Genomic DNA, 49,409 nt, shown 5'->3' with positions numbered 1-49,409 from the left:
GCCACGGGAATATCTGCGGCAGCGGGCCTGTAATGGGTTAAGTGATAACAGATGTCTGGAAATATAGGGGCAAATCCAGGTAAACAGCCAGTTCCAGATATGCAGCGGCCAGCGGGCGGAGAGCAGCCACGGGATGGCATTCTCTTTATTGGGTTGTGCCGACGGCGTAACGTCATGCATAAAATAACGATACAGCGCCTGTACATCCTCATCAGACAACTTCGCATAAGAGGGATAAGGCATAGCCGGATAGAGCGGATGACCGTCTTTAGCAATTCCCTGACGTACGGCCTTTTCAAAATCCGCGTATGAATAATTACCAATACCCTGCGTCTTGTCTGGAGTAATATTGGTCGAAAAAATATCGCCCACCGGCGTGGGAAACTTTTTACCCCCCGCCATCGCAACACCACCCTCTGCGGTATGACAAGCCACGCAGTCAGAAATTCGCGCGATATATTCACCACTAGATTCAGCAGCACTTACCGAGGCGGTAAATAAACAGGCGGCAAGAATGGTTACGTTACGCATAAATCACCCCATATCCTTGAGTTCGTTAACCGCACGCCATGCCTGATCGATGGCTGTGTGCGCATAAGCACTCCAGTCAGAATCAGAGTTGGCGATAGCAATGCGGCCCACTGGTTGACGCGCACGCTCGATAATTTCTGGCATTTTATCCATATCATCAAACAACGAGTTGGCGTAATACGCATAACCATGCGCCCAGCGGTTAACAGTGATGGCGGAGATGTCGCGTTGATTATCAAAGCCTGTCGAACCAAACATTTCCTGCAACTGGGCGCGAATCATCTCCTCATGCGCCGCAAATGTGGTCCCCAGCAAATAGGCTCGTCCCAGACGGAACTGCTCTCTGGCGGACAAGTTACTGCCCGGATAGGTAGGCACATAAACCATGTGAATAACCATCGGATCGTCCGGTGAGGCCGGATGTTGATACCCTCCGATGCTAACCGGATAGTCGAGCTTAACCCGGCTGTAAGGTGCCGCCGGAGAATAAAATTCATGTACGCCGAGCTGTTTGAACGCCTGCCAGTTCTTGACTACCACGTTGGTATACACCAACGGCGCCTTCACGTTTAGTTTGAGATCCGCCTGCTGCTGTTCAGGCATCTCAGGCACCAGATAAGGGATCATCATGTTATAACCCGCCATGATGGTATTTTTGCCGCGCACACGGTGCATTTTGCCGTCACGCAGATAGGTCACCACCACGCCATCCTGTACATTAGCCGCATTAATCACCGTGCTGTTCAGGCGCAGGCGCGTGGCGTTTTCCGGCAGATCCAGCTTTTCGTAATGCAGTCTTGTGAGGACAGAATCTTCCATCGTGTTACCCGGAAGCGCATCCGGCAGCATATACCTGACGAGCAGTCGGGCCAGGCCAGCGTTACCGTCCGGGAAATGGTAGACATACGGTTCTTCGAGATCGGCCAGCGATTCTCCGTCCAACGGCGGTAGTCCCAGCGCTTCCATGCCGGGTAATGCGCATGCCCTGGCATCGCTGCAGGAGATACCCTCAATGCCGATGGCAAAGAAGTCGTTGGAACGCTGCTGGAAATAGAGCAGCGCCATTTTGCTCAAACCGACTTTTGTGGCCAAAAATTCACTGTAGCTGTGGGTATCCAGCCATGCCATTTTCTCATCGACCGTCATACCGGGAAGATAGTCGCCTGGATGCACGTGCAGGTCGATCAGCGCTTTTCTGTCGTTCTCACTGAGTGGGAAATCATTGATAAAGTCTTCAATTTTCCGGCCATTTAGTCTGTCCGGCGGAATATCATCTGATACCGCGCGCCCCGGATCGCCGCTGACGATTTTTGTCTCGCCAAAATTCTTTTTATCGAAAAAAACCCCGCGACTGAGCTGCCAGTCGGGGTAGAAGTTTACGTCAAAACTCTCTTTTAACCGCGTGACGCTGACGCCTATGGTTTCCATCAGTTTTTGTACTTCAGGGCTGAAATTATGCGCGGGCGACTGGAATGCTTCGCTGCCGCCATAACCGAGTAATTTTTTGCCCGAGTGAGTGAATTCATTACGTTTGGCGTGCCCGCCAAAATCGTCATGGTTATCGAGGATCAGTACCCGGCTATTTTGCCCGGCAAGTTGTCGCCAGAAACACCCGGCAGCCAGCCCGCTAATCCCGCCCCCCACAATCACCAGATCGTACTCTTCCTCAACGGGCAGAGCGTTTAAATCAAAATGCTTCTGCTCGCGGCCTAGCGCATGCGCCATTTCAAACGATCCTGGATGATTTCCCCGCAGCCCGGTGAGTGCCGGCGGATAATAACTCCCATCGATAAATGCGTTGCTCTTTCCTGCCGCCCTGACCCACTCCAGCGGAGTAAGCCCCGCAGCAATAGTCACCGCGACGCCGTTCAGAAAATCACGTCTGGTAATTGCCATTTACTTTTTTCCTTATTGCTACACACTGCCCTAAATACGACCAAATAAGAGATATATCCCTTCATCTTAATAAAGCGATACAGCCGACGACCTCACTGGCTTTAACTCTTCATCCCGTTTTTTAGAATCATAATAATTGATGAACTTCCTGCTAACCGCTATTCAGCGATATCACACATGATATGTTTCACTCGGGTATACTCATCAAGTGAATAAGATGAAAGATCTTTCCCGTAACCCGATTTTTTGAACCCCCCGTGCGGCATTTCGGCGCACAGCGGAATGTGATTGTTAATCCATACCGTGCCAAAATCGAGGGCAATGCTGAAACGCTGGGCACGACCATGGTTGCTGGTCCAGACGCTGGCAGCAAGACCATACTCCACATCATTAGCCTTGAGTAACGCATCTTCATCAGTTGAAAACGACTGAATAGCCATCACCGGCCCAAATAATTCATGTTGTATTGCTTCATCATGTTGATGCAACCCGGAGACGATCGTCGGCTCAAAATAGAAACCCGGCCCCGGCCCGGCTCGCCCACCGGTTTCAACTATTGCATGTGCCGGTAAACGCTCAATAAAGCCTTTCACCTGCTCGAGCTGGTTTCTGCTGTTCAATGCGCCGTACAGCGCATCCTGATCCTCTGGTGGACCAAATTTAATACTCTTCGTTTTCTGGATCAGCTTTTCCAGAAATTCAGCGTAGATGGACTGTTCGACCAGGATACGCGTAGCCGCCGTGCAGTCCTGTCCGGCATTGAAAAAACCTGCCGTGGTAATCGTCGCAATCGCTTTGTCGATATCCGCATCAGCAAACACCACTGCGGGCGCTTTTCCGCCCAATTCCAGATGTGCTTTAGTCAGATTCGCCGCTGCAGAGGCAGCAACCTGCAGACCCGCGCGAACCGAACCGGTAATCGAAACCAGCGAGGCCTTCCGGTTTGAGACCACCAGCGAACCAGTATTGGCTTTGCCCAGCACGACGTTAAATGCTCCTCTTGGGAACAACGGCGCAGCCAATTCAGCCAACAGCAGCGTGCTGGCTGGCGTTGTATCGCTTGGCTTTAACACGACCGTGTTGCCTGCCGCCAGCGCTGGCGCAATCTTCCATACTGCCATCATGAACGGGTAGTTCCACGGTGTCACTTGTCCAACAATACCCAGCGGTTCACGACGGATAGTCGAGGTAAACCCGGCGGAATATTCTCCTGCTGCCTTCCCTTCAAGACAGCGCGCCGCGCCGGCAAAAAAGCGGATGGCATCACAGGATGCCGCGATCTCTTCCTTCTCAATAAAATGACGGAGCTGACCGGTTTCCTGGCTCTGCGCGTTTACCAGTCGCTCAACGTTTCGCTCTATCTCATCTGCAAGGCACAAAAGTGCCTTCTGCCGCTGTGCTGGCGTCGATTTTCTCCAGATGCTAAACGCCGCCTCCGCCGCCGAGTAGGCCTGCTCCACCTCTGCCGCACTAGCGTTGGGAGATAATGCGTACGTTTCGCCATCGACCGGACTTACCAGTTCGAAGGTATCTTGGCTGCTGCCTGCTACATATTGCCCATTGATGAAATGCTTCAGGGTTTTCATGCCTTTCTCCTGCCGGTTAATACATAAAGAATCTTATGTAATATATATATTGTAAAAAAATTTCAAATACGCAACATTGACACTATGATAGGGCTCGCATTTTTAACTTAGATTTCACATTTACAGGAAAAGGCTTTTCATCGTGAGCTGACGCGTTATGTCCAACTCATCATGAGGTTATCGGGACACACATCCGCTTGTGCTGTGAAGTTGCGTACAGGCATGTAAAGTAACTCGGCCATTCTTACCTTCCTTGCCCGGCGGGCATGTGTTAGAAATGGTCGTTGTTTCAGGGAATTGAGTGCAGAAAAGTTATGATTACTCACGCGGTCATATTTGCGCCTATCGGGCAGGTCAGTCGTTCGGACCAGATAGTGCAACGCCTTTCAAACGCTATTATCACCGGGTTGCTGGAGCCAAAGGAACAACTTCCCAACGAAACTGATTTGGCAAAGATGATGGGCGTCTCACATATTACCATCAGAGAAGCGCTCAATACGCTTCGGGCTAATAATCTAATCTATACGGTTCGTGGTCGTAATGGCGGGAGCTTCGTTTGCGAAAAGATTGATAGCAAAAACAACGCTCTGCATCCGTTCAAAGCGATAAGCACAGATTATCTTTCTGATCTGGGTGAAATGCATTGTGCCATCATTAGCCATAGCGCAAGGCTGGCTTCCAGACGAATGACCAGCGCGGACATCGCCAAATTTCGCGAGTTTGTTGAGGTGCTCAGAAAGGCAAATTCACCTGAACTAATGACCCAGGCAGATATGCGTTGCCTGCTGGCGATAGCCGCCAGTTCGCATTCCGCGCGGCTGGCCAACCAGGAACTACAGGTGCAGGCAGAATGGGCATCGTTGGTGGCGATACTCTATCGCATAGACAGCGTTCATGCGGAGATTATCGCGCTTTATTCAGCGCTGGCGGATGCGTTAGCGGCTCACAACGAGGCGGAATCGGTGCAGCTTGCCACGAGGATCATCGACACGTTTACCTATTACCTTATTGAAAAAAAGTTGAAATATAACGCGAACTGACAATCAGTGAAGGCAGAACAGACAATGAGCTCTTCGACATCTTTAAGCGCATTAATTCGTAAGATTGATGATATTACCGCCTCTACCGTAGAGTCTACCGTTGCGCTGGCGAGGAGCATCCATGAGGCTATTTCTGGGGTGCAAAAGGCCTCCGCAGAAGTAGTTCTCGATCCGTCGGTGAGATCGACCGTTCAGCAGCACATCAAACGCACCCTCAGTGACAACCATTACTGCTCAGGGGCCGGGTTCGCCAGCCATATTGAGAGCACCGCAACCGCAAAAGAGTATTGGCTGCTGGAATGGTGGTATAAGAAAGATAATGGCTTGAGCCAGGCCCATCTCGATTTAGATCAGGCCACGCAGCAACGACTGGATTTCAGAACCTTCGAGTGGTTTAAGCACTCACCTCCGGAGGGAAAAGCGTATATCCACGGCCCCTACGTCGACTATATCTGCAATATCTCTTACACCCTGACCTCGGCGGTGCCGGTCTATTACAACGAGCAGTTTCTTGGCGTCGCCGCCGTCGATCTGCTGGTCAGTCAGATTGAAGCCGAACTGCTTTCCTGTCCCCACCCTGACTATGTCATTCTGACCAATCTGGAAAACCGGATTATCTTCTCCAGTTGGCCGCGTTTTCGCGTGGGGGAATTGCTGTCCCCCACGCACAGCACCGTGGTTTACCAGAGCGACTACTTTATCCTTTATCACTATCAAAACTAAGGGCCCGAGGGCCCTTAGTTTTAGTTATCCTGCCCCACATTGAGTTTGTTAGCGTAAGCAATGGCGTCGTTTTCCGGTGCCGCAGATCGTCCGAACGGTCGTGTCAGGAACATATAGATTAGACCAGAGCCAACAACAATCGCCAGGCCGAACAGTACCGTCCAACGATCGATGAAGTCGCTGCTGTCTGCCGGTTGTGCCAGCAACCAAATCCCGCACAATCCATAGGCCAGCGCCAGCACATTCACAATCACGCCCCAACCGCCAATAGTCCACTCTCCAGCCGGTTTCCAGCCTTTGAGACGCTGGCGTAGCGCGGCAAGCACTACCATCTGGAACGAGATGTAAATCCCGATAACGGCAAATGCGGTAATACGCGACAGGTTGTCTGGCTGGAAATAAACCCAAACACAGATGATGACGGGCAGCAGACAGCTAACGACCATGGCATTATCCGGAACACCATTTTTAGATATTTTTGACATCCATTCACTGCCCGGCAGCATTTTGTCGCGGGAGAAGGAAAAGATAAGACGGCTTAACGCAGCCTGCAGAGACAGAATGCACGACAGCATCGCCACAATCGCAACAATGATAAAGACAGTTGCACCGGTTTCACCAAGTGCTTCATTCAGGATGGCCGGGATCGGGTCGGACGTTTTGCCATTGACGATACTTATCAGATTTGGCGAAGCCAGCAGGTAACCCATAACGGAAATAATCGCGGAAATCGCGCCAAATACGATGCTTAGAATCATCGCAACAGGGATCTTTTTACTTGGATTTTGTACCTCTTCCGCAACATTACCACAGGCCTCAAAGCCAAAGAACATGAACAGCCCCATCAGCGCGGCAGACATAAATGCAGTTGAATAGCTGCCATCATGAGCCAGCACCCCCATCGAATCGAAGATGACCGAGAACGGCTGCGAACGGTGGAAAATCAACAGATAAATCCCCAGCGCAATCACGCTGACAATTTCACACCAGAAGCCAATTTTTGCGACCCGGGCCAGATTTTTAGTCCCGGACATATTAACAGCCATCATCAAAAGCAGCAGTAAAACGGACGTCAGCAGCATCGTGGCTGGCGTCTGACCATAGTGAAAGAGCGACTCTACAAACGTTGATGTATATTCCGCGATTGACGTAATGGTGACCACCAGCGCCCACAGGTAAATCCAGGCGGCGATCCACGCATATTTCTTGCCCCATAACCTCCTGGCCCAAGGATAAAGCCCGCCGGTTATGGGATACTGGGAAGCGACCTCACCAAACACCAATGCCACTAAAAGTTGTCCACATGCAACGATTAAAATCCACCATACTGCCGGCGGCCCCGCCAGCGTTACGGCCAGCGCAAACAGCGAATAGACAGCGGTAAGCGGCGACAGATAGGTAAAACCCAACGCAAAGTTTGAAATAAGACCTATCGAGCGATTGAATTGTTCTTTGCCATCGTTCTGAAAATTATCGTTTTTCTTATCAGGTGTCTGTTCCATATAGCTTTCTCTTTTGTGGAATAGTCGCAGGGTTGAACAATTAATGTATAAAAGATATTAAGTTATATGTATAGTGATTTTGTCACGTAATTGTTAAAAATGATCGCGCATCACATTCCCGAAAAAACTGGAATAAACCATCAAAATTAACAACAAATTAACAAAAAAGTGATGTATTCATGCTGAGAAAAGAGAAAGGAGCCATACGTTACTGAGGAATCGCGCATCTGTTCGGCGTGGCTGTTCAGATGCGCGGCTGTTGAATTGTTAGCCAGTGCAGACCGACAAACTAAATTGTGAAATAAAACGATCGATAGTAGTGATATCCTCCTGCGTCAATGACCAGCCAGGTTTGCGACAGTAATCAGCCGTAATGATCCCCCTGCGCTGTAAGATTGTTTTTTCTACCTGAATGATATATTCGCAGTGCTGCATCCAGCGTTGTATATACGGTAACAGCGTCTCATGTAACTGCGTCGCTTGCTGATGTTCACCCACCAACCAGTGACGATAGATTTGCACATAAATTTCGCTAAACGAGCAGCCAGGCATCACCCCTTTTCCTCCCGACTCCAGCATTTGCAGCATATACAAACCGGCATAACCGTTTAGCACATGCGCGTCTGGCGCCTGCTGCAGAAATTCACGCGTATAGTTCACCGGCGGATTACATTCAATCTTGAACACCGCATGTGGGTAACGTTTTGCCACCTCAGCCAATTGCGCAGGTGTAACCGGGAACCCCGTTTCTCCTGGCGCGTACTGCACCATCACCGGAATAGTGACCGCTTCCAGTACCGCGGCAATATGCGCCTGCACTGCGGCAAGCGATGGCTGTAGGAAAAAAGGCGGCAACAACATTAGCGCGTCAGCGCCCATACTCTGGTAGCGCCGCGCACGGCGAACGGCCACTTCTGTGCTATGGTCGGTGATCGACAGTGCGCGAAATATGCCTTTATCCGCTAACTCAGCAACAAAGACTTCCGCCAATTGCTGACGTTCATTATCGTCAAGTTTCGGAAATTCACTGGCAATGCCAAACAGTGTGAGCCCATTAACACCGATGCCAGAAAGATGCGCCAACAAACGACGAAAGCTCGTAAAATCCACGTCACCCTGCGGTGTAAACGGCAGAGCAACAATGGGATTAACCCCCCGGATGCGCGCAACCGTAATCATTACAAATCTCCCCTATCCGCCAATACAGCCCCCTGCGCAGCCGGTAGCGCCCAGCGACGATACAAACGTAAGAACCCACGTGGAACGTCTTTATGGACCAGTTGGCAGTGTTGCTGACGTTCGTTCAAGACCCTCTCTTCCACATTCAACATTAATGTCCGCTGAGGAATATTAATGCTGATCGAATCCCCGCTTTCGACCAGCGCCAGAACACCACCATCGCTGGCTTCTGGCGAAATATGCCCAACAAACAGCCCACGATTCGAGCCGGAAAAACGTCCATCAGTAATCAGCGCACAGGAGTCTGACAGCTTCATTCCTTCGAGGAATTTCATTGGCTTATACATCTCTGGCATACCCGGTCCGCCTTTTGGTCCTTCGTAGCGCAGCACCAGTACGCTTCCCGGCTGAATATCACCGGAGAGAATCGATTCCACGGCCTCATCTTCGCTGTTAAATACCACAGCAGGTCCGGTAAAGACCATCAAATGGTCCGGCACTGCAGCTGGCTTCACGACACACCCCATTGGTGACAGATTGCCATGTAACACAGCAACCCCCGACTCATTGCGTACCGGGATAGCCAGTGTATGGATAACTTCCGGGCGGCGGGAATTGGGAACACCCCGTAGCCATTCACCTTTTGTTTGCCCGTTGACCGTCAGGCAACTGAGATCCAGTAAATTGGCGATCTCTTTTTCCACTGCCGCGACACCGCCCGCTTCCCAGAAATCGATCATGTCATACTCCGACGCCGGATAGAGCGAGGCGACCAGCGGTACCTGGTGACTGAGAGCATCAAATTCAGCCAAGGGCAGATGTCCCAACTCGGCTTCATAATAAATAGCCTGTAGATGCAAAATAGCGTTAGTGGAACCTCCCGTTGCCAGCAGATAAGTCATCGCATTGCGGATCGATTCGCGCGTAATAATTTGTCGGGCGTTCACGCCACGCTTAACCAGATCAACAGCCGTTACCCCAGTCGCATAAGCACAATCTCGTCGTTCATGTGAAATCGCAGGCAGCATACTGCTCCCTGGCAGGCTCATGCCTAATACTTCTGCAATACAACACATCGTGTTGGCTGTACCGTACATCGTGCAGGAACCGTGGCCCGGCTCAGCAATATCTTCAATATGGCGGAATTCAGCGTCATCAATTTCGCCACGACGTTTCCAGCCAATAGCCTCGGTGACGATATTGCCGTCCCAGTGTTTACCTTTGTATTCTGCGGGATACATTGGCCCGCCATTTACTAAAATAGCCGGGATATCGAGACGTGCTGCCGCCATCAGCATAGCGGGCACGATTTTATCGCACGACCCCAACAGCACCATGCCGTCGAAGCGGTGAGCGCGCATCATCACTTCGATCGAACTGGCGATAATTTCGCGGGCCGCCAGAATATAGCGCATACCCAGATGCCCTTCAGCAATCCCATCGCATGGAGCGATAGTGCCAAACACCATCCCCACGCCACCAGCCTCATCGATGCCTTTCAGCACATGCGCAGTCAGTTCATTCAGATTGGCATGTCCCGCTGTCGCATTGGTATAGCTGTTGACGACGGCAATCACCGGGCGATGCAACTGTTCGTCTGTATGGCCCATTGATTTATACAAGGCGCGTTTTAAAGCGCCATCATCACCGCTGAGGATCGGGTTGAAGTGCTCGCCACCACAACCTGCGCATCCGCTGCCACAACTGCTCATATATGACCTCTTTTCGTTAATACACTGTTTTCTGCTGGTGTTTTTTTGCGGTCGCGGGGATTAACCAAGCGTCCGGGAATGAGGAAAATCAGCGGCGCGCAGAGTACAAGGAAGCCCGCCAGAATATACAGTCCGCTACTGGTGCTGCCGGTGGTGTCTTTCAGCCAGCCGAGAACGGTTGGACCAAAGAATCCGGCTAGATTACCAATCGAATTGACTAATGCGATACCAGCAGCCGCTGCCGTACCAGAAAGTAACGTCCCCGGAAGGCTGATATAGGTTGGGATTAGGGATAACGTGCCGGACATGGCGACACAAATCCATGCCATCATCCAGAACGTGGAGCCTTCATTCAGGGCGCTAAATGTCAGACCAATCGCACCGATAATCGCCGGAATAGCTATGTGCCAGCGACGCTCCTGCTTCAGATCAGAGTGACGGCTGTTCCACAACATGCAGGCCGCACCGAAAATATAGGGTACCGCCGCCAGTAGGCCGATAGCAAAATCGTCCTGTACGCCGGAGCTTTTAATAATCGATGGCAGCCAGAAGTTAATACCGTAATAGCCAATGTTAAAACTGAAGAAAATCAGCGCCAGCAACCAGACGAAGCGGTTACGGAACATTGCAGACAGGCTGTGCTGCGGCATTCCGGCGTTGGCTGCGACTTTATCAAGCTGATCTTTATGCAGATCTTGCTCAATCAGCGCTTTCTCATCATCCGATAACCATTTGGCCGATTTCACGTCATTATCGAGATAACGCAGCACGACGAAGGCCAGTAGGAATGACGGGATTGCTTCCACCAGGAACAACCATTGCCAGTTGTGCAGTTGACCAACACCTTCGAACATTTTCAGGATTAGCCCTGACAACGGGCTGCCGATAATAGTCGACAGCGGCGTCACCAGAATAAACAGCCCCAGCGTGCGCGCTGAACGCCAGGAAGGGAACCACAGCGTTAAATAATAAACAATCCCCGGAAAGAAACCGGCCTCTGCGATACCAAGTAAAAAACGTACAATGTAAAACTGGGTTGGTGTGGTAACAAACATCGTCAATGCTGATAAAACTGCCCAGCTTGCCATGATGCGTGCAATCCAGAAACGGGGACCAAAACGCTGCATTAGCAGGTTACTCGGCACTTCAAAAAGAAAGTAACCGATAAAGAAGATACCAGCACCGATCCCATAAACCGTATCGCTGAGATTCAACGCATCCTGCATATGGAGTTTGGCAAAACCCACGTTCACCCGATCGAGATAGGCGAAGAAATAACACAGGATTAAAAACGGGATCAGCCGTCGGGTCACTTTACGATAAACCGCATTTTTATTTTCAGTATCAAGGGTACGCGTATTCATCTTTCAGCCTCTTGAGTTGTTATTGTCGCGATGCTCAGGTATTAACCTGTTGCCATGCCTGGGCATAGGCCTGCGCGTTGGATCGAACCTGTTCATAATCTGCGCCCGCACGATACAAACCGCCGCCGCAACCAAAACCTTTTGCTCCCGCCTTACACCAGTTTTGTAACTGTTGCGCTTTAGCGGAAATACCGCCAACCGGCATACACACGACGTGAGGGGGTAAAACCACGCACATGGCACGGAGTATCTCCGGTGAGATCATTTCCGCCGGATAAAACTTCAATCCGCTGGCACCAGCATCCAGCGCCATAAACGCTTCGCTTGGTGTGGTAACGCCGGGCAAACTGATGACGCCATGATCTCTGCTACGGCTGATCACTGCGGTGTTCATATTGGGTGAGATGATGACCTGACCGCCCGCATCGACAACACTATCGACCTGTTCTGTCGTCAATACCGTACCCGCTCCGACGATAGCACGCTCACCCACCCTTTCACGGAGCAGCGTGATAGAATCGAGCGCTCGCGGTGAATTCAGCGGGACTTCGAGCCAGGTGAAGCCGGCCTCGAGTAATACGTCGCCAATTTCCGGCGCGTCCTCTGGTGTCAGACCGCGTAAAATCGCGATCATAGGAAGCGGCGTTTTTTGCCATAAGCTGGCAAAGTTAAAGCTGTCCATTTTGTTTCTCTGCTAGTTGTTGTTGAAGAGACTGCATACCGGCAATAAAACAGCGATCACCATCGATGCAGCGTGTCTGAATACCAAACGCATTGGCAGCCAATTGATAACGTCGTGTTAACGCCGTACTGCCCACCAGCCAAACGAGTCCGGTGTTGTCAGTGCAAAACTCCATTCCAATCAATAGACCGGAGAGATAATCACTCACAGATTCAGGCGGTATTTCCCCCGAAAGCCGTAGCGTCCGGGCAGAAAACAGAAGTTGGCTTAATGCAGCGTTGCGCCGGGATGCCGCAACACCGCGCAAGAATGCACTGTCATCAACCACCGCATCTGGAAGCGCACGTCCCAGCAAGGAGTGGGTAATTAGCACGTGGAATAGTTCGCCTGTCATATAAGTCGAAAAATCAACGATTTCTCGCTTCTTCATTCGAGCGTGTTTGCTATGTGTACCCGGCAGAATCGCCCGGAAGTCGACGATACCTTCCAATAAGGACAGCCCGAATAGTTGTACTTCTTCACCGCGCATCACATCCGGTATGTCACCGTTAGGTGCTTTACGTATGCCTGGTACAATCCATGCTTCGCTGCCCCAGGAGGTGGTGAATTTTTTGCTGTGCGTAAGCAGGCTATCGGTGCTCGCGGGTAATGGACAGTAATCAACCTCATACCAACCCTGCTGCGAACCTACCATTCCTGCCATTGCAATCATCGGTGAACCTGATTCCACCCACTCGCCCAGTAGCATTTTTAACGTCGAATCGAACCGCCCCGGCTCGACGTGAAGAAGTCCGCAGCTGGCGCTGCGCTTATCCAACACATCGTTTCCTGCCATCAACCACGCGCGAAAATTCGAGGTTCCCCAGTCGATCGCGATCCATTCCCCACTCATCTTGTAACCTCAATAAACATATCTTGTATGACAAGAATGTAATTGAGTTAATGTTACCGATCTGTGATCGCGATCGTGAAGTGAAATAAAACATTTCATGTCGTAAGCTGATCTCACAAGAAGAACTATCTTGTATACCTAACATTCTGTTTTTCGAGTACAATGCCTCATTCTCATTTCTTCAAGGCCGAATATGACTACCTCGCTAACAAACATCTCTGAAACGATTACCCGCGATCTGGCGATGAAAATCATTCGCGGAACCCTGGACGATGGAGAGATGCTCCCCGGCGAAAATGAACTTGCCGTGCAATATTGCGCGTCACGTACCTCTGTGCGTAATGCGTTGCATGTCCTGTCGGCGAAAGGTTTATTATCAATTCAGGCGAAACGACGCAGCACGGTTAACCCGCGTGAACTCTGGAGTTTTCTGGATACGGATGTACTGAGCTGGATGGAAGAAGTTGGTATTTCGCCCGATGTTGCAGAGCAACTGATGGTAACGCGTCTGATGTTTGAACCTAACGCCGCTGCGCTGGCCGCCGCTAACGCTACAGCTCGCGATTTAGCTGCCATTGAAGATGCCTGGACGCTTATGTCGCGCGGGCAAAGGCAGGATCAGGTTGCCCTCTTCGAGGAAGGTGATTTAGCCTTTCACACGGCATTACTCAAGTCCTGCCATAACCCCTTTTTAATGTCCATTGGCAACGCCCTTTCAGCCGCCATGATGCTGTCGTTTAAACAGACGCAGGAGTCATCGGTTAAGGAGACCGAGCATGCCGTTGAGCAACACCGACTCCTTCTGGAAGCAATACGATTACGCCAGGCCGTTACGGCGCGGGAATGCATGCGCGATATTATTCTTAGTGCGGCCAACCGCCATTTGTGGAAAACAGTGCCGGATAAATACGCGCACCTGGTTTAAGTCGGAGGTTAAGTAGCAAAAATCGCTGCTGTTAAACAACATTTTTGCAATATAATAACGAGATGTTAAACGATGAACCTGAGCAGGTGAATGATGGAAATTGATCTCGATAATCTGGTCTTTGATGGGCTGGAAGAAGCGCAGGCCCGCAACGCCGAACGTCTGGAAGATGCAGACCAAAAAGCACAAGAAATTGTTGCTGATAACGACTGCGGCGATGCCTGCAAAATCTGATTTCCACACCGGCGCAATGCCGGTTTTTACTTCCTGCAGATTCCTTCCCGGTAAGAGATTCAACATTCAATAAATTGATGTTCTTCGTTGAGCCGATATTTCACCCCCGCCCGAATGTTGTTTTCCCCCTCAACAGCAAGCGCAAAGCGCATTCTCTCGCCATCGTGATAGGCCAGCGCCGCGCAGCCGCCGGGGCCGAGAATGATCGAGTCGACGGTGCCGGTACTGGCAACAACGGCGTTTTCTCCGCTGGCAATAATGTGGATGTTGTCCGCACAGTTGGCAATGTTAGATTCTGCGCCGAAGCAGGCCAACTGGGTTAAATCACCGCTGCAGGCAATCCGGTTCCGGTCGCCGAGCGAGCTGATGCGTACTCGCATGCCGGTACAGGCGATACGCGTTGCGTCGCCCACGCTACTGATCCGCGCCGAATTACCCGCTACCGCAATTCGCCCGCGATCGCCTGAGCTGCCAATATGCGCGTTATAGCCGACGCTGCCAATACGTGCGCTGTAACCTGCGCTGGCGATTTGTACGGCATACCCGGCGCTGGCGATTTTAACGTTATCGTCTGCGCTACTACATCGGGCGTTATCTTCCGCACTCGCCAGCGGACGATTGATTTCCCCCGCCGTTTGCGCACGGGCAATATTCCCCATAGCATAAATATCCTGCTGGACAAAACTCGCCTCTTCCCGCCATTTTGACCAGCCGTATTCCACCAGGCTATTTGCCCAGTCTGTATACCCTTCCCGCTGGAGCGCACGATGAACATCGGCGTAACTTCCACCTAACGGAAATGCACGTAGAAACCAGCGATACATTACGGGCCCAACGCGCCAGGCCCGTAAATCACTTCGCGTAATCATCATCGCTTAATGCCGGTGATAGCCATCCACCATACACTTGAAGGTTTCGCCCGGCGTACGACCTGTTGTGCAAAGATAAAGATGCCCAAAAATGAAAAAAAGACTGACAATTGCCAGCGCAAAGTGCGCCTGAAGTAACCAGTAACGCACGCCAGGGAACACATCGCCGACGACCGTAGGATAGAGCGACAGCAACCCAGAGATAAGCAGCAGTGGCAGCAAACCATACATCACGCCAACATAGGCCGCTTGCTGTAGCGGATTGAATTTAGAACGCTTTGATGCCGGGAATGGATGTGGCTCACCCTGCATAATGCCAAACAGATAAAAACGTGCTTGTCTCTGCGCGCGAGCGATCCAGCCCTGACGTTGAATAAAATAGTGATGCCCGTTGCCGCCAATCATGTTGATCAGAACAAAACCCATCCAACAAGCGAGCAGCAAAAAGCCGCAAACCTCATGTACGGTAAGCAGGCTTTTCATCACCGACGCGCTGGCAGCAGAGAAGTGATTGATCAGGCCACTGACCAGAAGTAGCAGGAATAATAGCGCATTCGACCAGTGCCACAAACGAACGGCCTTTGAGTATAAATAGACCGTCTCACCGTGCCCTGCCGGTGCTTTATGCGCAGCCCGAAAGCGCAGCATGGCGTGTAGCGCCAGCACCATCCACATCCCCACCAGCATCAATCCGGCAATGACCAACCACACGGGCCAGTAGTCCGGTGAAAACAGGGGAACATACTGCGCAAGCTGGGCATGAAACTGTTCGGCATTCTGCGACGCGTTCATACATTATCCTTTTTAATCAAATGTTGACCGAACCGACGATACAGATGGGGTTTTCCGGCGCCTGCAAGTTGATATTCGTAATATTTGTTCTCTCGCAACCAGGTCTGAATTTCCGGGCTATCTTCACGACCAAAAATCAGCGCATGTTCCGGGCAAGCATTAACACAGATCGGCGGGAAACCTTTCGCCAGACGAGATTCAGCGCAAAAGTCGCATTTATCCGCTACTTTGGTCTGCGGGTTTAGATAGCGCACCTGATAAGGACACGCGCCAATACAGTAGCTGCAGCCGATACAGGAAGACGCGTCAACCCGCACAATGCCGTTCTCATCTCGCCAGGAAGCACCGGTTGGACACACCTCAATACAGGGCGCATCATCACAATGCTGGCAGGACTGACGGAAATAGTGATACAGCGTTTCGTTGTCGTTATCCGAGACCGGAATATGCGCTATCGACAATCGACTGCCCTGGGCAGGGACATGGTTGGTTTTCCTGCATGCTCGGGCGCAGAGATTACATCCGTTACACAGTGATTCGTCGTGAATCATGACGTAACGCACGGCTTTAGGGCTCTTCGTACTCGCTAACAAATTTTGACCCGGGCCGGTGAAAAAAATTACCGTCCCCATGCCAATGACAAATTTTCGTCGGGTGAAGGACATCGGGTTATCCTCTAATACTGTGACAGTGGTCGTCCACACGTTCCATGACATCAACCTGAAAAATTCAGGGGTTCTGATACTGCTCAACCTCAAGCCATTCGCACAGGCCGTACGCTTTGCCATAACTCATAAAACGTTCGCTAAACAGATAAGGCTCCGCATTTGACGATTCCACAGTCCGTATATCTGCGTAATCAGGATGCATTTCCATGGCCGTTAGCGCCGCTGTAACCTGCTGAGATTCAAAGCTATACGGCGGTTGCATCAACATGGCGACCTTATAGGGGCGAGGGTACGTTCGACAATCAAAACGTACCGCCTCGGCAATCGCGAGGCAGATGTCGTTTTCCACTACCTGCACACACATGTTGGCGTAGTTTGCCGTCATGGTTTGCGTCGAATAGAAATACGCATCTTCGGTGCCCTGCACACAGGTGATATCCGTGCTATTCGCATCCAGACACAGCGCATCCAGTAGCGCGGAGAGATCGGTTTCAGGGACCGAGTAAGGTGGTAGCAAAAACAGACTACGCGCCACCAGTTGCCCCGAAACTGAATGCTGACGGATAAAATCTGCCACAATCGCCTGCGGGTTGGCGGGGTCCTGAACCTGCGGCACACTCACCTGTTCTACCGGCGGGTGAAAAGCCTGCAACCATTGTCTCTTGTGGCCATCTACCTCGTCAGGAAGCGCCTCATCGGGTGTCAGAACATCGCTCACGTTTGTCATCTCGCGTTCCTTACGCCGGCAACAGATCTTGCGCCGCCAAATCAGCGGCTACATCTTCAAGTCCGAGTCGGTACAGGGTTTCACGCGTTGGGCAACCCAGCTCTGGATCCCAGCCCATTTCCTGATAGAACATCGTCAATGACTGACGCATATCTTCCCGATCCATCTTGTCGGTCCCTTCAGTGAAGACGGGGATCTTCGGATCTTTATCGAACACCCAGGAGCAGATGAGATCGTGCTCATTGCGCATATCTTTGGTTTGCATCAGTTTGACGGTATAAGCACGATGCAAAGTAAAGATGCGTTCAGCAGCCAGATCCAGACTCGCTTGCGTGGTTTCATCGCCGGTGACCGCCTGGAAGAATTTTGCTTCCAGATCCAAATCCCCGCGATAGTTGCGGCTCTTGAGCGGGGAAACCGTCATCGGCCAGACCCAGTTGCACAACGTCACCGCGTTATGCAGGCAGACTTTCAGCAGCGTCCATTTGGCATATTTGATCTTGGCAGCATTGATCGGGGTGTAGTTTTTGGTTTCATCGTAGGCATCCTGTGAACCAAACAGCTCGCCCGCCACTTCGCGCTGCAATTTCAACGGCAAACCGGAACCGATGAAGTTGATATGGGTGTGCGCCATGCAGTCACGGTTAAACATACAGTTGGTGATCGCCCCCACCTGCGCTGAAGCCTCGTTCGCATGGTGAACAGGAAAACCGAACGGTGACCACAGTTTATTTTTGGCGTAGCCCCAGTACTCTTCGCCCAGATCCCAGCGCTCAGCAATGGCATACGAGCCGTCCGCAAGGTGGCTAAGTTCGCCTACGCGGTGCGCCAGTCGATAGTAAAAGTCTTTAATAAAATTAGGATCGCCTTCTTCCAGCTGATCCCACCTGATCTCCGCATACTCCTCTGCTGGCAGCACGCGCTTAAATACGCCTTTCGAATAACAGTAAGTAAAGTCACGATGCAACTGCCCGTAGTTACACCAGATGCCGTAATCGTCAAACAGGTTCAGGCCAATCAGGTTCCCCACCACGCGCCCATCGTCTTTATCGTCGAAATCTTTCGGGCCATTGGGGAAAATGGTGGTGTGGACAAAGTTCGCTACGCAAGTATTACCACCGGTACTCGGTACACCAAAATCTTTCACTCGCGGGACATTGAGCTGCGACATACAGCGAATTGGGCAAGAATGGCAGCCACTCATTTTGACCGTGTACTTCTCAGCTGCTGGTCCCAGATCGAAAACGGATTTATAGGTTCGAAAACCCACGGTATTCTGGTTGCCAGGTGGGATTTCCCCGGTTTCGATTGGTCCCCCTTCTGCTGCGCCCCAGAAGAGTCCCTTACGCGCCGTCCAGCGGGAATTTGGCGAAGAGTATTCCGCCCAGGCCTGCGGGGTGCTTGGCACAACGTGGTTGTTGTTGGCACCGATGAGCTCGGTCATCATGTAGTCATTGAGCCGTTTCATCTCTTTGCGGTCGGCAATATTGACGCCTTTAGTGCCTTCTACCGCAATAGCCTTCAGGTTTTTCGAGCCCATTACTGCGCCGGTACCAGCACCGCCGCTGTGGTTACGACTGTTGATCATGCAGGAGAGCGGCACCAGATTTTCCCCCGCCTGGCCTATCGCGGCAACGCAGGTTTCAGGACTGGTAATGCGGCAAATTTCTTCAGTTGTGGCGCGCGTCCCCTTACCCCACAGGAAATCGGCTTTTTCGATGCTAACCTTATCGTCTTTAATGTTGAGCCAGACGGGGGTCGCGGATTTGCCTTCAATAATAATGGCGTCGTAACCGGCGAATTTCATTTGCGCGGCAAAGAATCCCCCCATATGGGCATCCACGACTAAATTACCTTTGGTAAAGGTCGATAAGGAGGTGATATTGACGCGGGAGCTACACGGAGCACCAGAACCCGTTAACGGCCCGGTGGCAAAAACCAGCTTATTCCCTTCATCAAAAGGCATGGTGCCGGGCGGAACTTCGTCGTACATAATTTTATAACCAAAGCCCATCCCGCCGACAAATTTTTTAAATTTACTGGAATCCTCAAGGGTGATATTACCCGTAGAGAGATTGACCCGTAAAATATTACCTGTCCAACCATTAGCCATCATATTTTCCTTTGCAAGAAGGTTTAATAGATATACTCGCCATCCGTCAGGCATTTTTTTCTGCAACACCGCGATATTTTCGGCAATTAATGACGCGTATCAGGCATGCCTGCTATCTATCAAACAGTAATATCTTTCCACTCGATAATTTTTAATGCCCCAGTTGGACACGCATTTGCGCATTCCCCGCATAACACACATTTTGAGGATTTTTTGGTTTCGGTATTCACGGTCGCCATCATCCACGGACAGGCAGTAGTACACGCGCTGCAGCCAATACAACGTTTGTGATCCACGGCAATACAACCGTCTTCCTGTTTCCAGGTAATAGCGCCAATGGGGCAGACCTTCATACATTGCGGATCTTTGCACTGACGACAGGTATCAGCGGTATAGTTTAAATCGCCATACAGTCCGCCACCGGAGCCAACACCATCATCGCCAAAGAAGAAATTGCGATGGATTTTTATACGGGAAAAGAAAGTGCCCACGGCACCATCGTTATAATTAGTGCAGGAAATTTCACAGCGGTGGCAGCCCGTACAGCGTGCTCGTTGGGTCACCAGCACCCCTTTCGGCGTATTGATAAGACCCACAGTACCGCTGTCGACATCTTCCTGCTTACAGCCAAAAAGTGATAACAACGCAGGGGCGATGGTTAATCCCGCAAGACCTTTGCCTGATATCCGCAGAAATTCAAGCCGCGTTAAACCACAATCTAAAAATGGACGATCAACCTGGTTCATTTATTTCGCATCCTCTTCGCAAACGCTGTGGTAGCAACACCTCCAGGCTAAATTAAACCAGTGCAGCTCAAGCCATTTCGAGCGATTAATGTTGCCAACAACACGTAAATTTTTGCCCTAACCTGATCGTGTAAATGACGGTGGTTAAACTGAATGAATCTAATCCTTTGGGGTTAGGCACAGGAATAATGTGGTTATTTAGGGCTTATAGTTTTGATCGTCATCAATTAAAAAACGGAAGGGAAATAATTAATGCGGAGTGATATTTATTATCATTAAGATAAATTGAAATAGAATTTCATATGATTTACAAATATTTGTGACCCCACTCTCATATATATTTTATATATCAAACGATATACAATTTAATATACAGCGAAAAACCTTCTTCTGATTGCAGTACTAAATTATATATATTGGTAGATTAACGTAACGAGAATAAGAGGACGGCGAAGAATCTCCCTTCCTCTTTTTATGAATTAACCGGCCAACGCTTTAATTACAGTCTCGATTGCCTCTTTTTCTAACTCGCTGCGCTTCACACGCTGATTGGCGAGGGTCGTCCTCAGTACTCCCGCAATGACGATATGCTTAGGCTCCTGTCCCAGATCGCGCATTTCCAGCACTACTTTACCGACTACTCTGCACATTTCACGGTACAACTCGTCGTCTTTGGTCTGATTTCCCATTTTTGCCTGCTCGTCATTAACTCAAACCCACAGCATATATCAGTATGGCGGTTTAGACAAAATTCAATGAAAATCAATCAAATGTCATCAATCTACAGAACCTGTTGAAGACGGTTAACCAGCTCAGCCAGGCTCCCCGCCTGCATTTTTTCCATCACCCGCGCCCGATGAACCTCAACCGTACGCACGGCAATATTCATGGCGTCAGCAATTTCCCGATTCATTAACCCTTTTGCTACCAGTTGTGCCAACTCTCGCTCCTTTGGCGTAAGCTGCTGATAGCAGACCACGATCTTTTGTCGCGAGAAGGCGGCCTGAGAAACCTGCAATGCATGCTCTAATGCCGCCTGCAGCGGCGCGGCGGACACCGGCTTTTGCAAAAAATCGACCGCACCGCGTTTCATTTGTTCAACCGCCATCGGCACATCGCCATGCCCGGTGAGAAAGACGACCGCCAGCGTGCTCTTTCGCTGACGCATTGCTTCATGCACCGCGTGTCCATCGAGTACCGGCATCCGCATATCCAGCAGAAGTACGCCCACCTGGTGCAGATTTGCCCTGGCAAGGAATGTTTCGCCTTGCTCCCAGCAACTCACCTCATATCCCAGACTTTCCAGTAAAAACGCACAGGCCTGGGTTACAGCGATGTCGTCATCCAGCAGATGAATGATTGCCACGACGGCCCTCCTCCTGGTTTTGCTTAAAATGTAATGTCACTACTGCACCTGCTTTTTCATCGGGAGCTGGATGATTTTTGATATCAATGTCTCCGTTTGCGAAGCGTACCAACCGCTGGCAAATCACCAGCCCGAGTCCCATGCCCTCTTTACGCGTGGTCATAAACGGCTGAAAAGCCTGGTACAACTGAGCCTCGTCAATGCCTCCGGCATTATCCTGCAGCTGAATACTCACACCGCCATCCTGACGCAAGGCGCTAAACCACACTGTGGTAGCCCCGGCCTGGGCGGCATTGAGTACCAGATTGGCCAGCACCTGTTCGAGAAGAACGCTCGGCAACGTTAGCGTTAACGCCTTGCTAACTCGCGTTTGCAGCGCTATCGCCGGGAATTGCTGAGGCATGCGCAATAATTGCCAGACGTGATGGATTGCATCGTGAACGTTGACGGCTTGCCAGTCATCGGTCATCACCGGATTACCCTGTGCCTGACTGACCCACTGACGAAGATTGCGCAGCGTATCAGCGCCCCGCTGCGCCTGAGTATCAATGTGTTCCAGCGCGGGTAACAATGGGTGTTGTTCATCCTGACCGCGCAGGCGAATCAGACAACCTTGCGCATAATGGCGGATAGCCGACAGCGGCTGGTTTAGCTCATGGGCAAAGCCGGAAGTCATCTCTCCTAACACGCTCATTTGGCGAGCCGTTTCCAACGCCTGCTCCTGTTTGCGCAACAGCACGTTGTTTCGTTCCAGTTGCCTGCCGCGTCGGCGAACCAACAACATCACCCAGATGTAGTTGAGCGTGAGCAACAACAGCACGATGGCCGCCGCTCCCATCGCCAGCCGATGTTGAATAAACCAGCTTTTGACATCAAGCCACAGCTGCCGCTGCTGCGGATGCTGGCGGACATCGCGCAGCAACGCTTCCACCTCGCGGGTCGAGGCGGGCGCTCCCCAGCGAAATGTCGCGTCCTGCGGCGCATTAAACAGGGCCCGCGTGACGCGATCGGCCAGCTCGTCGCTTACCGCGGGCAGCGCCGCAAATGACCAGTCAGGATAGAGCGGCGTGCTGGTTAAACAGGGAATCGACGTCGGATAGTTAAGCACGGTCATAAAATCTGTTTTACGAATCAGCCCTTCTTCATCCATTTTTTCCAGCAGGCATACCGGCACAATCACCGCCTGCACGGCTTTTTCGCGTAATAAATAGAGTAACGCGTCAGCGGGAAATCCAGTAAATGTCAGGCGCAAATCACGCTCCGGGCGCAGGCCTGCATCGCTAAGTGCTTTATATCCTAATAAATAGCCGCCAAATGCCTGCGCATCAATGGCGCCAACGGTTTTGCCGATCAGATCGTGTGGAGAGGTTATCCCGCTGTCGCGTCTGACAAGGATCGCGCTGCCAATTACGTTACTGGCGGCTTTCCCGCCGCGGGTAGAGCGCAGCGAAGCCAGCCAGCGCAGCGCCGAACGGCTGTTTAGCTGAACAAACTGCGCCGGATTAGTGACTACAAATTGTACCGTTCCGCGATTCACCGCCTCCTGCATCTGGTGCAGATCCAGCGGTTGAATGTGAAACTGTTCGCCGGGGATTTGCTGATTTAACATAGCCTCCAGCGGCTGCCAGTGATTACGTGTGGAGACGTCCCCACGCATTGCCAAAATACCAATGTTCCATGTCTGCGCCCTGACTACACCGCTCAGCATCCACAGCGACGCCAGCAGCGTCAGACATTTTACTACGTTGCGTCCCACTCAATTATCCCTGTCTTATATGTTGTTTTAGATCAACAACTAGCCGGGTATGTGGTTAACCACAATAGAGTACTCCCCGTCACGATTTTTACACTGTAAATCATCGAGATTCTTTATTCATCACACGCAATCAACGGCGTGACCAATGTTTCGTTGTTGCATCGTGACGGGAGAAAATATGGACAGCAGTAAACGGCAGTTTCTCCAGCAACTTGGCGTCCTGACCGCTGGCGTATCGCTGGTACCTTTGGCTCAGGCGCAATTTCCCTTTTCGCCTGAACGCCATGAAGGCTCACTTCAGCATCGCTACGCCATGCTGGTTGACCTGCGACGCTGTATTGGCTGCCAGGCCTGTACCGTCAGTTGCGCTATTGAAAACCAGACGCCGCAAGGCGAGTTTCGTACCCTCGTCAATCAGTATCAGGTGCAAATTGAAGGCCAGCTGAGCGTCACTAACGTTCTGCTGCCGCGTCTGTGCAATCATTGTGATAATCCCCCCTGCGTTCCCGTTTGCCCAGTACAGGCCACCTTCCAACGCGAAGATGGCATTGTGGTGGTCGACAACACGCGGTGTGTGGGGTGCGCCTACTGCGTTCAGGCCTGTCCTTATGATGCGCGGTTCATCAACCATGAAACGCAAACCGCCGATAAATGCACTTTTTGTGTTCATCGCCTGGAAGCTGGCCTGCTCCCGGCCTGCGTGGAATCCTGCGTCGGCGGCGCACGCATTATCGGCGATATCAAAGATCCGCACAGCCGAATTTCGCAAATGCTGCATGAACACCATGACGCCATCAAAGTCCTGAAACCGGAAAACGGGACTTCACCCCACGTGTTCTATCTGGGACTGGATGAAGCGTTTGTCACCCCGTTGATGGGACGCGCTCAACCCGCTCTCTGGCAGGAGGTTTAAATGAACCATTCACTAATTATCGACGAGGTTCTGGCCCATCCCCAGGACGTAAGCTGGTTACCCTGGGCCGTACAATATTTCTTTTTCATCGGCATTGCTGCCTGCGCCGCGCTGTTCGCCTGTGTGCTTCACTGGCGCAAACAAGAGACGCCGGAACTGGAAAACATGACGCTGCTAATCGCCCTGACCTGCGCAATTACTGCGCCGCTAGCGCTGACCGCTGACTTACACCAAACTGCCCGCGTCTGGCATTTTTATGCTTTTCCGACGCCGTGGTCGTGGATGCCGTGGGGCGCGCTGTTTTTACCGCTATTTACTGGCTTCCTGGGTCTGTGGTTTCTGGCGCAGCACGTTAAACGGCTCACACTTAAAAGTTACAGTGTCACAAAATGGTTAGCATTGGGTAGCGCACTTTCGGCCATCGGACTGCTGATTTATACCGGACGCGAAGTGTCGGTAGTTCAGGCGCGCCCCGTCTGGTTCAGCTACGCCTTTCCGGTTGCGATGTTTCTCAGCGCCTTGCAAACATTTCTCGCCCTACTCATCTCAGTATCTAAAAGCGAGGGAACATTAGCGCGCAAACTGGCGTGGGGACAGATAGTCACCCTGGTAGCACTGGCTTTAGTGGTAGTGGCGTGGGCAAGCGGTAATACGCTTTCCGGTTCGGCTATCCGCCAATGGCTGGACGTGGCCTCTTCGGCACAACACTACGCCATCGGCTGGGTTGTGCTCTGGCTTATTTCGCTTGTTCTTTGCACGCTGGTGCTACGTAACCCCTTATCGCTGCCGCTGCGCATAGTACTCGCGTTAAGCGCAATGGCACTGTGCTGGCTGATGCGCTGGACATTACTCATTCAGGTACAGACCGTACCGAAATTTAACGCGCAGTTTAATCCTTACACCTTGCCCAGCGGTACCGATGGTTGGCTAGCCATTGTGGGTACCTTCGGCCTGTGGATTGCGCTGATCATTATTGTTCGTGAAGCCCTGAACGCGATCGCAAGGAGAATGCAACATGGCTAATTTAACCCGTCGTCAGTGGCTTAAAGTGGGCCTTGCCGTAGGTGGTATGATGACTTTTGGCCTGAGTTATCGGGACGTGGCAAAGCGCGCGATAGACGGTTTACTGGACGGAACCTCGGGCAAAATTACCCGTGACCGCATTTTTGGTAACGCCCTCATCCCTGAAGCTAATGCCCAGCCGCGCTGGCAGCAGAACCCACAGCAGGTTATCTCCATGACGCAGTGCTTCGGCTGCTGGACGCAGTGTGGCGTGCGGGTTCGCGTTGACAGTGAACAAGGTAAGGTACTTCGCATTGCGGGCAATCCGTATCATCCGTTGTCTCAGGAGCATCATATTGACTCCGCCGTCCCCTTTGCCACTGCAATGGAACAGCTGGCGGGCGAATCGGGTCTGGACGCGCGTTCCACTGCCTGCGCCCGTGGCGCCACCTTACTTGAAGGACTATACAGCCCGCTGCGCATTCTGGAGCCAATGAAACGCGTCGGCAAACGCGGTGAAGGAAAATGGCAACGCATTAGTTTTGAACAATTGATCAAAGAGGTAGTGGAAGGTGGCGATTTGTTTGGTGAAGGTCACGTTGATGGCTTGCGCGCAATCCATAACACCAACACACCGCTTGATGCCGGACATCCCGGATTTGGCCCAAAATCCAATCAACTGCTGGTAACCAATACCAGCGATGAAGGTCGTGATTCATTTTTACGCCGCTTCGCACTGAACAGTTTTGGCAGTAAAAACTTCGGTGCCCATGGCGCATACTGCGGTCTGGCTTATCGGGCAGGTTCCGGCGCGCTAATGGGCGATCTGGATAAAAACACCCACGTGAAGCCCGACTGGGACAACGTCGAATTTGCGCTGTTTATGGGTACGTCTCCGGCGCAATCCGGCAACCCGTTTAAGCGCCAGGCTCGCCAACTGGCCAGTGCCCGTTTACGTAACGACTTCCGGTATGTAGTGGTGGCACCAGCCCTGCCATTAACCACCGTACTGGCTGACGATCGCGGCCACTGGCAGCCCGTACGCCCAGGAAGTGACTCCGCGCTGGCGATGGGGATGATCCGTTGGATTATCGATAAACAACGTTATAACGCCGATTACCTCGCCATACCCGGCGTGCAGGCCATGCAGCAGGCAGGAGAAAAAAGTTGGACCAACGCGACGCATCTGGTGATTACCAATGAGCTTCCAACCCTTGCCGGACAGCATTTAACCCTCGCGCACCTGAGCGCAGATGCCGCCCAGGTGCCGGTAGTCATTAACGAAGCTGGCGAAATTGTCGCGGCCAGCAGTTGTGCGCGCGCGCAGCTATTCGTCGCCCGCGACGTCACGCTGGCAGACGGACAGACGGTGACCGTAAAAAGCAGCCTTCAATGTCTGAAAGAGTCCGCAGGGAAACTGTCGCTGGCACAATACAGCCAGCAGTGCGGCGTATCTGAAGCAGACATTGGCGCACTGGCCGACGCGTTTACCCGCCATGGCCGTAAAGCGGCGGTGATCACGCATGGTGGAATGATGGCAGGCAATGGATTCTATAATGCCTGGTCAGTGATGATGCTCAATGCGCTGATTGGCAACCTCAGTCTTGAAGGCGGCGTGTTTGTCGGCGGCGGCAAGTTTAATGGCGCCACCGACGGCCCACGCTACAACATGGACAGCTTCGCCGGGAAGGTTAAACCCAAAGGGTTAAGCATCGCGCGCAGTAAAACGGCTTATGAGTCTTCCGAAGAGTACCGTAATAAGGTGGCTGCCGGACAGTCGCCCTTCCCGGCCAAAGCCCCGTGGTATCCGTTTGTTGCCGGTCAGCTCACTGAACTCCTCGTCTCAGCGTTGGAAGGTTACCCTTATCCGCTAAAAGCCTGGATCTCTAATATGACCAATCCGTTCTACGGCATTGCAGGGTTGCGCGCCGTGGCGGAAGAAAAGCTTAAAGATCCTGCGCGTTTGCCGCTGTTTATCGCCATTGACGCTTTTATGAACGAAACCACGGCGCTGGCAGATTACATCGTGCCAGATACCCACAACTTTGAAAGCTGGGGATTCAGTGCGCCGTGGGCGGGTGTCGCCAGCAAAGCGACCACAGCGCGTTGGCCTGTCGTCAGAGCCGCAACCAGCACTACCGCAGATGGTCAACCGGCCTCGATGGAAGCTTTTTGTATCGCCGTTGCGAAACGTATCGGACTACCCGGATTTGGCGACAACGCAATTACCGATCCGCAGGGCAATCACTATCCGTTGAATCGTGCGGAAGATTACTACCTGCGACTCGCCGCCAATATTGCGTTTATGGGCAAAGCGCCTGTGGCAGAGGCACGGGAAGATGACATCGCGCTAACCGGGGTGCAACGAATCTTGCCTGTAATGACTCAAACGTTAAAAACCGATGAGGTAAGCCGCGTGGCGTTTATCTATTCGCGCGGTGGCCGTTTTGCGCCGGATAACAGTGGTCGGGTCGATAACCGTGTCGGCAATGCGTGGGAAAAACCGCTGCAAATATGGAATGCGGACGTCGCCGCGCACCGCCATGCGATTACCGGCGAGCGTTACAGCGGCTGCCCCGCCTGGTATCCTTCGCGCCTGTCAGATGGACGTGCGGTCGAGGAATTGTTCCCGGAACAAGAGTGGCCGCTGAAACTGATTTCCTTTAAATCCAATACTATGTCCAGCGCCACGGCGGTGATCCCGCGCCTGCATCATCTGAAACCGGTTAATCTGGTGGCGCTTAATCCGCAGGATGGTGAGCGGTATGGTTTAGCACATGGCGATAGGGTGCGGATCACTACGCCTGGCGGGCAGGCGCAGGCGCAGATAAGCCTGCTGCATGGCGTCATGCCGGGCGTGATCGCCATTGAACACGGTTACGGGCATAAAGAGATGGGCGCAGCTCAGCATACGCTCGACGGCAAGCCAATGGCATTTGATGCACAAATAAAGTCAGGAATTAATCTCAATGATTTGGGCTTTGCGGATCCTACCCGACAGGTTGCCAATACCTGGCTTGACTGGGTGTCGGGAGCCGCAGTGCGCCAGGGATTGCCAGCGAGAATTGAGCGTATAAATTGTTAATCATGTTAATAAAAGCATCGGAAAAAAATTATAACGCATTCGTAAATCAAATTTAATTAAATTAATTATTGAAAGCCTGAATTATTCAAAAAAGATTCAGGCTTTTTTATGTTTTATGCTACAGGAATCACATAATTGATATAAAAAATAGTTTTTATTGTTCTTTTAACCGATGAGTAAGTTTCTGAAATGTATTTCTATCAAAGCAAAAGAGAAATTTGTCAGTACATAAGCGAACATGAATTATGGGTTTTAGGTCGGGTCACTGGGATATTTTTAAAAATATTTAGAGAGCATATTGGTCTTGCACAGTATGATGATATTAAAAAAGCAATGATATTGTCTTCGTCGTCTATTGTTCATAAATGGAATCAGACCGGAATTAACGATATTGAAGGTTACGCAACTTATATAGAAAAATCAGCAAAACTGGTAAAGCTAATGAAAACATTCAATAAAGTTGGCATTGCCCTGTCAGCATTGAATGGTGCTAATTCTATTTATGATGCCTGTACAATTGGTAGAGATTGTGAAAAAACGGCTTACACTGAAATTGGCAAGTTTTCAGGGGATTTGCTAGTTCCAGCTATGTTTAATGCTTCAATCAAATCTGGTACGACCGCTATATGTTCAGTAGTATTGACTGTATTAAATGCTCCAGAAGGAGGTATTGCTTGCGGGATCGTTGTACAGGCAGCGGCAGCATTTGGCGTAAGCAAAGCAGGAGAAAAGATAGGTGAAACGTCCGGAGAGGTAATATACAATACGAAAAAATAAAATATGGGAAAAGCAAGAGTTATTATTTATCTATAGGATAAAGAGAGAAAATGATTAGTAAATCATTAATTACTTTAAGTTTAATAGGTATAGTATTTTTAGGAGGTATAATTATATACATTCTAATGTTTATAGCCAATAGAAATTTTTATACTATATGTGATTTATATAAAAATAAATTTGGGAGCTTACCATTAAGCACAGAGTTATTTTACACGTCATCACCATTTTTTTGGCAGGATATAATATGAAAATGAGCTTCATATTATATCCTATACTATATAATAAAAAGTCAAAATATAGCGAAAATATTAATGATGTGAAGTTTATACGTTCGCTTCCTAAAAAACTCACAAGAATATATGTAATAAATTATTATTTTAGCATCATTATCTCCTGTTTTTTTTGTATGCTTGCGGCAATGTTATATGTAATAAAATAAATGTTTTATCATGCTGGTGATAATGGTTACATTAATAAATAAAGGGACTCCATCAGAGTCCCTTTATAGTTTTTATTTCAACACCCCATATATCTGATCACCTATCCAGCCATATGGTTAACCGGATCGATTGACGTCAACGTTCCGGTCCATCCTGTATGACCGTATGTTTCTGAACTGGCTAATACACCGAACGTTAACGTCATCAATATGTTACCGTTCCTACGCCACTCGGCAAAAAGCGGATCAGTTATTAACCGGGATCACCGCGCCTTTATATTTGGTACGGATCCAGTCCTGGATTTCTTTGGAGTGCAGGACATCGACCAATGCGACGATATCCTTCTTCTTCTCGTCGCCACGATGCACGGTAATGATGTTGGCGTACGGGTTGTTTTCACCGCTTTCAACGGCAATCGGATCTTTCACCGGATCCAGCCCGGCGTCGATGGCGTAGTTAGCGTTAATCACCACCGCATCGCCTTCATCATTGTTATACATTTGCGGCAACAGCGCGGCTTCCACGTTAGGCAGGAACTTCAGTTTTTTTGGGTTCTCAACAATGTCGCTAATGCGCGCGGTCACTTTATCTACGCCCGGCTTCAGCTTGATCACCCCCTCTTTTTCGAAAATCGACAGAATACGGCCTTCCTCAGATACCGCATCGCGCATGATGACCTTGCCACCTTCCGGCAGATCTTTAAGCGATTTCACTTTTTTCGAATAGATACCAATCGGCTCAATGTGGATCGCCCCAGCGCTGACGAAATCATAGGTATTATCGCCAGCATGATCTTTTATCACGCTGTTAAGGTACGGAATATGCTGGAAGTAGTTAGCGTCAATCTCACGGCCAGCCAGCGCGGTGTTCGGCAGAATGTAATCCTGGAACGGTTTGATCTCCAGATCGATCCCCTGCTTCGCCAGTATAGGTTTAGCCTGCTCAAGGATCTCTGCATGCGGCACGTTGGACGCGCCAACGGTCAGCGTATCTGCCCACGAGGCAAAGCTCAGGGCGCTTAAGGTTGCTGCGGCAAGTAACGTCAGTGATTTTTTCATGATAATGGTTTCCGTATTTTATTAGCGTTTATCTAACAGAGAGGTGATCACATCGCCGCAAAGCTGGATGATGAAAACAATGAGCAAAATCGTCACTGTCGCCACCAGCGTAACGTCGCTGTGGTTGCGCTGGAATCCTTCCAGATAGGCCAAATTCCCTAAACCACCGGCGCCAATCACCCCCGCCATCGCGCTGTAGCTAACCAGTGCAATCAGCGTTACGGTGATGCCGGACACCAAGGCAGGAGAGGATTCTGGCAGTAAAACCCGAAAAATAAGTGTGCTCAGACGTGCGCCCATCGAACGCGTCGCTTCAATCACGCCTTTATCGACTTCACGCAGGGCAATTTCGACCAGCCGCGCATAAAACGGTGCAGCCCCTACGATCAGCGCAGGCAGCGCGGCATTGGCGCCGAGAATGGTGCCAACCATTACTTTGGTAAACGGGATCAGTAGCACGATCAAAATGATGAATGGGATCGAGCGAAAGATATTCACCACCAGCGAAATACCGCTATACACCGCGCGATTGTGAAACAGTCCACCGCGTGCGGTCAGGAATAACGCCAGCCCAAGTGCGATTCCCAGAATAAAGGTCGCTGCGCCTGAAAGGGCAGTCATGTAGAGCGTTTCCTGGGTTGCCGCCAGCAGTTGGTCCCACTTTAGATGAGGAAAAAGTTCTTCAGCCATGTTGGATCACCTCGCCTTCAATGTCGCTCTGGCGCAGGTCGGCCAAAATATTGTTCAATTGTTCTTCTGAGGCCACCACGTGCACCCAGAGCTGACCAAACACACCGTGCGCGGTTTGCGTCATCTTGCCGTGTAAAATGTTAAACGGCAGGCCATAGCGTAGGGTCAATTCGCCAACCACTGGCCGATGCGTACGTTGCCCGGTAAACGTAAGCTTGATCACCACGCCGCCAAGTTCGCTGGCCAACTGCGGGTTGAATTCGTCTTCCTCGCCGTATTGACTCACCTGACGAACGAACTGTCGGGTGATCGCCTGTTGCGGATGAGTAAAAACGCTGAGCACGTCGCCTTCTTCAACGACTTTGCCATTTTCCATGACCGCCACGCGATCGCAGATCTTGCGTACTACGTGCATTTCATGGGTGATCAGCACGATGGTTAATTTGAAGCGACGGTTAATATCGAGCAGTAAATCGAGAATCTGATCGGTGGTTTGCGGATCCAGCGCCGAGGTGGCTTCGTCACACAGCAATACGTCAGGATTATTCGCCAGCGCGCGGGCAATCCCTACCCGTTGTTTTTGTCCACCGCTTAGCTGGGACGGATACGCATTTTCGCGACCGCTCAGCCCAACCAGCGCAATCAGTTCGGCAACCCGCGATTTGATAGACGCTTTCGACGCGCCAGCAATTTGCATAGAGAAAGCAATATTCTCGCTAACGGTCCGCGACCACAGCAAATTGAAGTGCTGAAACACCATGCTGATTTTCAGTCTCGCCTGACGTAACGATTCCCCACGGGCGGCAGAGATATCGTGACCGTTAATTGTTACGCTGCCTGAGGTTGGTTTTTCCAACCCATTGAGCAAGCGAATTAAGGTGCTTTTCCCCGCCCCGCTGTAACCAATAATTCCGTAAATCTGTCCCTGTTCAACCGTCAGGTTGACGTTATCGACAGCGGTAATGGCAAGCCTGCCTGGCGTAAACACTTTCGAAATATTTTTCAGGACAATCATGTCGTTTGGGTATCCGCTGCTGCTTAGTGTTCTTCTGCTAGCGCTTTTAGCTGTTTAGCAGTATGGATGTCCAAATGAGTGTAATCAGCAAGATTGGCTTTTAAAATGAATTAAAATGAATTTGATATAACATTTAGAAATATGTCGATATGGTTGGCGTCATGTGCATATAACACAGGCACCGAGATGACGTTTTCAGCGTGTTGCGCAACAAACCACAGTGGCAAACAACTTCTTTATCCCTACATCTGAACAAATTAATGAATATTTTCTGTAAAACTGCACAGAAGTGTTTTGAAACGCTGTTTCCATTTTCCTTTTTGATATTTTTCAGCGTATAATGCGCGCCAATTGTCTCTTGAATGGTTTCAGCACATTGACCTGTAAAACTCAACGACTACAAAACTCACCATCCCGTTGGGCTGAAACGCAAGCACACATTCCTCTGCACGCTCTTTCGATGTCACCTATCCTTAGAGCGAGGCATCACAACTTTCGTAACTCAGGTTTAGCTTCCCGTCCGTGCGCGGCGGGAGCCAGATTTCCATATCCTTCTCAACTTAAAGACTAAGACTGTCATGAAAAAGACGAAAATTGTTTGCACCATCGGTCCGAAAACCGAATCCGAAGAGATGTTAACCAAAATGCTGGACGCGGGCATGAACGTCATGCGTCTGAACTTCTCCCACGGTGATTACGCAGAACACGGTCAGCGCATCAAGAATTTGCGCAACGTCATGAGCAAAACCGGTAAGAAAGCCGCAATCCTGCTCGACACCAAAGGTCCGGAAATCCGTACCATCAAACTGGAAGGCGGTAACGACGTTTCCCTGAAAGCGGGCCAGACCTTCACCTTCACCACCGACAAATCTGTCGTAGGCAACAACGAAATCGTTGCTGTTACCTATGAAGGCTTCACGAAAGATCTGTCCGTCGGCAACACCGTTCTGGTTGACGATGGTTTGATCGGCATGGAAGTTACCGCTATCGAAGGTAACAAAGTTATCTGTAAAGTGCTGAATAACGGCGACCTGGGCGAAAACAAAGGCGTTAACCTGCCAGGCGTTTCCATCGCGCTGCCAGCACTGGCTGAAAAAGACAAACAAGACCTGATCTTCGGTTGCGAACAAGGCGTTGACTTCGTTGCGGCTTCCTTTATCCGTAAACGTTCTGACGTCGTTGAAATCCGTGAGCACCTGAAAGTGCACGGCGGCGAAAACATCCAGATCATCTCCAAAATCGAAAACCAGGAAGGCCTGAACAACTTCGACGAAATCCTCGAAGCGTCTGACGGCATCATGGTTGCTCGTGGCGATATGGGCGTTGAGATCCCGGTTGAAGAAGTTATCTTCGCACAGAAGATGATCATCGAAAAATGTATCCGTGCGCGTAAAGTCGTTATCACTGCGACCCAGATGCTGGACTCGATGATCAAAAACCCGCGTCCGACCCGTGCTGAAGCCGGCGACGTTGCTAACGCCATCCTCGACGGTACCGACGCAGTCATGCTGTCTGGTGAGTCTGCAAAAGGTAAATACCCGCTGGAAGCCGTCACCATCATGGCGACCATCTGTGAGCGTACTGACCGCGTGATGACCAGCCGTCTGGACTTCAACAACGACAGCCGCAAATTGCGCATCACCGAAGCCGTTTGCCGTGGCGCGGTTGAAACTGCAGAAAAACTGGATGCTCCACTGATCGTCGTTGCAACCCAGGGCGGTAAATCTGCTCGCGCAGTACGTAAATACTTCCCGGATGCGACCATTCTGGCGCTGACCACCAATGAAACTACCGCGCGTCAACTGGTGCTGAGCAAAGGTGTTGTTGCACAAGTTGTTAAAGAAATCAGCTCTACCGATGATTTCTATCGCCTGGGCAAAGAAGTTGCTCTGGAGAGCGGTCTGGCTCAGAAAGGCGACGTAGTTGTGATGGTTTCCGGTGCGCTGGTTCCGAGCGGAACCACCAACACTGCATCTGTTCACGTGCTGTAATAATTCCACCGCGAATTAATTTGCTTGAAAAGCGCCCTTGCGGCGCTTTTTTTATTTTATCGATAGCCACAATTAATAAAAAATCAAATCGGATTTCACTATCTAATCCGAGATTATCTAAGATGAATCCGATGGAAGCTTTCTGTTTTCACTCGGTTTTTTAGCTGTTTTTGCACAATTCGATGCTTCTTTGAGCGAACGATCAAAAATAAGTGCATTCCCATCAAAAAAATATTCTCAACATAAAAAACTTTGTGTAATACTTGTAACGCTACATGGAGATTAACTCAATCTAGAGGGTATTAATAATGAATCGTACTAAACTGGTACTGGGCGCGGTAATCCTGGGTTCTACTCTGCTGGCAGGTTGCTCCAGCAATGCTAAAATCGATCAGCTGTCTTCTGACGTTCAGACTCTGAACGCTAAAGTTGACCAGCTGAGCAACGACGTGAACGCAATGCGTTCCGACGTTCAGGCTGCTAAAGATGACGCAGCTCGCGCTAACCAGCGTCTGGACAACGCAGCTACTAAATACCGCAAGTAATAGTATCTGTGTAATAAAAATGGCGCACATTGTGCGCCATTTTTTTGCTCTGAATTTCCTTTCCCTGCTATTGCGTTGCGTGCACCTCTGCATCCCCTCCTGGTACGCCATTACGCGCAGACTTCACTTCCGCACCCTTGCTAACTACCGAGACTTGTCCGGCTGTCACTGTGACAGGATAGCCCGCGCGGCGATACAACGCTCGTTCCACCAGGCTGTTATCCACGGCTTTGTCGTCTTTAAATGAGGTAAAACCGGCGGGTAGTACATAGGGCATAGTCTGGACGTTTTGTTCCTCTTCCGGCGACAACGGTCGATGCACTTCGACATAGCGCATGCCGTTCGGCTCAACCGAATATTTAATCGGTTCATTAATCACTCTGACCGGCGTTCCAGTGCGGACCTGAGCAAACAATGCTTTGATGTCCGGTGCATTCATGCGAATACAGCCGGAACTCACACGCAAGCCCACGCTATCCGGCGCGCTGGTGCCATGGATCAGGTATTCACCGTTTCCATGCGCCAGACGCAGTGCAAAGCGCCCTAACGGATTATTTGGCCCAGCGGGTACAACTGGCGGTAGAGTTATGCCTCGCTCCAGAGAGCGTTTACGGATGCCTGGTGTAGGAGTCCAGGTGGGATTTGGGATCTTCTGCCCAACCCGGGTTTCCATAACCGGCGTTTCCAGTCCTTGTAAACCAATCCCAATCGGGAAGACCTGAACAATATTCTCACCCGGCGGGAAGTAATACAGACGCAGTTCCGCAAGATTCACAATAATGCCTTCGCGTGGCGCATCTGGCAGCAATAATTGCGAGGGAATGGTAATCAGCGTTCCGGGTTTTGGGACGGGGGCAATAGTATTATTGGCTTCAAGGATCAGCATTGCGGCAGTATCAAACTTACGGGCAATCGCCTGTAGGTTTTTATCGCCTTCCTGCACGGTGTAGGTTTGGTTTTGCCCAACAAGACGGCTGTTCGCCTGTGGCAAAGGATAATCGACCGCCCATGCGGCCTGAATAGCACTGTAAGCGCCGATTAGCATTAACGTAATAACAGACGCGCGTTTCATACTCACTCACCCCCCTGGCGTTCATGCCGGATGGCGGCAAGCGCCCGATCCGGCCTACGAGTCACTGCGTTGCCCAACACGAGATTGTTCAGGTCGCTCTGAAAAATGACGTGTCTTATCAGTTTAGCTAAGAGTTACGGCTTTGGCGCGAATTGCCCGAATCATCGCTTCGAGCCCTTGTGACCGAGACGGTGTGAGATGCTGTGCGAGCGCCATTTTTTCAAACCACGGACGCACATCAAAATTCACAATATCCTGGGCCATCATGCGGTCATACAAAATGAATACCACCGCAATAAGCCCTTTCACAATAGCCGCATCGCTGTCGCCCTGAAATTCAATAATTCCTTCGGCATTCTGACGCATAACAATCCATACCTGGCTTTGACATCCCTGGATGCTATTTTCCACATTACGATCGTCGTCGCTTAATTGTGGCAGACGTTGACCCAGTTCAATAATGTACAGGTATTTCTCTTCCCAATTAGCGCAACGCGTAAAATTACGCAACAACTTTTCTTTATCCGGTAGCGCAGCCATAACGCCTCCCTGTTAGCCCAGTAAGTGATGAATACGCTTGAGACCTGTTACCAGGCGATCCACTTCTTCATGGGTGTTGTACATGGCAATCGACGCCCGGCACATCGCGGGAACGTTATAAAAGGCCATCAGCGGCATTGCGCAGTGATGCCCCGTTCGTACAGCAATGCCATAGTTATCGAGAAAACTCCCGACGTCATAAGCATGATGCTTGCCGAGGTTAAACGCAATCACGCCCAGACGGTTATCCGGTCCGTAGATCGTTAAATCCGGCACATCCCCCAGCTGTTCAAGCGCATAGCACATCATGAATTGTTCATATTCGCTGATTTCAGCCAGCCCCAGCGCTGAAATATATTCAATAGCCGCGCCGAGCCCAATAATTCCACCCGTATTTGGCGTTCCGGCTTCAAACCGCCAGGGGGCTTTGGCCCATGTCGTTCCCTGGCTCAGGCTCACTGTCGCAATCATCGACCCGCCACCTTCCCACGGCGGCATCTCCTGTAGCAGCGACTCTCTGGCATACAGAACACCAATACCAGTTGGCCCATAGAGCTTGTGACCGGAGAAAACATAGAAGTCGCAATCCAGCGCCTGCACATCCACCTGATGATGCATAACCGCCTGTGCGCCATCCACCAGTACTTTTGCACCGTATTGATGCGCCAGCGCGATCATCTCACCCAACGGGTTTTCCGTGCCCAGTACGTTAGATACGTGGGTAATCGCCAGCAGTTGCGTGCGATCGTCAAACAGCATCGGCAGCGCTTCCAGTTGCAATGTACCATCGTCATTAAGTGGAATAACGCGCAGTTCAGCCCCGACGCGGGCACACAGCATCTGCCAGGGCACAATGTTGGCATGATGCTCCATTTCGCTGATGATGATGTTATCACCCGCCCGCACATTGCTGTTGCCCCAGCTGTTTGCTACCAGGTTGATCCCTTCCGTGGTACCGCGAACAAACACCAGCTCCTCCGCTGAGCGGGCGTTAATAAACAGCGAGGCGAGCTTGCGCACATTCTCCATTTTTTCCGTGGCCTGAGCACTCAACGTATGGATACCACGGTGGACCGCCGCATAGCCGTGACGGTAAAACTCGGCTTCAGCATCAATCACCTGGTTAGGTTTTTGCGCGCTGGCGGCGCTGTCCAGATACGCCAACGGTAAACCATTCACTTCACGCGTCAGGATTGGAAAATCGGCCCGCACTTTTTCAATGGGAAATGTCATGCTACGCCTCCCGGCAAGCGTTGGGCGATCCTTGCCAATACCTGTTGCTTCAGCGTTTCCTCGTCCAGGGCTTCCGTTAGCTCAGCGGCAAACGCATAGAGAATCATTTGTTGGGCATCCTGCTGGCCGATCCCACGCGAACGCAGATAGAACATCTGCTCGTCGTCGATCCGCCCTACCGTCGCCCCGTGGCTGCATTTCACGTCGTCGGCATAGATTTCAAGTTGTGGTTTGGTATCCACCTCAGCCAGTTTACCGAGCAGCAAATTATTGTTGGTCATCTGACCATCAGTTTTAATAGCGTGCTGAGCAACGTTAATCAGGCCATTGAATACCGCCCGCCCCTTATCGCTGACAATCGTTTTATGCAACTGGCGGCTGTTGCAATATCCCTTGTTATGCTCAAGCCAGGTACGGGTGTCGCAGACTTCATTTTTCACCGGCATCGCCAGGCTGTTGAGCCGAAGCGTCGTGTTTTCGCCGTTAAGCTGAGTGCTGGTGTTATGGCGCAGCACCGCATCACCGAGTAAAAAGCTGTGGCTGGTGGCCGTGGCATCCGCCCCCAATTGAATGTCATTATGTGCGAAGTGGTGGCTTTGCGGATTCTCAAACGCCAGTTTGATATGGCGCAAGTGCGCATTCGCCGCGACATTCATGGTTAAGCGTGCGCCAGTGAAATGACGAAGCTCGCTAAGGCTGACATAGTGTTCAATGACGGTTGCTTCAGCCCCTTCCGCCAGTTCCAGATGGTGGCGATAGTGCGCCGTATTCACCTGATCGCTCGCCAGCCCCTGGGTAATGTGCAACAACAACAGCGGTTTCTTCGGCCGCTGGTTTCGCTTCACCTTAATGTACGTGACGCTACGCGACAGGCTTTCGGTCAGGTGCAGAAAGACTTCCGGTTGGATGGCGGCCGGTAGCGTCTGGCGTACATCATCAACGGTAATATCAAAACCACTACCTTCCGCGCTGTCGCTCAGCGTTGGAGAGAATTGCCCGTCGACAAATACCAGTCGTATGGCCTCAATAGCCGGTGCTAACGCTTCACACTGGGCTGACGATATCTCATTGACATGGCTGACAAACTGGCTGTGGGTTAATCCCTCCAGCGGCGTGTATTTCCAGTCCTCATGCTTACGCGTTGGCAGCCCCAGTCGCAGCATCTGTTGCAGGTGCTGCTGGGCATGTTGCGAGCGAGTCTCACCTTGCGTCGCAAACAGATGGTGCCACTGTTGCAACACGTTACTGCTGTTCGCTAAGCCAGCCATAACCTTGCTCCTCCAGTTGTTTGACCAGTGTGAAATCACCGGATTTCACAATTCGCCCCTGGTAGAGAACGTGAACATAATCGGGTTTGATATAGTCCAGGATACGCTGATAATGGGTGACGATAATGAATGAACGTTGCCCATCACGCAGCGAGTTCACGCCGTCGGCGACGATTTTCAGCGCGTCAATATCCAGCCCGGAGTCTGACTCATCCAGAATGCACAACTGAGGCTCCAGTACCGCCATTTGCAAAATGTCATTACGCTTTTTCTCACCGCCGGAGAAACCGACGTTGACCGAACGCGTGAGCAAATCTTCCGGCATCTTCAGCAACGCAATTTTTTCTTCCATCAGATCCTGGAAGTCAAACCTGTCCAGTGACTCTTCGCCACGGTAGGTGCGCACCGCATTCAGTGCCGTTTGCAGGAAAAACTGATTACTTACGCCGGGGATTTCTACTGGATACTGAAATGCCATAAAGATGCCTTCACCGGCCCGCTCTTCCGGTGACAGTTCCAGTAAATCTTTACCGTTGAACTCTACCGTCCCGCCGGTGACTTCATAGTCTTCACGTCCGGCGAGCGTGGCGGAAAGCGTACTTTTCCCGGAACCGTTTGGCCCCATAATGGCGTGCACTTCTCCGGGGCGAATGTCAAGACTCAGCCCACGCAGGATCGTCTTATCTTCCACACTGACCTGTAAATCTTTGATGCTTAACATGTGCTTTCCTTAAATTTTAACCGACGCTGTGTTCAAGACTTATGGCGAGAAGTTTTTGCGCTTCCACGGCAAATTCCAGCGGCAGTTCAGAGAACACGTCTTTACAGAAACCATTCACGATCATCGAAATGGCATCCTCTTCGCTGATACCGCGCTGCAGGCAGTAAAATAGCTGGTCTTCACCAATGCGCGACGTCGCGGCTTCGTGTTCAAGCTGGGCGCTGTTGTTACGACACTCCACATACGGGAAGGTGTGCGCCCCACAATCCGCGCCGATCAGCATCGAGTCGCATTGGGTATAGTTGCGGGCATTGGTGGCGGTTGGCATGATTTTCACTAAACCGCGATAGCTGTTCTGACTGTGTCCGGCGGAGATACCTTTAGAGATGATGGTTGATTTGGTGTTCTTGCCAATGTGGATCATCTTGGTGCCAGTATCGGCCTGCTGATGACCACTGGTCAGGGCCACGGAGTAGAATTCGCCGATAGAGTTATCCCCACGCAGAATGCAGCTTGGGTATTTCCAGGTAATGGCCGAACCGGTTTCTGACTGCGTCCACGACATTTTGCTGTTTTCGCCTTCGCACAGCGCCCGCTTGGTAACAAAGTTCAAAATGCCGCCGGTATTGCCATCGCCAGGGAACCAGTTTTGTACCGTCGAGTATTTCACTTCGGCATCTTTGTGGATGATGACCTCCACTACCGCAGCATGCAGCTGATAGCTGTCGCGCACAGGGGCCGAACAGCCTTCGATATAGCTGACGTAGCTTCCCTCATCCGCAACCAGAATGGTGCGTTCAAACTGCCCGGTTTTTTCCGCATTGATACGGAAATAGGTCGACAGTTCCATTGGGCAACGCACACCTTTCGGCACATAAATAAACGTACCGTCGGAGGCCACTGCCGCATTCAGCGCGGCAAAGAAATTGTCATTACCCGGAACAACCGTGCCCAGATACTGTTTTACCAGCTCCGGGTGGTCGTGAATCGCCTCACCGAACGAACAGAAAATAATGCCCTGTTCCGCCAGTTTGTCGCGATAGGTGGTCGCCACCGACACCGAGTCAAAAATGGCATCAACCGCCACCTCTTTGCCTTCGCGGACCGGCACGCCAAGCTGTTCAAAGGCGTCCTCGACCTCTTTACTTAAAAATGCATTTGCGCCCGTTTGCTGCACCGCTCCCGGTTCAGACACACAGGTTTCATCGCAGTTGCCGCAGGACGGCGCAGAGTAATAGCTGTAATCCTGATAATTCAGTTTGTCATAGTGCGCTTTTAGCCAGTGCGGTTCTTCCATGGTCAACCATGCCTGAAAGGCATTAAGGCGGAATTCCAGCATCCAGTCGGGTTCATTACGTTTTGCCGAAATTGCGCGCACGACCTCTTCGCTAATCCCTTTCGCCAGCTCGTCGGTTTGCAGTTGGGTGAAGAACCCCTCTTTGTAATTAAGGTGCCCGTCAGCCCAGGTGTTGACATCGTCAGTTGCTTCAGTATTACGAGACATAGTACCGCCTATACCCCAAAACTTTCGCCACAGCCGCATTCGTTCTGGGCTTTCGGGTTATGAAATTTAAATAACTGATTTAATCCTTCGCGAACAAAATCGACTTCTGTGCCGTCGATGAACGGCATCGCCTGTAACGGCACATACAGTCTGGCACCATCCATTTCAAACAGGAGATCGTCTTTTTGAGTCTCACGGACGGTATCCAGCACGTAGCCGAATCCTGCACATCCCGTTTGCTTCACGCCCAGGCGAACGCCCAACATGCCGGGTTGCTTTGCCATCAGTTCGCGGATGTGCGCCGCAGCCGCTGGCGTTAACCTCAGTCCACGCCAGGCAAAATCTTCCGGGTTAAATGTTCCTGAATGCAATTCCATAGGGTTACCTCGAGTCACTAGCTTTTAGACTATAACAATATGTTAGTGATAATGATTATCACTTCAACCCCTCAACAGCAGGGGCATTCGGGTTAATCGCCCTTTTTGGTTACTTTTAATAAGCATAGACCCTGCAGCGCGGGTTATCAGAGATGGATTATTTTGTTCAATGCTTTGATTAATAATGGATTATGAAAATCCAATCGTTCAGGCAGGTCAAAGATCAAAAGATGTATAGATAATGTCTATTTAAGGGATAGGTTTTAAAAATTTAATGAAATCATTGGATTATAGTGTAATCAGTAACTTAGTCTTTTCTCGTGATAGATAAGTACAGACTATTTAACGCCCCAAATTGAGCCCTCAGCGCGATTTTGCCCCCCAAATCCTAAAATGGAGGTTATGCGAGGCGTGTTCCCGATTTTAAACGTCATAATTTACAAGCCAGTTTGATTTTAACAGTAAACATTACGCAAATAAGATTAACTTTGGGATTTGCAGGACTAATTGCTAATTCAATATATTGCCATACGCTTTAATTATCAATTCGATAATTAATATTGGCATTACATATGTTGATTAATTAAATCTCACTATAAAATACAATTTCGAATTAAGTGCCGGAGTATTATTATTTTATGATTCATTCTATTACTAAGGGGAAATTATGTCATGGAATAAACATGATGCGGTCTCGTATACGCGAAGTCACGCGCATCAAAAAAGCCAGGGTTATTGCGCTCGAGCAGTAGCTGCAGCAATTCGCGCTGGCGGCGTCAAAATTGAAGGTACTAACGCCAACAGTTTTGCAAGGTCACTAGAAAAAACAGGATTCAGCAAATCATACGGCACCCCAATAGAGGGCGATATAGCGGTTATTGATGCTTTACCAGGTCCAAACCAGTATGGGCACGCCTGTATTTACGATGGGACGGGAGCCTGGTACTCCGATTTCGTACAGCGCAGTTTATGCCCTGGCCACAGTACAGAAAAATCCAGCCCACTGTTACTATATACAGGCACAAGTGACATGAAAAAATTACTGCTTTTGCTACTGGTGACCTCATCTGCTATGGCAAATAATACCAACGATCCTGTTAACCAGGCCGTTGCATTTAATAAGTGGTACGTGAACAAAATTAACAATAATAATTTCCCGATTACCGACGGTAAGGATATCGATAAATACGTTACTGCATCAACAATGCAGAAACTAAGGCGAACACAAGATCCAAATTATGATGATGAGGTTTTCTATTCTGCTGATTTTTTTCTAAAATCACAATATATCGGTGACGACTGGACAGAGAATGTGGCCATATCCTCATATGACTGGGATCCTGTCTGCGTAAACGTCAATATAACATTCGGCAAAAAAAATCCTCACACGGTTATTGATTGTATGGTTAATGAAAATGGCGAGTGGAAAGTACAGTCCGTTGCTGCACGCGATAACAATTAACGACGTTATGACAGAGTTACTATGCCATGGCACATCCGCGAATACCCCTGCTATATCGCCGGAAAGTAAAAAAGCCTGCGCGAACTGAATGGGATTTTTATATTTTCCGTGTCAATGATAATGGAATCGACCCCAGCTAATTGACAAACAACAAAAAACCCTTAAGTCTGCTTGCTGGCAGGCTTAAGGGTTCCGGCCCCATCCGGCGCTTATCTCCGGCACTCACAATGGCTTAGCTCTTGAAGGGGCGATAAGAAGAATCTCATACACTGATAAGTTTTTTTTAACACAAATTGCGGTTTGACTATTTTATGAGCACGTTTAGCTACCTTTTTAGCATTGCGCCCCACTGAGTGCGTCCAGCAGCAAGCGTAAGCCCGCAGGCTGATGTTCACGAGAAAGGTATAAACCATAAATCGGCAGGCATTTGGGCTGTAGCTCTGGTAATATGCGAATCAACGTCCCCTGCGCCAGCCCTTCCCGCGCCTCCAGTTCCGGCACCAGCGCAATGCCCATTCCCGCCTGCGCCGACTCACAGAGCAGCGAAGAGATTCCGGCGCTCAAGTTCCCTTTAATCGCAACGGCGACATCCTGGCCGTAGACATCCTGAAAGTGCCAGGATTTACCAGCAAACCCGCTGTAATAGAGGCAATTGTGCCGCGTCAGATCGTCGAGCGTTTCAGGAGTACCGTATTGATGCAGATAATCTACAGACGCGCAGAGCACCGATTTACAGTCGCCAAGGCGACGGGCGATGGTTCCGGGTTCGGGATTTTCCGTTATGCGGATTGCCACATCGATACGTTCTCCTACCAGGCTTACCGGTTGATTATTGATCTCCACCTCGATCCGCAACTGCGGATACTGCGCCAGAAATGTGGGCAGTACCGGCGCTAATATATGCATAGCAGTAAAGTGCGCACAGGCCACACGTAGCGTGCCACTGGGCGTTTGCGCGGCGCTGGCGGCCCCGATATCCAGCGAAAGTTGCGCCAGAGAACGTGTTTTCGCTAATGCCTCTTCACCCGCTGGCGTGATCGTCAAGCGACGCGATGATCGATGGATAAGTCTTGCGCCTGCCCATTTTTCCATCTCGTCGAGGTAACGACTGACCATCGGACGGGAAAGCCCCAATGCACGTGCAGCGGCGCTCAGACTGCCCAAATCACAGATATGGTTAAATACCGTTGCCGCCATTACTCTGTCCATTACATCCCATCCGATCGTTTTATGAAACTCAGCATGTCCTAATGAGGGAATTCTAACAGATCCGAATTTCCTTAAAATACGGGAACTATCAAAAGACAATTCCCTGCATAAGGTTACCCGGCATGAAAGTTAAAACTCTGGCCCTGCTGTTACCTCTCTTCGCTTCTTCAGCCTTCGCCGCGCCGCTACAACTGGAGGTTTACAATCCCCAGGACAAGGGTATTTTCCCGGTCTCTTCGACGCTGGTGTCTGGTCCCAAAGAGGCCATTTTGTTTGACGCCCAGTTCAGTACTAAAGATGGCGAACAACTGGTGCAGATGATTCACGCCAGCGGTAAAACGCTGAAGGCTATCGTGATCACCTCCGGCGATCCGGATTTCTATTTTGGCCTGCAGCCTATCGTCAATGCCTTCCCACAGGTAAAAGTTCTGGCAACACCACACGTAGTGGACCATATCCGCGCCACCAAAGAGGCTAAACTGCAGTTCTGGGGTCCGCAAATGAAGGATGGTGCGCCAACATCGCTCACCGTTCCGCAGGCGACAACGCAAACGCAGTTCACGGTTGATGGCGAAACACTGGAACTGCGCCATCCCGACGATTATGCAGCCTATGTCTGGATCCCAGCAAACCGTGCCATTATTGGCGGTACTGGCGTGGCTTCCGGTATACATGTCTGGACGGCAGATACTCAGTCTGCAGAACAACGTAGCGCATGGCGTAGCGTACTGAGCGAAATGCAGAACTTACACCCCACTCAGGTGATCCCAGGTCATTACATTGGCGAACGCCCTACGGGCGATAAAGCGATTCGCTTCACTCAGGACTATTTGCAGTCGTTTGAGCAGGCATTAGAGGCGAAGAAAGGATCTGACTATGTGATTAAAACCATGACCGCGGCTTGGTCAGGTCTCGCGGACACAAGCTCTCTGGAGCTAAGTGCAAAAGTCAATACCGGTGAGATGAAGTGGTAATGAAGATTTAAGGCAAAAAATAACCCCGAACGCGTGTCGGGGTTTTTACTCGATAAGCATACCGGAATCAATGAACGCCCATGCGCCAGGCAAAATAGATCTCTTCTTTCAGTTCAATCGATGAAAGCGCCAGTAAATCAGCAAACTCCAGTTCGAGTTGTTTCAGTCTTTTCAGGTACTGAGCCGGTGAAAGATCGGATTTATCACGACGTAAAAATTCTATTGCCAGTTGGGCCGGGTCTAATTGGGTAGACATATCATCCTCGCTTGTGTTCAAAACCTGCACAGTATAACACCATTCCCTGCGCAGATAATGACCAAAAGCAATATGCTTCACAAAATTGCGGTCGTCAGACGCGACGTGCAACACAATCGTCCCTGGTCATCGAAAATCTCAATTTGCCACACCTGATGACGGGAGCCGGTATGCACCGCACGACATAACCCTCTGACGCGGCCCTCCCGCGCGGAGCGAATGTGGTTGGCGTTGACCTCCAGGCCCACCACTTTCTGTTCACCCTGAGTACACAGGTAGCCTGCCACCGAACCCATGCTTTCCGCCAGTACTACGGATGCGCCGCCGTGCAGCAAACCAAAAGGTTGTTTGGTACGATGATCCACCGGCATCGTGGCTTCCAGCGAATCGTCACCAATGTGCACAAAACGGATATCGAGCAGCCCAACCATGTTTCCTTCACCCATGGCATTGAGCGCCTCAAGGGTGACTTCACGTTTCCAGATCATCCTATAATCTCCAGCAGTGCCTGTAATGGATGGCGAACTCCCGTACCTTCAACGCGTTTTACCTGACTGCGACAGGAGTATCCGGTCGCCAGACAACGGTTACGCGGCAATCGTTGCATTGCCTGGTGCCATGATAACTCATAGATCCCGAGTGAGTTCTGATGATTCTTCACTTCGTGACCATAGGTACCCGCCATACCACAGCAACCCACGCTGACGTTTTCCAACTTTGCGCCAAAGCAGGCAAAAATAGCCGCCCACTGCGCAGGCGCGCCTGGCAGAGCCGTCACTTCGGTACAGTGACCAAAGAAGTACCACGGTTCACCGCCAACCGCGATTGGCTGCTGCGCTTCCACAATTGTCGATAACCACTCGTTGGCTAACAACACATGGAAATCACCCCGCTGTTCCCCGAGCACCAGTTTGTATTCGTCGCGATAGCAAAGCACCAGCGCAGGATCAACACCCACCATCGGAATATTCAGCTTCGCCACCCGATTGAGAAACTCCGATGTTTTCTTCGCGGTTTTCGCAAAACGGTTTAAAAAGCCCTTAATATGCTGCGCCTTGCCGTTTGGCGAGAACGGTAGCAGTACCGGCTGCATGCCCAGCTTTTCAACCAGGCGTATAAAATCAGCCACCACCTGTGCATCGTAATAGCTGGTGAACGGATCCTGCACCACCAGCACTATACGCGCTTTTTGCTCAAGAGTGAGTGATTCGAGCTGTTCCAGCGTCATATTGGCGGAGCGATGGCCAACCAGCTGACGTTGTAGCGAAGGCGCAGACAACAGCGGTAAATCGACCATACCGATGTGCTTTTTCGCCAGATTACGTACCAGCGGCTGATTGATGAAAAAGTTAAACGTTTTGGGTGCACGCGCCATTAACGGCGCATAGCTCTCAACGGTCGCCACCATGTGATCGCGCAGCGGGCGCAGATAACGCGTGTGGTACAGCTGCAGGAAGCGCGAACGGAACTCCGGCACATCGATTTTAATCGGACACTGTGTTGAACAGGCTTTACATGCCAGACAGCCGGACATTGCCTCTTTTACTTCGTGCGAGAAATCATATTCGCCCTTGCGCGCATGCCAACTGTTGCGGGTACGGGCAATCAGCGCACGTAAACTGGCGCGTTTTTCCGGTAGCTCTTTTTCCAGCTGTATTGGGTCGATCCCGCGATCCGCTAACAAACGCAGCCATTCACGCACCAGGGTAGCTCGCCCTTTTGGCGAATGAATACGGTTGAGGCTGATTTTCATCGACGGGCACATGGGACTTTTCGCATCGAAGTTAAAGCATAACCCGTTGCCGTTACACTCCATTGCCCCGCGCCACTCCTGGCGTACGGCCAGTGGGATCTGACGATCATACGTCCCGCGCTTCACCGCATCTACTTTCATCATCGGCGCATCTACGTCTTCCGGTGGACAGATTTTCCCTGGATTGAGACGGTTTTGCGGATCAAACACTGATTTCACTTTACGCAGTTCGCGGTACAGCTCCTCCCCGAAGAACGCCGGACTGTATTCTGCACGAAAACCTTTCCCGTGCTCGCCCCACAGCAAACCGCCATATTTTGCCGTCAGCGCGACAACATCATCAGAAATGCGCTTCATCAGTACTTCCTGCTGCGGGTCGCACATATCCAGCGCCGGCCTGACGTGCAGCACGCCGGCATCCACGTGACCAAACATGCCATAACTCAGACCGTGGCTGTCGAGCAGCGCACGGAACTCGGCAATATAGTCAGCCAGATGCTCCGGCGGAACACAGGTGTCCTCGGCAAACGGAATAGGTTTTGCAGCACCTTTTGCATTCCCCAACAAACCGACTGCTTTTTTACGCATGGCGTAAATACGCTCTACGCCCGAGAGTTTAGTACACAGTTGCCAACCAATGACACCGGCTTCCTGACGGGCAATTAACCCATCCAGACGTTCACACAGCGCACTAACCTGAGCATCGATCAATGCTTCATCGTCACCCGCAAATTCGACGATATTCAGGCCCAACATCTCTTTATCAGGAACATCGGTAATCAATTCACTGACCGAATGCCAGACAATATCTTCCCGCGCCAGATTAAGCACTTTGGAGTCGACGGTTTCTACTGACAGCGCGCGCGCGTCCACCATCACCGGAGCGTTACGTAGTGCCGAGTCAAACGAGTCGTACTTGACGTTAACCAACTGTCTGACTTTGGGCAACGGCGTGATATCCAGACGGGCTTCGGTGATAAACGCCAGCGTACCTTCAGAGCCGGTCAGAATGCGGGTTAAATCAAATTCGGTCATCTCATCATTAAAGACGTGCCGTAAATCGTACCCGGTCAGGAAGCGATTAAGTTTCGGGAATTTATCAATGATCAGTTTTCGGTTGTCGCGGCAACGTTCATAAACTGTCTTGTAAATGCGTCCAATGGTGGTATTGCTGTTACCCAACGTTTGGGCAAGTTCGACCGGCATGGGTTGAGTATCAAGAATATCGCCCCCCATCAGCACCGCGCGGATCCCCAGTACGTGATCGGAGGTTTTACCGTAAACCAACGAACCTTGTCCGGAGGCATCGGTATTGATCATCCCTCCCAGCGTAGCCCGGTTACTGGTAGATAATTCGGGAGCAAAGAAATAGCCGTAAGGCTTCAGAAACTGGTTGAGCTGATCTTTGATTACCCCAGCTTCGACCCGCACCCAACCTTCCTGCACATTGATTTCAATGATACGGCTCATGTAGCGAGACATATCAACAATAATGCCCTGATTCAGCGCCTGACCATTGGTTCCGGTGCCGCCGCCGCGCGGGGTAAAAATGAGCGAAGAGAAAAGAGGTTCTGCCGCCAGACGGGCGATTAGCGCCACATCTGCGGTTGAACGAGGGAAAACCACAGCATCAGGAAGTAGCTGATAAATACTGTTATCCGTCGACATTGTCAGACGATCGGCATAGCTCGTTGCCGTATCGCCCGTAAATCCTTGCTGCTCCAGCGCCTGCAAAAAGTTGAGCACCAGTTGAACGACACCCGGTGCCTGAGAAATTTGTGGAATCATTATAGTGACCCTTTCCTGCGGTCTGTGTTGTGAATTTAATCGTTTGCGTGTTGCTTTGTTTGTTGTATCACATTTTTTTCTAATACGCTCAGCAGATTTACAGGCAGAATCCACCTGTTCAAAACCGCTGAAATTGCTCATCATTACAGGGTGTCATTTAGATGTTCACGTCGCGTCAACGTTCTGACGCAAAGACAAAGGTGAAAAGTATTTATGGTAAATTTCCGTCAGCCCAGGGATATTGCACAAGTGCTGCTATCGGTGCTGTTTTTAGCCATCATGATTGTGGCGTGTCTCTGGATTGTTCAACCCTTTATCCTCGGTTTTGCCTGGGCAGGTACGGTGGTCATTGCGACCTGGCCCATCCTGCTACGCTTACAAAAACTGCTCTGGGGGCGTCGCTCGCTGGCCGTGCTGGTGATGACCCTGC

Annotated in this window: 45 protein-coding genes and 2 pseudogenes (1 of these 47 cut by a window edge); 14 read left to right on the top strand and 33 right to left on the bottom strand. The window is 50.8% G+C overall.

The genetic code is table 11. The features are described from left to right. Positions 1-78 precede the first annotated feature (78 nt). The 3 genes and pseudogenes from OGY15_RS10880 to OGY15_RS10870 form a co-directional block, all read right to left on the bottom strand. Positions 79-531: pseudogene (locus OGY15_RS10880) on the bottom strand (c-type cytochrome); the annotation flags it as partial. Between the two features lie 3 nt (positions 532-534). Continuing rightward, entirely contained in the window at positions 535-2,427 is a 1,893-nt protein-coding gene (locus tag OGY15_RS10875) for an NAD(P)-binding protein (RefSeq protein WP_151219062.1), read from the bottom strand. A gap of 158 nt (positions 2,428-2,585) precedes the next feature. Next, positions 2,586-4,013: a gamma-aminobutyraldehyde dehydrogenase gene (locus tag OGY15_RS10870; RefSeq protein ID WP_151219061.1), complete on the bottom strand. Its 1,428-nt coding sequence runs from the start codon at positions 4,011-4,013 to the stop codon at positions 2,586-2,588. A gap of 314 nt (positions 4,014-4,327) precedes the next feature. Here OGY15_RS10870 and OGY15_RS10865 point away from each other — a divergent pair, with 314 nt between their 5' ends. Further along, on the top strand, positions 4,328-5,053 hold the full coding sequence (locus tag OGY15_RS10865; RefSeq protein ID WP_151219060.1) for a FadR/GntR family transcriptional regulator: 726 nt from the start codon (positions 4,328-4,330) through the stop codon (positions 5,051-5,053). Positions 5,054-5,077: 24 nt separating this feature from the next. Further along, positions 5,078-5,776 (top strand): cache domain-containing protein, encoded by a 699-nt coding sequence (locus OGY15_RS10860; RefSeq protein WP_151219059.1) that lies wholly within the window; start codon positions 5,078-5,080, stop codon positions 5,774-5,776. A gap of 20 nt (positions 5,777-5,796) precedes the next feature. Here the strand turns inward: OGY15_RS10860 and OGY15_RS10855 are convergent, their stop codons facing one another. The 6 genes from OGY15_RS10855 to OGY15_RS10830 all read right to left on the bottom strand — a co-directional run bounded on the left by OGY15_RS10855 (position 5,797) and on the right by OGY15_RS10830 (position 13,107). Then, the gene (locus OGY15_RS10855; RefSeq protein ID WP_151219058.1) at positions 5,797-7,278 is read right to left on the bottom strand and encodes an APC family permease; all 1,482 of its coding nucleotides are present in this window, start codon (positions 7,276-7,278) and stop codon (positions 5,797-5,799) included. A gap of 267 nt (positions 7,279-7,545) precedes the next feature. Further along, on the bottom strand, positions 7,546-8,457 hold the full coding sequence (locus OGY15_RS10850) for a dihydrodipicolinate synthase family protein (RefSeq protein ID WP_151225396.1): 912 nt from the start codon (positions 8,455-8,457) through the stop codon (positions 7,546-7,548). Next, positions 8,457-10,169 carry a dihydroxy-acid dehydratase gene (gene ilvD / locus OGY15_RS10845; RefSeq protein WP_151219056.1) on the bottom strand — a complete coding sequence of 571 codons (1,713 nt, stop codon included), beginning with the start codon at positions 10,167-10,169 and terminating at the stop codon, positions 8,457-8,459. Before ilvD ends, OGY15_RS10850 begins: the two co-directional genes overlap by 1 nt. After that, positions 10,166-11,533 carry an MFS transporter gene (locus tag OGY15_RS10840; RefSeq protein ID WP_151225395.1) on the bottom strand — a complete coding sequence of 456 codons (1,368 nt, stop codon included), beginning with the start codon at positions 11,531-11,533 and terminating at the stop codon, positions 10,166-10,168. Before OGY15_RS10840 ends, ilvD begins: the two co-directional genes overlap by 4 nt. A 34-nt stretch (positions 11,534-11,567) precedes the next feature. Then, positions 11,568-12,215, bottom strand: coding sequence for a 2-dehydro-3-deoxy-6-phosphogalactonate aldolase (locus tag OGY15_RS10835; protein ID WP_187252521.1), 648 nt, complete (start codon positions 12,213-12,215; stop codon positions 11,568-11,570). After that, complete coding sequence (locus OGY15_RS10830; protein ID WP_210905021.1) at positions 12,202-13,107, bottom strand: 2-dehydro-3-deoxygalactonokinase; 906 nt, start codon at positions 13,105-13,107, stop codon at positions 12,202-12,204. The genes OGY15_RS10835 and OGY15_RS10830 overlap by 14 nt, the downstream gene beginning before the upstream one ends. Positions 13,108-13,300: 193 nt before the next feature. Between OGY15_RS10830 and OGY15_RS10825 the strand changes: the two genes are divergently transcribed. Both OGY15_RS10825 and OGY15_RS10820 read left to right on the top strand, forming a co-directional pair. Further along, positions 13,301-14,032, top strand: coding sequence for a FadR/GntR family transcriptional regulator (locus OGY15_RS10825; protein WP_151219052.1), 732 nt, complete (start codon positions 13,301-13,303; stop codon positions 14,030-14,032). Positions 14,033-14,125: 93 nt separating this feature from the next. Further along, positions 14,126-14,266 carry a hypothetical protein gene (locus OGY15_RS10820; protein WP_151219111.1) on the top strand — a complete coding sequence of 47 codons (141 nt, stop codon included), beginning with the start codon at positions 14,126-14,128 and terminating at the stop codon, positions 14,264-14,266. A gap of 59 nt (positions 14,267-14,325) precedes the next feature. Here OGY15_RS10820 and ydhT read toward each other — a convergent pair whose 3' ends face one another. From ydhT to ttrS, 9 genes are all read right to left on the bottom strand, one after another. After that, positions 14,326-15,138, bottom strand: a complete 813-nt coding sequence (gene ydhT, locus OGY15_RS10815) for a protein YdhT (RefSeq protein WP_151219051.1) — start codon at positions 15,136-15,138, stop codon at positions 14,326-14,328. Positions 15,139-15,141: 3 nt separating this feature from the next. Then, the gene (gene phsC, locus OGY15_RS10810) at positions 15,142-15,927 is read right to left on the bottom strand and encodes a thiosulfate reductase cytochrome B subunit (RefSeq protein WP_278237911.1); all 786 of its coding nucleotides are present in this window, start codon (positions 15,925-15,927) and stop codon (positions 15,142-15,144) included. Beyond that, positions 15,924-16,592 (bottom strand): 4Fe-4S dicluster domain-containing protein, encoded by a 669-nt coding sequence (locus tag OGY15_RS10805; protein ID WP_151219049.1) that lies wholly within the window; start codon positions 16,590-16,592, stop codon positions 15,924-15,926. The genes phsC and OGY15_RS10805 overlap by 4 nt, the downstream gene beginning before the upstream one ends. Before the next feature lie 64 nt (positions 16,593-16,656). After that, the gene (locus tag OGY15_RS10800; RefSeq protein ID WP_151219048.1) at positions 16,657-17,322 is read right to left on the bottom strand and encodes a YdhW family putative oxidoreductase system protein; all 666 of its coding nucleotides are present in this window, start codon (positions 17,320-17,322) and stop codon (positions 16,657-16,659) included. Between the two features lie 10 nt (positions 17,323-17,332). Continuing rightward, a complete protein-coding gene (locus tag OGY15_RS10795; RefSeq protein WP_187252524.1) occupies positions 17,333-19,435 on the bottom strand; it encodes an aldehyde ferredoxin oxidoreductase in 2,103 nt (700 codons plus the stop codon). A gap of 119 nt (positions 19,436-19,554) precedes the next feature. After that, complete coding sequence (locus tag OGY15_RS10790; RefSeq protein ID WP_003029338.1) at positions 19,555-20,181, bottom strand: ferredoxin-like protein; 627 nt, start codon at positions 20,179-20,181, stop codon at positions 19,555-19,557. Positions 20,182-20,660: 479 nt separating this feature from the next. Next, on the bottom strand, positions 20,661-20,870 hold the full coding sequence (fumD, locus tag OGY15_RS10785) for a fumarate hydratase FumD (protein WP_151219047.1): 210 nt from the start codon (positions 20,868-20,870) through the stop codon (positions 20,661-20,663). Between the two features lie 92 nt (positions 20,871-20,962). Continuing rightward, complete coding sequence (ttrR, locus tag OGY15_RS10780) at positions 20,963-21,547, bottom strand: tetrathionate respiration response regulator TtrR (protein WP_151225391.1); 585 nt, start codon at positions 21,545-21,547, stop codon at positions 20,963-20,965. Then, the gene (gene ttrS, locus OGY15_RS10775) at positions 21,522-23,255 is read right to left on the bottom strand and encodes a tetrathionate respiration histidine kinase TtrS (RefSeq protein WP_151225712.1); all 1,734 of its coding nucleotides are present in this window, start codon (positions 23,253-23,255) and stop codon (positions 21,522-21,524) included. Before ttrS ends, ttrR begins: the two co-directional genes overlap by 26 nt. Before the next feature lie 226 nt (positions 23,256-23,481). Between ttrS and ttrB the strand changes: the two genes are divergently transcribed. The 4 genes from ttrB to OGY15_RS10755 all read left to right on the top strand — a co-directional run bounded on the left by ttrB (position 23,482) and on the right by OGY15_RS10755 (position 29,080). After that, entirely contained in the window at positions 23,482-24,216 is a 735-nt protein-coding gene (ttrB, locus tag OGY15_RS10770) for a tetrathionate reductase subunit TtrB (protein WP_353655352.1), read from the top strand. Continuing rightward, positions 24,217-25,239, top strand: coding sequence for a tetrathionate reductase subunit TtrC (gene ttrC / locus OGY15_RS10765; protein WP_151219045.1), 1,023 nt, complete (start codon positions 24,217-24,219; stop codon positions 25,237-25,239). It abuts the gene before it with no gap. After that, positions 25,232-28,303 carry a tetrathionate reductase subunit TtrA gene (gene ttrA, locus OGY15_RS10760; protein WP_286539073.1) on the top strand — a complete coding sequence of 1,024 codons (3,072 nt, stop codon included), beginning with the start codon at positions 25,232-25,234 and terminating at the stop codon, positions 28,301-28,303. The genes ttrC and ttrA overlap by 8 nt, the downstream gene beginning before the upstream one ends. A 189-nt stretch (positions 28,304-28,492) precedes the next feature. After that, entirely contained in the window at positions 28,493-29,080 is a 588-nt protein-coding gene (locus OGY15_RS10755) for a hypothetical protein (RefSeq protein ID WP_286539071.1), read from the top strand. Between the two features lie 549 nt (positions 29,081-29,629). On the opposite strand, the pseudogene OGY15_RS10750 reads toward OGY15_RS10755, so the two are convergent. The 4 genes and pseudogenes from OGY15_RS10750 to OGY15_RS10735 form a co-directional block, all read right to left on the bottom strand. Further along, positions 29,630-29,752 (bottom strand): annotated as a pseudogene (locus OGY15_RS10750) (hypothetical protein); the annotation flags it as partial. 16 nt (positions 29,753-29,768) lie between these two features. Beyond that, the gene (locus OGY15_RS10745; protein WP_187252528.1) at positions 29,769-30,581 is read right to left on the bottom strand and encodes a MetQ/NlpA family ABC transporter substrate-binding protein; all 813 of its coding nucleotides are present in this window, start codon (positions 30,579-30,581) and stop codon (positions 29,769-29,771) included. Between the two features lie 21 nt (positions 30,582-30,602). Further along, entirely contained in the window at positions 30,603-31,271 is a 669-nt protein-coding gene (locus OGY15_RS10740; protein WP_151219043.1) for a methionine ABC transporter permease, read from the bottom strand. Next, positions 31,264-32,286: a methionine ABC transporter ATP-binding protein gene (locus tag OGY15_RS10735; protein WP_151219042.1), complete on the bottom strand. Its 1,023-nt coding sequence runs from the start codon at positions 32,284-32,286 to the stop codon at positions 31,264-31,266. Before OGY15_RS10735 ends, OGY15_RS10740 begins: the two co-directional genes overlap by 8 nt. A gap of 376 nt (positions 32,287-32,662) precedes the next feature. On the opposite strand from OGY15_RS10735, the gene ynhH reads away from it, so the two are divergent. The 3 genes from ynhH (at position 32,663) to lpp (ending at position 34,822) form a co-directional block, all read left to right on the top strand. Continuing rightward, a complete protein-coding gene (ynhH, locus tag OGY15_RS10730) occupies positions 32,663-32,857 on the top strand; it encodes a protein YnhH (protein WP_242637968.1) in 195 nt (64 codons plus the stop codon). A 7-nt stretch (positions 32,858-32,864) separates the two neighbouring features. Then, complete coding sequence (gene pykF, locus OGY15_RS10725) at positions 32,865-34,277, top strand: pyruvate kinase PykF (RefSeq protein ID WP_286539067.1); 1,413 nt, start codon at positions 32,865-32,867, stop codon at positions 34,275-34,277. A gap of 308 nt (positions 34,278-34,585) precedes the next feature. Then, a complete protein-coding gene (gene lpp / locus OGY15_RS10720; protein WP_003029373.1) occupies positions 34,586-34,822 on the top strand; it encodes a murein lipoprotein Lpp in 237 nt (78 codons plus the stop codon). Positions 34,823-34,889: 67 nt separating this feature from the next. On the opposite strand, the gene ldtE is transcribed toward lpp, so the two are convergent. The 7 genes from ldtE to sufA form a co-directional block, all read right to left on the bottom strand. Then, positions 34,890-35,894 (bottom strand): L,D-transpeptidase LdtE, encoded by a 1,005-nt coding sequence (gene ldtE, locus OGY15_RS10715; RefSeq protein WP_187253017.1) that lies wholly within the window; start codon positions 35,892-35,894, stop codon positions 34,890-34,892. A gap of 123 nt (positions 35,895-36,017) precedes the next feature. Continuing rightward, complete coding sequence (sufE, locus tag OGY15_RS10710) at positions 36,018-36,434, bottom strand: cysteine desulfuration protein SufE (RefSeq protein ID WP_151219041.1); 417 nt, start codon at positions 36,432-36,434, stop codon at positions 36,018-36,020. Between the two features lie 12 nt (positions 36,435-36,446). Further along, positions 36,447-37,667: a cysteine desulfurase SufS gene (gene sufS / locus OGY15_RS10705; RefSeq protein WP_151225390.1), complete on the bottom strand. Its 1,221-nt coding sequence runs from the start codon at positions 37,665-37,667 to the stop codon at positions 36,447-36,449. Next, positions 37,664-38,935 carry a Fe-S cluster assembly protein SufD gene (gene sufD, locus OGY15_RS10700; protein ID WP_252838332.1) on the bottom strand — a complete coding sequence of 424 codons (1,272 nt, stop codon included), beginning with the start codon at positions 38,933-38,935 and terminating at the stop codon, positions 37,664-37,666. The genes sufS and sufD overlap by 4 nt, the downstream gene beginning before the upstream one ends. Continuing rightward, positions 38,910-39,656, bottom strand: coding sequence for a Fe-S cluster assembly ATPase SufC (gene sufC / locus OGY15_RS10695; protein ID WP_151225388.1), 747 nt, complete (start codon positions 39,654-39,656; stop codon positions 38,910-38,912). Before sufC ends, sufD begins: the two co-directional genes overlap by 26 nt. Positions 39,657-39,672: 16 nt before the next feature. Next, a complete protein-coding gene (gene sufB / locus OGY15_RS10690; RefSeq protein ID WP_286539062.1) occupies positions 39,673-41,160 on the bottom strand; it encodes a Fe-S cluster assembly protein SufB in 1,488 nt (495 codons plus the stop codon). Positions 41,161-41,168: 8 nt separating this feature from the next. Beyond that, on the bottom strand, positions 41,169-41,537 hold the full coding sequence (gene sufA / locus OGY15_RS10685) for a Fe-S cluster assembly scaffold SufA (RefSeq protein ID WP_151219036.1): 369 nt from the start codon (positions 41,535-41,537) through the stop codon (positions 41,169-41,171). Between the two features lie 667 nt (positions 41,538-42,204). Here sufA and OGY15_RS10680 point away from each other — a divergent pair. After that, a complete protein-coding gene (locus OGY15_RS10680; protein ID WP_286539060.1) occupies positions 42,205-42,999 on the top strand; it encodes a DUF3828 domain-containing protein in 795 nt (264 codons plus the stop codon). A 333-nt stretch (positions 43,000-43,332) separates the two neighbouring features. On the opposite strand, the gene OGY15_RS10675 is transcribed toward OGY15_RS10680, so the two are convergent. After that, positions 43,333-44,208 carry a LysR family transcriptional regulator gene (locus OGY15_RS10675; protein WP_187259530.1) on the bottom strand — a complete coding sequence of 292 codons (876 nt, stop codon included), beginning with the start codon at positions 44,206-44,208 and terminating at the stop codon, positions 43,333-43,335. 122 nt (positions 44,209-44,330) lie between these two features. Here OGY15_RS10675 and OGY15_RS10670 point away from each other — a divergent pair, with 122 nt between their 5' ends. Next, positions 44,331-45,182, top strand: coding sequence for a Vmh family MBL fold metallo-hydrolase (locus OGY15_RS10670; protein ID WP_151219033.1), 852 nt, complete (start codon positions 44,331-44,333; stop codon positions 45,180-45,182). A 67-nt stretch (positions 45,183-45,249) separates the two neighbouring features. On the opposite strand, the gene OGY15_RS10665 is transcribed toward OGY15_RS10670, so the two are convergent. The 3 genes from OGY15_RS10665 to ydiJ all read right to left on the bottom strand — a co-directional run bounded on the left by OGY15_RS10665 (position 45,250) and on the right by ydiJ (position 48,979). Beyond that, on the bottom strand, positions 45,250-45,438 hold the full coding sequence (locus OGY15_RS10665; RefSeq protein ID WP_151219032.1) for a YdiH family protein: 189 nt from the start codon (positions 45,436-45,438) through the stop codon (positions 45,250-45,252). Positions 45,439-45,515: 77 nt separating this feature from the next. Beyond that, the gene (gene menI, locus OGY15_RS10660) at positions 45,516-45,926 is read right to left on the bottom strand and encodes a 1,4-dihydroxy-2-naphthoyl-CoA hydrolase (protein WP_151225382.1); all 411 of its coding nucleotides are present in this window, start codon (positions 45,924-45,926) and stop codon (positions 45,516-45,518) included. Further along, positions 45,923-48,979 carry a D-2-hydroxyglutarate dehydrogenase YdiJ gene (gene ydiJ / locus OGY15_RS10655; RefSeq protein WP_286539057.1) on the bottom strand — a complete coding sequence of 1,019 codons (3,057 nt, stop codon included), beginning with the start codon at positions 48,977-48,979 and terminating at the stop codon, positions 45,923-45,925. Before ydiJ ends, menI begins: the two co-directional genes overlap by 4 nt. A 213-nt stretch (positions 48,980-49,192) precedes the next feature. Between ydiJ and ydiK the strand changes: the two genes are divergently transcribed. Then, positions 49,193-49,409, top strand: partial view of an AI-2E family transporter YdiK gene (ydiK, locus tag OGY15_RS10650; RefSeq protein WP_151219029.1) — the beginning only. It continues 893 nt past the right edge of the window; 217 of the gene's 1,110 nt are visible here — the first part of the coding sequence; its start codon is at positions 49,193-49,195; its stop codon lies off the right edge, out of view.

This window comes from Citrobacter sp. Cu231, assembly GCF_030332265.1.
Taxonomy (GTDB): domain Bacteria; phylum Pseudomonadota; class Gammaproteobacteria; order Enterobacterales; family Enterobacteriaceae; genus Citrobacter; species Citrobacter meridianamericanus.
Note: the sequence above shows the minus strand (reverse complement) of the source record. Positions and strands in the feature narration are given on the sequence as shown.

Bases quoted from the DNA above. Each gene is read 5' to 3' on its own strand.
- ttrC (WP_151219045.1), top strand. From the start codon at position 24,217: ATGAACCATTCACTAATTATCGACGAGGTTCTGGCCCATCCCCAGGAC.
- sufB (WP_286539062.1), bottom strand. From the start codon at position 41,160: ATGTCTCGTAATACTGAAGCAACTGACGATGTCAACACCTGGGCTGAC.
- pykF (WP_286539067.1), top strand. From the start codon at position 32,865: ATGAAAAAGACGAAAATTGTTTGCACCATCGGTCCGAAAACCGAATCC.
- OGY15_RS10865 (WP_151219060.1), top strand. From the start codon at position 4,328: ATGATTACTCACGCGGTCATATTTGCGCCTATCGGGCAGGTCAGTCGT.
- OGY15_RS10870 (WP_151219061.1), bottom strand. From the start codon at position 4,013: ATGAAAACCCTGAAGCATTTCATCAATGGGCAATATGTAGCAGGCAGC.
- OGY15_RS10745 (WP_187252528.1), bottom strand. From the start codon at position 30,581: ATGAAAAAATCACTGACGTTACTTGCCGCAGCAACCTTAAGCGCCCTG.
- OGY15_RS10820 (WP_151219111.1), top strand. From the start codon at position 14,126: ATGGAAATTGATCTCGATAATCTGGTCTTTGATGGGCTGGAAGAAGCG.
- OGY15_RS10860 (WP_151219059.1), top strand. From the start codon at position 5,078: ATGAGCTCTTCGACATCTTTAAGCGCATTAATTCGTAAGATTGATGAT.
- OGY15_RS10680 (WP_286539060.1), top strand. From the start codon at position 42,205: ATGTCATGGAATAAACATGATGCGGTCTCGTATACGCGAAGTCACGCG.
- OGY15_RS10875 (WP_151219062.1), bottom strand. From the start codon at position 2,427: ATGGCAATTACCAGACGTGATTTTCTGAACGGCGTCGCGGTGACTATT.
- OGY15_RS10755 (WP_286539071.1), top strand. From the start codon at position 28,493: ATGTATTTCTATCAAAGCAAAAGAGAAATTTGTCAGTACATAAGCGAA.
- sufS (WP_151225390.1), bottom strand. From the start codon at position 37,667: ATGACATTTCCCATTGAAAAAGTGCGGGCCGATTTTCCAATCCTGACG.
- OGY15_RS10665 (WP_151219032.1), bottom strand. From the start codon at position 45,438: ATGTCTACCCAATTAGACCCGGCCCAACTGGCAATAGAATTTTTACGT.
- menI (WP_151225382.1), bottom strand. From the start codon at position 45,926: ATGATCTGGAAACGTGAAGTCACCCTTGAGGCGCTCAATGCCATGGGT.
- OGY15_RS10835 (WP_187252521.1), bottom strand. From the start codon at position 12,215: ATGGACAGCTTTAACTTTGCCAGCTTATGGCAAAAAACGCCGCTTCCT.
- OGY15_RS10670 (WP_151219033.1), top strand. From the start codon at position 44,331: ATGAAAGTTAAAACTCTGGCCCTGCTGTTACCTCTCTTCGCTTCTTCA.
- ttrS (WP_151225712.1), bottom strand. From the start codon at position 23,255: ATGCTGAGCGGTGTAGTCAGGGCGCAGACATGGAACATTGGTATTTTG.
- OGY15_RS10675 (WP_187259530.1), bottom strand. From the start codon at position 44,208: ATGGACAGAGTAATGGCGGCAACGGTATTTAACCATATCTGTGATTTG.
- fumD (WP_151219047.1), bottom strand. From the start codon at position 20,870: ATGGGAAATCAGACCAAAGACGACGAGTTGTACCGTGAAATGTGCAGA.
- ttrA (WP_286539073.1), top strand. From the start codon at position 25,232: ATGGCTAATTTAACCCGTCGTCAGTGGCTTAAAGTGGGCCTTGCCGTA.
- OGY15_RS10825 (WP_151219052.1), top strand. From the start codon at position 13,301: ATGACTACCTCGCTAACAAACATCTCTGAAACGATTACCCGCGATCTG.
- ydiJ (WP_286539057.1), bottom strand. From the start codon at position 48,979: ATGATTCCACAAATTTCTCAGGCACCGGGTGTCGTTCAACTGGTGCTC.
- OGY15_RS10855 (WP_151219058.1), bottom strand. From the start codon at position 7,278: ATGGAACAGACACCTGATAAGAAAAACGATAATTTTCAGAACGATGGC.
- OGY15_RS10735 (WP_151219042.1), bottom strand. From the start codon at position 32,286: ATGATTGTCCTGAAAAATATTTCGAAAGTGTTTACGCCAGGCAGGCTT.
- ttrB (WP_353655352.1), top strand. From the start codon at position 23,482: ATGGACAGCAGTAAACGGCAGTTTCTCCAGCAACTTGGCGTCCTGACC.
- phsC (WP_278237911.1), bottom strand. From the start codon at position 15,927: ATGAACGCGTCGCAGAATGCCGAACAGTTTCATGCCCAGCTTGCGCAG.
- OGY15_RS10805 (WP_151219049.1), bottom strand. From the start codon at position 16,592: ATGTCCTTCACCCGACGAAAATTTGTCATTGGCATGGGGACGGTAATT.
- OGY15_RS10795 (WP_187252524.1), bottom strand. From the start codon at position 19,435: ATGGCTAATGGTTGGACAGGTAATATTTTACGGGTCAATCTCTCTACG.
- ilvD (WP_151219056.1), bottom strand. From the start codon at position 10,169: ATGAGCAGTTGTGGCAGCGGATGCGCAGGTTGTGGTGGCGAGCACTTC.
- sufC (WP_151225388.1), bottom strand. From the start codon at position 39,656: ATGTTAAGCATCAAAGATTTACAGGTCAGTGTGGAAGATAAGACGATC.
- lpp (WP_003029373.1), top strand. From the start codon at position 34,586: ATGAATCGTACTAAACTGGTACTGGGCGCGGTAATCCTGGGTTCTACT.
- sufD (WP_252838332.1), bottom strand. From the start codon at position 38,935: ATGGCTGGCTTAGCGAACAGCAGTAACGTGTTGCAACAGTGGCACCAT.
- OGY15_RS10740 (WP_151219043.1), bottom strand. From the start codon at position 31,271: ATGGCTGAAGAACTTTTTCCTCATCTAAAGTGGGACCAACTGCTGGCG.
- OGY15_RS10790 (WP_003029338.1), bottom strand. From the start codon at position 20,181: ATGAACCAGGTTGATCGTCCATTTTTAGATTGTGGTTTAACGCGGCTT.
- OGY15_RS10840 (WP_151225395.1), bottom strand. From the start codon at position 11,533: ATGAATACGCGTACCCTTGATACTGAAAATAAAAATGCGGTTTATCGT.
- ldtE (WP_187253017.1), bottom strand. From the start codon at position 35,894: ATGAAACGCGCGTCTGTTATTACGTTAATGCTAATCGGCGCTTACAGT.
- sufA (WP_151219036.1), bottom strand. From the start codon at position 41,537: ATGGAATTGCATTCAGGAACATTTAACCCGGAAGATTTTGCCTGGCGT.
- OGY15_RS10800 (WP_151219048.1), bottom strand. From the start codon at position 17,322: ATGACAAACGTGAGCGATGTTCTGACACCCGATGAGGCGCTTCCTGAC.
- sufE (WP_151219041.1), bottom strand. From the start codon at position 36,434: ATGGCTGCGCTACCGGATAAAGAAAAGTTGTTGCGTAATTTTACGCGT.
- OGY15_RS10850 (WP_151225396.1), bottom strand. From the start codon at position 8,457: ATGATTACGGTTGCGCGCATCCGGGGGGTTAATCCCATTGTTGCTCTG.
- OGY15_RS10830 (WP_210905021.1), bottom strand. From the start codon at position 13,107: ATGAGTGGGGAATGGATCGCGATCGACTGGGGAACCTCGAATTTTCGC.
- ydhT (WP_151219051.1), bottom strand. From the start codon at position 15,138: ATGATGATTACGCGAAGTGATTTACGGGCCTGGCGCGTTGGGCCCGTA.